This is a genomic window from Enterobacter cloacae complex sp. ESBL7 (assembly GCF_041679625.1).
GTDB classification, from domain to species: Bacteria; Pseudomonadota; Gammaproteobacteria; order Enterobacterales; family Enterobacteriaceae; genus Enterobacter; species Enterobacter asburiae_B.
In genome coordinates this window covers 1,364,844-1,420,367 of sequence record NZ_JBGORN010000001.1, presented here as the reverse complement: position 1 = coordinate 1,420,367, position 55,524 = coordinate 1,364,844, and the positions used below count along the sequence as shown (strand labels likewise).

56 protein-coding genes (2 of these 56 running past the window's edge) are annotated in these 55,524 nt (G+C 56.9%); 23 read left to right on the top strand and 33 right to left on the bottom strand.

Annotated features, from left to right (window positions below; all coding sequences use genetic code 11):
* The 3 genes from ACERY3_RS07090 to ACERY3_RS07080 all read right to left on the bottom strand — a co-directional run.
* A protein-coding gene (locus ACERY3_RS07090; protein ID WP_373225345.1) for an N-acetyltransferase family protein crosses the window boundary here: on the bottom strand, window positions 1-208 show its 5' end (the start). The gene continues 305 nt to the left of window position 1, outside the view; only the first 208 of its 513 coding nucleotides appear in the window; its start codon is at window positions 206-208; the stop codon falls past the left edge of the window.
* An 18-nt stretch (window positions 209-226) separates the two neighbouring features.
* A complete protein-coding gene (locus ACERY3_RS07085; RefSeq protein WP_373225344.1) occupies window positions 227-631 on the bottom strand; it encodes a VOC family protein in 405 nt (134 codons plus the stop codon).
* Between the two features lie 66 nt (window positions 632-697).
* Window positions 698-1,036, bottom strand: a complete 339-nt coding sequence (locus ACERY3_RS07080; protein WP_023311611.1) for a helix-turn-helix domain-containing protein — start codon at window positions 1,034-1,036, stop codon at window positions 698-700.
* A 90-nt stretch (window positions 1,037-1,126) separates the two neighbouring features.
* On the opposite strand from ACERY3_RS07080, the gene ACERY3_RS07075 reads away from it, so the two are divergent.
* A complete protein-coding gene (locus ACERY3_RS07075) occupies window positions 1,127-1,906 on the top strand; it encodes an SDR family oxidoreductase (RefSeq protein WP_033145455.1) in 780 nt (259 codons plus the stop codon).
* 51 nt (window positions 1,907-1,957) lie between these two features.
* Here the strand turns inward: ACERY3_RS07075 and ACERY3_RS07070 are convergent, their stop codons facing one another.
* Complete coding sequence (locus ACERY3_RS07070) at window positions 1,958-2,536, bottom strand: TetR/AcrR family transcriptional regulator (RefSeq protein WP_033145454.1); 579 nt, start codon at window positions 2,534-2,536, stop codon at window positions 1,958-1,960.
* Window positions 2,537-2,639: 103 nt separating this feature from the next.
* Between ACERY3_RS07070 and ACERY3_RS07065 the strand changes: the two genes are divergently transcribed.
* Window positions 2,640-3,107, top strand: coding sequence for a DUF1348 family protein (locus ACERY3_RS07065; protein ID WP_373225342.1), 468 nt, complete (start codon window positions 2,640-2,642; stop codon window positions 3,105-3,107).
* A 39-nt stretch (window positions 3,108-3,146) separates the two neighbouring features.
* Here ACERY3_RS07065 and ACERY3_RS07060 read toward each other — a convergent pair whose 3' ends face one another.
* The 3 genes from ACERY3_RS07060 to ACERY3_RS07050 form a co-directional block, all read right to left on the bottom strand.
* Window positions 3,147-3,686: an ester cyclase gene (locus ACERY3_RS07060; RefSeq protein ID WP_373225341.1), complete on the bottom strand. Its 540-nt coding sequence runs from the start codon at window positions 3,684-3,686 to the stop codon at window positions 3,147-3,149.
* 63 nt (window positions 3,687-3,749) lie between these two features.
* A complete protein-coding gene (locus ACERY3_RS07055) occupies window positions 3,750-4,469 on the bottom strand; it encodes an SDR family oxidoreductase (protein ID WP_064672446.1) in 720 nt (239 codons plus the stop codon).
* Entirely contained in the window at window positions 4,466-5,581 is a 1,116-nt protein-coding gene (locus tag ACERY3_RS07050; protein WP_373225340.1) for an alkene reductase, read from the bottom strand. The genes ACERY3_RS07055 and ACERY3_RS07050 overlap by 4 nt, the downstream gene beginning before the upstream one ends.
* Before the next feature lie 99 nt (window positions 5,582-5,680).
* Between ACERY3_RS07050 and ACERY3_RS07045 the strand changes: the two genes are divergently transcribed.
* Complete coding sequence (locus ACERY3_RS07045) at window positions 5,681-6,592, top strand: LysR family transcriptional regulator (RefSeq protein ID WP_045888560.1); 912 nt, start codon at window positions 5,681-5,683, stop codon at window positions 6,590-6,592.
* Window positions 6,593-6,705: 113 nt separating this feature from the next.
* Window positions 6,706-7,020, top strand: a complete 315-nt coding sequence (locus tag ACERY3_RS07040; RefSeq protein ID WP_047061774.1) for a PTS sugar transporter subunit IIB — start codon at window positions 6,706-6,708, stop codon at window positions 7,018-7,020.
* 44 nt (window positions 7,021-7,064) lie between these two features.
* On the opposite strand, the gene ACERY3_RS07035 is transcribed toward ACERY3_RS07040, so the two are convergent.
* Window positions 7,065-7,433 (bottom strand): MerR family transcriptional regulator, encoded by a 369-nt coding sequence (locus tag ACERY3_RS07035; RefSeq protein ID WP_373225339.1) that lies wholly within the window; start codon window positions 7,431-7,433, stop codon window positions 7,065-7,067.
* A 96-nt stretch (window positions 7,434-7,529) separates the two neighbouring features.
* Between ACERY3_RS07035 and ACERY3_RS07030 the strand changes: the two genes are divergently transcribed.
* The 6 genes from ACERY3_RS07030 to ACERY3_RS07005 all read left to right on the top strand — a co-directional run bounded on the left by ACERY3_RS07030 (window position 7,530) and on the right by ACERY3_RS07005 (window position 14,718).
* Window positions 7,530-8,324: an SDR family NAD(P)-dependent oxidoreductase gene (locus tag ACERY3_RS07030; protein WP_373225338.1), complete on the top strand. Its 795-nt coding sequence runs from the start codon at window positions 7,530-7,532 to the stop codon at window positions 8,322-8,324.
* A gap of 208 nt (window positions 8,325-8,532) precedes the next feature.
* Window positions 8,533-9,147, top strand: coding sequence for a TetR/AcrR family transcriptional regulator (locus ACERY3_RS07025; RefSeq protein WP_373225337.1), 615 nt, complete (start codon window positions 8,533-8,535; stop codon window positions 9,145-9,147).
* Between the two features lie 74 nt (window positions 9,148-9,221).
* Window positions 9,222-10,331: an efflux RND transporter periplasmic adaptor subunit gene (locus ACERY3_RS07020; RefSeq protein WP_373225336.1), complete on the top strand. Its 1,110-nt coding sequence runs from the start codon at window positions 9,222-9,224 to the stop codon at window positions 10,329-10,331.
* Window positions 10,328-13,417, top strand: coding sequence for an efflux RND transporter permease subunit (locus ACERY3_RS07015; protein WP_373225335.1), 3,090 nt, complete (start codon window positions 10,328-10,330; stop codon window positions 13,415-13,417). Before ACERY3_RS07020 ends, ACERY3_RS07015 begins: the two co-directional genes overlap by 4 nt.
* 34 nt (window positions 13,418-13,451) lie before the next feature.
* Window positions 13,452-14,045 carry a TetR/AcrR family transcriptional regulator gene (locus tag ACERY3_RS07010; protein WP_373225334.1) on the top strand — a complete coding sequence of 198 codons (594 nt, stop codon included), beginning with the start codon at window positions 13,452-13,454 and terminating at the stop codon, window positions 14,043-14,045.
* A gap of 73 nt (window positions 14,046-14,118) precedes the next feature.
* A complete protein-coding gene (locus ACERY3_RS07005; protein ID WP_087822513.1) occupies window positions 14,119-14,718 on the top strand; it encodes an NAD(P)H-dependent oxidoreductase in 600 nt (199 codons plus the stop codon).
* Window positions 14,719-14,847: 129 nt separating this feature from the next.
* On the opposite strand, the gene ACERY3_RS07000 is transcribed toward ACERY3_RS07005, so the two are convergent.
* Window positions 14,848-15,150, bottom strand: coding sequence for a hypothetical protein (locus ACERY3_RS07000; protein WP_232938128.1), 303 nt, complete (start codon window positions 15,148-15,150; stop codon window positions 14,848-14,850).
* Window positions 15,151-15,193: 43 nt separating this feature from the next.
* Window positions 15,194-15,670, bottom strand: coding sequence for a WbuC family cupin fold metalloprotein (locus tag ACERY3_RS06995; protein WP_033145441.1), 477 nt, complete (start codon window positions 15,668-15,670; stop codon window positions 15,194-15,196).
* Window positions 15,671-15,935: 265 nt separating this feature from the next.
* Between ACERY3_RS06995 and ACERY3_RS06990 the strand changes: the two genes are divergently transcribed.
* Window positions 15,936-16,406, top strand: a complete 471-nt coding sequence (locus ACERY3_RS06990) for a hypothetical protein (RefSeq protein ID WP_143347063.1) — start codon at window positions 15,936-15,938, stop codon at window positions 16,404-16,406.
* A 47-nt stretch (window positions 16,407-16,453) separates the two neighbouring features.
* Here ACERY3_RS06990 and ACERY3_RS06985 read toward each other — a convergent pair whose 3' ends face one another.
* A complete protein-coding gene (locus ACERY3_RS06985) occupies window positions 16,454-17,377 on the bottom strand; it encodes a LysR substrate-binding domain-containing protein (protein WP_064672436.1) in 924 nt (307 codons plus the stop codon).
* Between the two features lie 24 nt (window positions 17,378-17,401).
* Window positions 17,402-17,938, bottom strand: coding sequence for a MarR family winged helix-turn-helix transcriptional regulator (locus tag ACERY3_RS06980; protein WP_373225333.1), 537 nt, complete (start codon window positions 17,936-17,938; stop codon window positions 17,402-17,404).
* A 128-nt stretch (window positions 17,939-18,066) separates the two neighbouring features.
* Between ACERY3_RS06980 and ACERY3_RS06975 the strand changes: the two genes are divergently transcribed.
* From ACERY3_RS06975 to ACERY3_RS06965, 3 genes are all read left to right on the top strand, one after another.
* Window positions 18,067-19,227, top strand: coding sequence for an MFS transporter (locus ACERY3_RS06975; protein WP_373225331.1), 1,161 nt, complete (start codon window positions 18,067-18,069; stop codon window positions 19,225-19,227).
* A gap of 82 nt (window positions 19,228-19,309) precedes the next feature.
* Window positions 19,310-19,747: a VOC family protein gene (locus ACERY3_RS06970; protein WP_112778035.1), complete on the top strand. Its 438-nt coding sequence runs from the start codon at window positions 19,310-19,312 to the stop codon at window positions 19,745-19,747.
* 241 nt (window positions 19,748-19,988) lie between these two features.
* Complete coding sequence (locus tag ACERY3_RS06965; RefSeq protein WP_058840671.1) at window positions 19,989-20,495, top strand: ATP-binding protein; 507 nt, start codon at window positions 19,989-19,991, stop codon at window positions 20,493-20,495.
* A 166-nt stretch (window positions 20,496-20,661) separates the two neighbouring features.
* Here ACERY3_RS06965 and ACERY3_RS06960 read toward each other — a convergent pair whose 3' ends face one another.
* Window positions 20,662-21,144: a glutathione peroxidase gene (locus tag ACERY3_RS06960; protein WP_058840672.1), complete on the bottom strand. Its 483-nt coding sequence runs from the start codon at window positions 21,142-21,144 to the stop codon at window positions 20,662-20,664.
* A gap of 137 nt (window positions 21,145-21,281) precedes the next feature.
* On the opposite strand from ACERY3_RS06960, the gene ACERY3_RS06955 reads away from it, so the two are divergent.
* Window positions 21,282-22,553 carry a serine hydrolase gene (locus tag ACERY3_RS06955; RefSeq protein ID WP_058840673.1) on the top strand — a complete coding sequence of 424 codons (1,272 nt, stop codon included), beginning with the start codon at window positions 21,282-21,284 and terminating at the stop codon, window positions 22,551-22,553.
* On the opposite strand, the gene paaY is transcribed toward ACERY3_RS06955, so the two are convergent.
* From paaY to paaA, 13 genes are all read right to left on the bottom strand, one after another.
* On the bottom strand, window positions 22,462-23,058 hold the full coding sequence (gene paaY / locus ACERY3_RS06950) for a phenylacetic acid degradation protein PaaY (RefSeq protein WP_182932053.1): 597 nt from the start codon (window positions 23,056-23,058) through the stop codon (window positions 22,462-22,464). The two genes, ACERY3_RS06955 and paaY, sit on opposite strands and share 92 nt — an antisense overlap.
* Before the next feature lie 9 nt (window positions 23,059-23,067).
* Entirely contained in the window at window positions 23,068-24,003 is a 936-nt protein-coding gene (gene paaX, locus ACERY3_RS06945) for a phenylacetic acid degradation operon negative regulatory protein PaaX (RefSeq protein WP_033145431.1), read from the bottom strand.
* A 135-nt stretch (window positions 24,004-24,138) separates the two neighbouring features.
* Window positions 24,139-25,455: a phenylacetate--CoA ligase PaaK gene (gene paaK / locus ACERY3_RS06940; protein ID WP_045888536.1), complete on the bottom strand. Its 1,317-nt coding sequence runs from the start codon at window positions 25,453-25,455 to the stop codon at window positions 24,139-24,141.
* A 27-nt stretch (window positions 25,456-25,482) separates the two neighbouring features.
* Window positions 25,483-26,688, bottom strand: a complete 1,206-nt coding sequence (gene pcaF, locus ACERY3_RS06935) for a 3-oxoadipyl-CoA thiolase (protein ID WP_058840675.1) — start codon at window positions 26,686-26,688, stop codon at window positions 25,483-25,485.
* Entirely contained in the window at window positions 26,688-27,110 is a 423-nt protein-coding gene (gene paaI, locus ACERY3_RS06930) for a hydroxyphenylacetyl-CoA thioesterase PaaI (protein WP_039262613.1), read from the bottom strand. Before paaI ends, pcaF begins: the two co-directional genes overlap by 1 nt.
* Window positions 27,100-28,524, bottom strand: a complete 1,425-nt coding sequence (gene paaH / locus ACERY3_RS06925) for a 3-hydroxyacyl-CoA dehydrogenase PaaH (RefSeq protein WP_058840676.1) — start codon at window positions 28,522-28,524, stop codon at window positions 27,100-27,102. The genes paaI and paaH overlap by 11 nt, the downstream gene beginning before the upstream one ends.
* A gap of 1 nt (window position 28,525) precedes the next feature.
* Window positions 28,526-29,314: a 2-(1,2-epoxy-1,2-dihydrophenyl)acetyl-CoA isomerase PaaG gene (paaG, locus tag ACERY3_RS06920; protein ID WP_139153152.1), complete on the bottom strand. Its 789-nt coding sequence runs from the start codon at window positions 29,312-29,314 to the stop codon at window positions 28,526-28,528.
* On the bottom strand, window positions 29,314-30,081 hold the full coding sequence (paaF, locus tag ACERY3_RS06915) for a 2,3-dehydroadipyl-CoA hydratase PaaF (protein WP_058840677.1): 768 nt from the start codon (window positions 30,079-30,081) through the stop codon (window positions 29,314-29,316). Before paaF ends, paaG begins: the two co-directional genes overlap by 1 nt.
* Window positions 30,078-31,148: a 1,2-phenylacetyl-CoA epoxidase subunit PaaE gene (gene paaE / locus ACERY3_RS06910; protein WP_058840678.1), complete on the bottom strand. Its 1,071-nt coding sequence runs from the start codon at window positions 31,146-31,148 to the stop codon at window positions 30,078-30,080. Before paaE ends, paaF begins: the two co-directional genes overlap by 4 nt.
* Before the next feature lie 7 nt (window positions 31,149-31,155).
* Window positions 31,156-31,653 carry a 1,2-phenylacetyl-CoA epoxidase subunit PaaD gene (gene paaD / locus ACERY3_RS06905; RefSeq protein ID WP_058840679.1) on the bottom strand — a complete coding sequence of 166 codons (498 nt, stop codon included), beginning with the start codon at window positions 31,651-31,653 and terminating at the stop codon, window positions 31,156-31,158.
* A gap of 11 nt (window positions 31,654-31,664) precedes the next feature.
* Window positions 31,665-32,411: a 1,2-phenylacetyl-CoA epoxidase subunit PaaC gene (gene paaC / locus ACERY3_RS06900; RefSeq protein ID WP_058840680.1), complete on the bottom strand. Its 747-nt coding sequence runs from the start codon at window positions 32,409-32,411 to the stop codon at window positions 31,665-31,667.
* A gap of 8 nt (window positions 32,412-32,419) precedes the next feature.
* Window positions 32,420-32,707: a 1,2-phenylacetyl-CoA epoxidase subunit PaaB gene (gene paaB / locus ACERY3_RS06895; protein WP_003857353.1), complete on the bottom strand. Its 288-nt coding sequence runs from the start codon at window positions 32,705-32,707 to the stop codon at window positions 32,420-32,422.
* An 11-nt stretch (window positions 32,708-32,718) separates the two neighbouring features.
* On the bottom strand, window positions 32,719-33,648 hold the full coding sequence (gene paaA / locus ACERY3_RS06890) for a 1,2-phenylacetyl-CoA epoxidase subunit PaaA (protein ID WP_047061739.1): 930 nt from the start codon (window positions 33,646-33,648) through the stop codon (window positions 32,719-32,721).
* A 285-nt stretch (window positions 33,649-33,933) separates the two neighbouring features.
* Here paaA and paaZ point away from each other — a divergent pair, with 285 nt between their 5' ends.
* From paaZ to ACERY3_RS06870, 4 genes are all read left to right on the top strand, one after another.
* Window positions 33,934-35,976 carry a phenylacetic acid degradation bifunctional protein PaaZ gene (gene paaZ, locus ACERY3_RS06885; protein WP_319875922.1) on the top strand — a complete coding sequence of 681 codons (2,043 nt, stop codon included), beginning with the start codon at window positions 33,934-33,936 and terminating at the stop codon, window positions 35,974-35,976.
* A gap of 317 nt (window positions 35,977-36,293) precedes the next feature.
* Window positions 36,294-38,570 carry a primary-amine oxidase gene (tynA, locus tag ACERY3_RS06880; RefSeq protein WP_373225329.1) on the top strand — a complete coding sequence of 759 codons (2,277 nt, stop codon included), beginning with the start codon at window positions 36,294-36,296 and terminating at the stop codon, window positions 38,568-38,570.
* A gap of 168 nt (window positions 38,571-38,738) precedes the next feature.
* Window positions 38,739-40,712: an alkyl/aryl-sulfatase gene (locus ACERY3_RS06875; protein WP_373225328.1), complete on the top strand. Its 1,974-nt coding sequence runs from the start codon at window positions 38,739-38,741 to the stop codon at window positions 40,710-40,712.
* Window positions 40,713-40,784: 72 nt separating this feature from the next.
* Complete coding sequence (locus ACERY3_RS06870; RefSeq protein WP_048976926.1) at window positions 40,785-41,891, top strand: GGDEF domain-containing protein; 1,107 nt, start codon at window positions 40,785-40,787, stop codon at window positions 41,889-41,891.
* A gap of 137 nt (window positions 41,892-42,028) precedes the next feature.
* Here the strand turns inward: ACERY3_RS06870 and ACERY3_RS06865 are convergent, their stop codons facing one another.
* A complete protein-coding gene (locus ACERY3_RS06865; RefSeq protein ID WP_373225327.1) occupies window positions 42,029-43,528 on the bottom strand; it encodes an aldehyde dehydrogenase family protein in 1,500 nt (499 codons plus the stop codon).
* Window positions 43,529-43,769: 241 nt separating this feature from the next.
* Here ACERY3_RS06865 and feaR point away from each other — a divergent pair, with 241 nt between their 5' ends.
* On the top strand, window positions 43,770-44,678 hold the full coding sequence (gene feaR / locus ACERY3_RS06860; protein WP_033145415.1) for a transcriptional regulator FeaR: 909 nt from the start codon (window positions 43,770-43,772) through the stop codon (window positions 44,676-44,678).
* On the opposite strand, the gene ACERY3_RS06855 is transcribed toward feaR, so the two are convergent.
* The 3 genes from ACERY3_RS06855 to ACERY3_RS06845 are packed head-to-tail and all read right to left on the bottom strand — an operon-like array spanning window position 44,679 to window position 47,831.
* Complete coding sequence (locus ACERY3_RS06855) at window positions 44,679-44,996, bottom strand: YdbL family protein (RefSeq protein ID WP_028017556.1); 318 nt, start codon at window positions 44,994-44,996, stop codon at window positions 44,679-44,681.
* Window positions 44,997-45,003: 7 nt separating this feature from the next.
* Window positions 45,004-45,195: a YnbE family lipoprotein gene (locus ACERY3_RS06850; RefSeq protein ID WP_014169918.1), complete on the bottom strand. Its 192-nt coding sequence runs from the start codon at window positions 45,193-45,195 to the stop codon at window positions 45,004-45,006.
* Window positions 45,192-47,831: a YdbH family protein gene (locus tag ACERY3_RS06845; RefSeq protein WP_373225326.1), complete on the bottom strand. Its 2,640-nt coding sequence runs from the start codon at window positions 47,829-47,831 to the stop codon at window positions 45,192-45,194. The genes ACERY3_RS06850 and ACERY3_RS06845 overlap by 4 nt, the downstream gene beginning before the upstream one ends.
* Before the next feature lie 210 nt (window positions 47,832-48,041).
* On the opposite strand from ACERY3_RS06845, the gene ACERY3_RS06840 reads away from it, so the two are divergent.
* Window positions 48,042-49,031: a 2-hydroxyacid dehydrogenase gene (locus ACERY3_RS06840; RefSeq protein ID WP_058840686.1), complete on the top strand. Its 990-nt coding sequence runs from the start codon at window positions 48,042-48,044 to the stop codon at window positions 49,029-49,031.
* A gap of 19 nt (window positions 49,032-49,050) precedes the next feature.
* On the opposite strand, the gene ACERY3_RS06835 is transcribed toward ACERY3_RS06840, so the two are convergent.
* Window positions 49,051-50,259: an MFS transporter gene (locus tag ACERY3_RS06835; RefSeq protein ID WP_047061728.1), complete on the bottom strand. Its 1,209-nt coding sequence runs from the start codon at window positions 50,257-50,259 to the stop codon at window positions 49,051-49,053.
* Between the two features lie 456 nt (window positions 50,260-50,715).
* On the opposite strand from ACERY3_RS06835, the gene ACERY3_RS06830 reads away from it, so the two are divergent.
* Both ACERY3_RS06830 and uspF read left to right on the top strand, forming a co-directional pair.
* Window positions 50,716-51,387: an MgtC family protein gene (locus tag ACERY3_RS06830; protein WP_058840687.1), complete on the top strand. Its 672-nt coding sequence runs from the start codon at window positions 50,716-50,718 to the stop codon at window positions 51,385-51,387.
* A gap of 244 nt (window positions 51,388-51,631) precedes the next feature.
* On the top strand, window positions 51,632-52,066 hold the full coding sequence (gene uspF, locus ACERY3_RS06825) for a universal stress protein UspF (protein WP_023292544.1): 435 nt from the start codon (window positions 51,632-51,634) through the stop codon (window positions 52,064-52,066).
* A 101-nt stretch (window positions 52,067-52,167) separates the two neighbouring features.
* Here the strand turns inward: uspF and ACERY3_RS06820 are convergent, their stop codons facing one another.
* Both ACERY3_RS06820 and ACERY3_RS06815 read right to left on the bottom strand, forming a co-directional pair.
* On the bottom strand, window positions 52,168-54,750 hold the full coding sequence (locus ACERY3_RS06820) for an EAL domain-containing protein (protein WP_058840688.1): 2,583 nt from the start codon (window positions 54,748-54,750) through the stop codon (window positions 52,168-52,170).
* Between the two features lie 302 nt (window positions 54,751-55,052).
* On the bottom strand, window positions 55,053-55,524 hold the 3' end of the coding sequence (locus ACERY3_RS06815; protein WP_373225325.1) for a mechanosensitive ion channel family protein. The gene runs 1,151 nt beyond the window's last position; 472 of the gene's 1,623 nt are visible here — the last part of the coding sequence; the start codon falls outside the window, past its right edge — the gene reads right to left on this strand; it ends in the stop codon at window positions 55,053-55,055.

Genomic DNA, 55,524 nt, shown 5'->3' with positions numbered 1-55,524 from the left:
GCCGATCGGTCTCAGCAACATACCAGGAAACAGCGTTATCTTTCAGGCTCTGTTCAAGTACGGAAAGCGCGTACTCGCCGTCCAGAAAATCCTTCATCTCTGCGTCTGACACCCACAGATGCTGAAAATGGGCGGGATAGATTTGGTATCCCAGCTCGCTTAAGAGCGCGGCATCGGCACGGGTGGCCTGTCGAATTCGAAACGTCATGGAAAGTCTCCCTGGTAATCACCCGCGTTGGGCATTTTGGTAGAGATCCCAGCGGTTGCCGTAAATATCATCAAACACCACTACCGTACCGTACTCTTCCTCACGAGGTTCTTCGCAGAAATGGACGCCCTTGTCTTTCATGGCACGGTAATCGCGCCAGAAATCGTCCGTCTGAAGGAAGAGGAAAACTCTGCCGCCGCATTGATTGCCGATAAAGCTTTCCTGCCTCTCGTTAGAAGCGCGAGCCAGCAAAATATTGCAGTCACTTTCCGGGTTGGGTGAGACGACCACCCAGCGTTTACCCGGTTGAGGCGTATCCTCTACGAGGGTAAAACCCAGCTTATCTGTGTAGTATTCAATGGCACGATCGTAGTCATCAACCACAATAGCCACGCAGCCAAGGCATCGCTTCTGTGTTCTCATTTTTCGTTTCCTTTGCATGAATGGGTACGGGCACGCTATCCCATTGCAGCGTGCTGGCCGCCGGGTTTACTGGCTTGCGTAAGCCTCGCGCTTTTCTGCCCATTTCAGCATGGCATCAAGCGCCGGACATAATGCCTGCCCCCAATCGGTGAGGCGATACTCCACTTTCGGTGGCACTTGCGGGTAGACCATCCGCGAAACGATACCATCGGATTCAAGTTGCCTGAGCTGCTGCGCCAGCATCTTCTGGGAAATACCGGGGATCAGTTTTTCGAAATCTGAGTAGCGCTGCACTTTTCCGTCGAAAAGATGAAAAAGAATAATTAATTTCCAGCGGCCTTCCAGCAGCCGTAACACTTGCTCCACGCCGCTCGCGGCAGATTCCGGACTATATAACTTACTCATAATTCAGTAGCTCACTTTTTCGTGCGTACTTGTCAATTTCTCAGTCTATGTTGAATATACCTGTACTGTAAATAACGGGAGTGCAAGGTCATGTCATTAGATATTGATTTTAAAGGCAAACGCGTGCTTGTTACCGCTGGCACGAAAGGGCTCGGAAAAGCGGTCGTCGGGCTTTTAAAACAGCTCGGTGCAACGGTATTCACCACTGCGCGCCACGAGCCGGACGTAGATGTCGCAGATACTTTCGTCGCCGCTGACCTTACGACGGTCGCTGGATGTGCCGCTGTCGCATCTGCGGTTCAGGAGCAGATGGGAGGCGTCGACGTGATTATCCATGTTGCGGGCGGTTCAACCTCACCCGGTGGCGGTTTTGCTGCGCTTGGCGAAGAAGAGTGGCAGCAGGAGCTCAATCTTAATCTGTTGCCTGCAGTACGCTTAGATCGCGCCCTGCTTCCCGGAATGCTCGCGCAGGGAAATGGGGTGATTATTCACGTGACGTCTATTCAGCGCGAGCTGCCGTTACCGGAATCAACAACGGGTTATGCGGCGGCTAAAGCAGCCCTCTCAACCTACAGTAAAAGCCTTTCAAAGGAAGTCTCACCGAAGGGCGTTCGGGTGGTGCGCGTTGCGCCCGGCTGGATCGAAACTGAAGCGGCGGTTGCACTGGCGGAGAGGCTGGCAAAGCAGGCAGGTACAGACTACGAAGGCGGCAAGCAGATCATTATGAAGGCGCTAGGTGGAATACCGCTCGGACGCCCTGCCAGACCGATAGAGGTGGCCAACCTCATCGTCTTCCTCGCTTCATCGCATGCTGCGAGTATCACAGGTACTGAATTTGTGATTGATGGCGGCACCATTCCCACAGTGTAACGCGGGTGCTTAATCGGCTCGGTGCGAGAGTTGATTAAGCACCGGGGAATATCACCGATCGGACAGTTTCTCCAGGCCTTTTTTTAACGCATGTCTTACCGTTTCTGAATCCATACCCATCTGTGCATGAATAATTGCGCCGTCAATGAGCAGCATGATTTCATTGACGACGCGCTCATCAGCACTCTTCGTCAGCAAGGCAATAATTTTCTTTGTTTCTGATTTATGACTGCGGCATATCTCTTTTATTTCGTTTTCAATATCTTCCGATTTCGCCTCTGCGCTGGCGTTAATAAACGCGCAGCCGTGGAACTCGGGCGAAATAAACCATTCGTAAAGCGTTGCGGATATCGCATCAGCAGGTATTTCGCCTTGATCGAGATGTCGACGCAGCGTGGTCTCAAACCAGTTAATCCATATTTCATGCCGGTAGTTCAAATAGGCAAGAATAAGCAAGCTTTTACTCGGGAAATGGCGATAGAACGTCACCTTGGTCACTTTAGACGCTTTAATAAGCGTATCCACCCCCGTCGCCCTGAAGCCCGTGGAATAAAACAGATCGTGCGCCGTGAGTAATATCTTATCTCTGACGCTGATTTTAGTATCGTTGTCTGCGGGTTCTGTTTTCACTTTTGGGTAGCCTCTAAAATAATGTTGACAGCGTTATTTTACAGGCATAGATTACCGCAAGTAGACAGATCTGTCTACATAATATAACACTGAGGTAATCGCCATGAACACACGTCCTCCTTTACCGCCCTTCACTCGTGAAAGCGCCATCGAAAAAGTCAGACTGGCAGAAGATGGCTGGAACAGCCGCGACCCGGCGAAAGTCGCGCTTGCCTATACGCTGGATACCCAATGGCGTAACCGCGCAGAGTTCGCCACCAACCGTGAAGAAGCCCTGGCGTTTCTTGAGCGGAAATGGAAAAAAGAGCTGGACTATCGTCTGATTAAAGAGCTCTGGGCATTTACGGAGAACCGGATCGCGGTGCGCTATGCCTATGAATGGCATGATGACTCCGGCAACTGGTTCCGCTCCTACGGCAATGAAAACTGGGAGTTTGAGCCGGACGGACTGATGAAGCGCCGCTTTGCCTGCGTAAACGATATGCCGATCAAAGCCTCTGAGCGTCTGTTCCACTGGCCGCTGGGCAGACGCCCGGACGATCACCCTTCGCTGAGCGATCTTAGCTTATAGGATTTTTGCATCACTCCGGGCCGCCCCGGAGTGATGAATTTACAGCGCGCCCAGCTGTTTCATCAGCGTCAGGTTGTCCTCAATATGCCAGTTAGCCACAATTTTACCGTCACCAATCTCATAAATATCCGTGGCGATGAAATCTATTTTCTGCCCCTGTCCTTTCAGCTTGCCAAATGTTCCGGTGAATGTGCCGTGAAAATGTAAATGCGAAACCACGCGATCGCCTGAAATAATCATTTGCTCAACGTCACAGCGTAAATCAGGCACGGCTGCGCGAAACGTACGGGACGCTAAAATAGCACCTTCCGGCCCCTGCCTACGCCCTTCCGGAGGCGTTTTATCAATAAAACCTGCCGCCAGGGCATCACGCGCCAGGGTTTCATTACCCGTATTCCAGAACGAGGCATATTCTCTGGCGACGGCTTCATTCGCCTTTAATTGCGCCTGCGGCAGGCTGTTGTCCACTATAAGCTGTTTCGGCTGAAGCCATTCCCCCTGCGCGGAAATCGCATTGCCTGACAGACCTGCAAAAATAACCATCGCTACAGCCGAATAAAAATACGTCGAATATTTCATGATATCTCTCAATAGAGTATTACATTCCCGCAGACGATTTCCTGCGGTTCAAATCAGAAAGGGTCAGTTAATTAACGCCCCGCCTTCAATATCAATGACCGACCCCGTGACAAAAGGATTATCAATGGCGAAAAGATACCCTTGCGCGATGTCCTCCGCCCTTCCCCAGGCTTTGGCTGGCAGGGTTTCCGCCGCGCCAGCGAGCATTTTTTCCCGCGCGGCGGCGTCCATGCCCGCATACGCTTCCGTGTCGGTCAGCCCCGGACTCACGACGTTGACGCGCAGCGGTGAAAGCTCTTTCGCCAGCACTTTTGTCGCGGCCTCGATGGCGGCATTCATCGTCGTTTTAACAATGGCGCCCGCCACGGTGCGACGCGCCACGAACCCGCTGGTGAACGTCAGCGTACCGCCGGGGGCGATGTTCCCGCTGAGATAGCGGGCGACATTGATGCTTCCCCAGAATTTCGTATCAAAAGCCAGCCTTGCCGCGCGGAGATCCAGCCCGGAAAGAAGCCCTCCCGGTGCCTGTGAACCCGCCGTAACGACAATATTATTGACCTCACCCAGCGTTTCACCGAGTGCGACAAGCTCTGCCTCACGGCTGATATCCAGCACGAGGGTATGAACAGACGCGGCGTGGGCGCTCAGCCGTTGCCGCGCAGCGTCCAGCTTCGCGCCGTCGCGGCCCGCGAGAATAATCTCCTCGCCGCGCCCGGCAAGCAGGCTGCCCACGGCGAAACCGATGCCGGAAGCGCCGCCGATAATTAAGGTTTTACGGGTCATAACGTCTTCTCCTGCAGGGTGTAAATGGGGTAATCGGTATATCCCGTCGCGGTGCCGCCAAACAGCGTGGCGGGATCGCGCACCTGGGCCAGAGGCAGCTGGTGCGCCAGACGGTGGGGTAAATCCGGGTTGGCAATAAACGGCCGTCCGAAGGCAATCAAATCGGCATAGCCGGCGGCAATGATCTTCTCCGCTTTTTCAAGGTCATAGTTCCCCGCGACGATAAGGGTTCCGCTAAACGTCTCGCGAAGCGATTGCCGGAACGGCTCAGGCACCTGCGGCGCATCGTCCCAGTCGGCTTCCGCCAGGTGGATGAACGCAATCCCTTCTTGTTCACACCAAGCCGCGAGAGCGAGTATGGCTTCCGTCACCTGCGGATCGTTCATCCCGCGCTGGGTAATAAACGGGGAAAGGCGAATGCCCGTACGCTCGCGGCCAATGGCCTCGGCAATGGCGCTTAACACCTCCTGAGCAAAGCGGATCCGGTTCGCCAGCGTGCCGCCGTACTCATCCGTGCGTTTGTTGGAGGTTTGACGAAGAAACTGGTCGATCAGATAGCCGTTTCCGCCGTGAACCTCCACGCCGTCAAACCCGGCCTGAACGGCATTCAGTGCCGCCTGACGATAGTCCGCGATGATGCTGAGGATGTCCTTGCGCGAAAGGGTTCTCGGCTGCGGGCAGTCAACCATTTGGCCTTCCCCCTTTTCATTCACCACCCACACCTGCGCGTCCGGCGCCAGCGCTGATGGGGCGACGGGCTGACCATCCTGATGAAAACTGGCGTGCGACATTCGCCCGACGTGCCAGAGCTGCGAAAAAATCACCCCGCCCGCCTGATGCACGGCGCCCGTGGTGAGCTGCCATCCTGAAACCTGCTCAGGCGAATGGATGCCGGGCGTCCAGGAGTATCCCTGGCCCTGAGGCGAAATCTGCGTGGCTTCCGTGATGATTAATCCGGCGCTGGCCCGCTGTCGGTAATACTCCGCCATCAGCGCCGAGGGAATATTTCCCGGCTGAAGGGAGCGCGCGCGGGTCATCGGCGCCATGACGATACGGTTTTTCAGGTCCTGCTGACCCAGCCTGTAGCGTTCAAAAAGTGAGGTACGTTGCATGTTTTCATCCCTTATGGTTTGGATGAAATCACTTTACAGTCGGCATCTGATTTTGATAATTACGCTAAAATCAGATTCACTTTTCGGAATATATGAATAATGGGTAAACTCGAAGACATGGCGTTACTGGTGGAAGTTGCCGAGGCCGGCGGTCTTTCTGCCGCCGGGCGACGCCTGTCGCTTTCCCCCGCCACCATGACGGCCAGGCTGAAGGCGATTGAGGAGCGTTACCAGACGCGCCTGTTTCACCGCTCAACGCGATCCATCACGCTGACCCGCGCCGGGGAAGAGTTTTACCATGCCGCGCTGCGCGTGCTGGAAGAGGTGCATCACGCCGAGTCGTTACTGACGCAAAAGGAAGGCGTGCTCAGCGGCAACATTCGGCTTTCTGCCCCCTCGGACTTTGGCAGACAGTATCTTAGCCCCGCCGTCGTAGAATTCTCCCGACGCCATCCCGACGTTAAATTTTTCATCTCGTTAAGAGAACACGTTGAGGACCTGGTCGCTAACCGGCTGGATATGAGCGTGCGTTTTGGCAACCTGCCGGACAGCAGCCTTGTCGTCAGAAACATCCGCCCGAACCATCGGGTGCTGGTCGCCTCCGGGGAGTATCTTAACGAACGCGGTATTCCCTCCACGTTTGCCGATTTAGCTCAGCACCGGTGCCTGGCGCTTGAGTCTCAGGGCGTGGTGATGAACGAATGGCGCTTTGAAAAAGATGACCAGGAAAGCGTCGTTCGCGTAGAGCCAGCCATGGTGTGCGACGATGGGGCTTTGCTTCGTCAGTGGGCACTCAGCGGGGCTGGCATAGCGGGGAAATCGTGGTGGGACGTCAAAGACGATGTTGAAAGCGGAAGGCTCACGGTACTGTTTGCCGACAGCTTCACCGGCTTTAGCCGATACGATCGCAAAGATGTCGGCCTGCAGCTTGTTTACCCCCAGCGCAAACTGCAGCCGCTTCAGGTCACGGCGTTTAGCCAGTTTTTTCTCGACTGGCTAAAAAAACAGTAAAATTAAATCGCGTCAGGCAGCTGCGGTTAATTTCTCGCCAAAATAAGAGATGGCGCGCATTTCGGTAGCAACCTCAGGACTACTCTGTGAGCGGTTTTCAGGAGGTACAAAATATGAAAAAGCTTCTGATCTGTTGTTTGTTTGGTAATACCGCAAACTCTCTCGCCAAAAAAATGCAGTCTCTGGCAGAACGCGAAGACTATCCGCTGATGATTAGCGCTGTTGGGCTGGATAACTTCGCCAGCGTCGCTCCCGCTTTCGATGGTTTCCTCATCGCGCCGCACATTCAGTACAAACTCGATGAGATAAAAGAAACGGTGGGCAATACGCGTTCAATCGCCATTATTGAGAGCCTGCCCTATGCCTCTCTCGACGCGAGGAAAGTATTGAATTTCGTGAAGGAGCAGATGCCTGAACTGGCTGCCTGACAGATAAGGCCGCATCGGTTTTGCGGCCTCCTCTCACCCGGCGTTCAAAACGTGTCGACACAAGGCTGACCGACCTTATTAAGGGCGTTTTTCAGCCTGGCTCTGAGTTCAATTAACGCCGCTTCTTTCTCTTCAAGCTGCTGCAGCTTGCGGCGCAGAGAAGCCTGTTTTTGCTCAGCGGTAAATTTGTCGTCAACCCAGACAGCCAAAACCTCTAAAATTTCAGCTAAGGTAAAACCCAGCATTTTGGCATGCTTGATCATGTTTAAGCGCTGTAAATCGACGGCGGAATAGACTTTATAGTTATTGCTGCGATTGGGTTGCGGGATATTCTCTAACAGCCCCTGTCGCTCATAGTAACGCACCGTCTCTTTCGACAATCCCGTTTTCGCACACAGTTCACCAATTCGCATCGCGTCGCCCTCACCTTGTAAAAATCACGCTTGACCGTGTACCTAAGTGCACGGTTTATGCTGTGCAGCATACATTAGGGAAACGGGATTAAATATATGAATTCTTTTGATTATACCGGAAAAACAGCGCTGATTACCGGAGCGTCGTCGGGCATAGGCCGTGATTTTGCCCGGCAGCTCGCCGCCCGCGGCGTGGCCTTGATCCTGGTCGCCCGCTCCGAGCCAAAGCTGCAGGCGCTTGCCGTAGAGTTAGTCAGAAAGCACGGCGTCTCCATCACGATTATCGTGCAGGATTTAGTGAAGCCGGAAGCCATTCCCCACATTGTGGAACGGCTTGAAACCTTAAGACGCGTCCCCGACATTCTGATCAATTGCGCCGGCTTCGCCACCTACGGGCCATTCGAAAAGCTGTCCATCGACAGGCAGCGTGATGAGATAAACGTAAACTGCATGGCCCCCGTGGAGCTGACTCACGCCTTGCTGCCGGGAATGCTGCAGCAGGGCTCCGGGGTAATTATTAACGTTGCCTCAACGGCCGCGATGCAGCCGGATCCCTATATGGCGATTTATGGCGCAACCAAAGCCTTCCTGCTCTCGTTTTCGAACGCGCTGTGGGGAGAGTATCGCTCAAAGGGCATCCGCGTCCTGGCGCTTTGCCCCGGCGCAACGGATACGGCCTTTTTTGATGTGGTGAATGCTGAGGAAGCCTCGGTCGGTAAACGAATGCCCGCTGACAAGGTGGTCACCCTGGCGTTGAAGGCCGTGGAGAGTAACCGTAACTACCTGATTACCGGATGCGGTAACTGGCTTCTGGGGCAGCTACATCGGTTAGTGACGCGCAGGCGTCTGGTGCTTATCGTTGAAAAAATATTGCGTCCGCGCTCGGCCTGAGCAAAAACGGCTCCGTTCAGCGCAAGGGAGTTGCGCTGAAATCCTCGCTTATCGCAGGCAGATAGATGCCATAGTGCACGAAAAACAGTGATACACTTACCCCACCTGGTTGATCGTCCCGTCTGAACGGCGCATGATGAATGACGGTAACCAAATCTCAAAATGGTCACTCGTTGTTAATCGTAGCCCGTCACGCTAAGCTTAAATAATGACTAAAAATATGAATCCTCCATCATCACGTGGTCCCCTTGACCACGCTGTCAGAGAGCAAATCGTCGAAGCGGCTTTTGAGCACTTCGGCCACTACGGCTATGAAAAAACCACCGTCGCCGAACTGGCTAAATCCATCGGTTTTTCAAAGGCCTACATTTATAAGTTTTTCGATTCCAAACAGGCTATTGGCGAGGTGATCTGCGCTAACCGCCTGGAGCTGATCATGGCGGCAGTGCTTTCCGCCATCGAGGGTGCGCCGTCAGCAAGCGAAAAATTACGCCGCCTTTTCAAAGCGCTCACCGAGGCGGGAAGCGAGCTGTTTTTCCACGACCGTAAGCTATACGACATCGCCGCCGTCGCCGCGCAGGAGCAGTGGCCGTCAACCCAAAAGTACAGTGAAAGCCTGATGAAGCTTATCGAGAGCATCATTATCGAAGGCAGGCAGGCCGGCGAGTTTGAAAGAAAAACGCCGCTGGATGAGGTCACATTTGCCGTCTACATGGTGATGTGCCCTTACATTAACCCCGTTCAGCTGCAGTACAACCTCGAAATGGCCCCCACGGCGGCGGTGCTTCTCTCTTCACTGATTTTAAGAAGCCTGGCCCCCTAATTTGTGACCATTGACAATTTTGGTCACTAGTCAGAGAATGCGGATACCGTCCTGTTACGTCAAAAAGGTTTCCCATGCTCAGGCTCACTTCAGCCCGCGTTGCCGTTTGTCTCCTGCCGTTTGCCCTGGTGGCGTGCGGCGATATTTCCGCGAGTGACGATCCGCGCACAAAGCCACCGCTCGTCAGATCCGCCTCCGTCGAGCTAGCGAACAATAGCGCCCGCGCCTTCACGGGCGTGGTGGTCGCAAGAACGCAAAGCGATTTAGGTTTCAGGGTTCAGGGAAAAATCCTTGAGCGGCTGGTTGATACGGGGCAGACCGTCAAACAGGGCCAGCCCCTGCTGCGCCTGGATCCGCTTGACCTGAAATTACAGGCCCAGGCGCAGCAGCGCGCGGTGGATGCGGCCCAGGCGCGCGCGCGAAAAGCCACCAGCGATGAGGCGCGCTATCGTGGACTTGTGGCGTCCGGCGCGGTGTCTGCCTCGGAATATGACCAGATCAAAGCGGCGGCCGATACGGCCAGGGCCGATCTCAGCGCCGCCCGGGCGCAGGCCAGCGTGGCGCAAAACGCCACGGGCTATGCCGTGCTGCTGGCGGATTCAGACGGCGTGGTCATGGAGACGCTCGCCGAGCCGGGTCAGGTCGTCAGTGCCGGACAGGTGGCGATCAGGCTAGCCAGAGCGGGGCAGCGTGAAGCGCTCGTCCAGCTTCCGGAAACGCTGCGCCCTGCCGTCGGCAGCGAAGCGCAGGCCACGCTGTATGGCAATGAAAAACATCCGGTCACCGCAACGCTGCGCCTGCTGTCTGACTCGGCCGATGCCGCGACCCGCACGTATGAAGCCCGCTACGTGCTGGATGGCCTGCTGGCGAACGCGCCGCTGGGGGCGACCGTCACGCTGAACGTTCAGGACAACAAAGCGGAAGGTCAGGTCATGCAGGTCCCGCTGGCTTCACTCTATGATGCAGGAAAAGGTCCCGGCGTCTGGCGTATTTCCGCCCAGCCGGCAAAGGTCGCATGGACGCCCGTCAGGGTGCTGAGCGTGGGTGAAGATGCGGCGCAGATCACGGGCGGCGTGAAGCCCGGTGAGAAGATTGTTGCGTTAGGCGCCCATCTTCTGCACGAAGGTGAGGTCGTCAGGCTTGCTAAGCAACGCAATGCCGCCCTGGCGGAGAACACGCCATGAGCGGAAGCCGCTTTAACCTTTCGGCGCTGGCCGTCCGCGAACGTTCCGTCACGCTGTTTCTGATCGTTCTCGTTACCATCGCCGGAATTTACGCCTTCTTTGGGCTCGGGCGCGCGGAAGATCCGCCCTTCACGGTAAAGCAAATGACGGTGATAACCGTCTGGCCGGGCGCGACCGCGCAGGAAATTCAGGATCAGGTCGCCGAGCCGCTGGAAAAGCGCCTGCAGGAACTCAAATGGTACGACCGTACCGAAACCTATACCCGTCCCGGCATGGCGTTTATCACGTTGTCATTGCAGGACAAGACTCCGCCAGCCGAAGTGCAGGAGGAGTTCTATCAGGCGCGTAAGAAGCTTGGAGATGAATCTCAGCGTCTTCCGGCAGGCGTCATCGGCCCGATGATCAATGACGAATTCTCGGATGTCACCTTTGCCCTCTTTGCCCTGAAAGCGAAAGGCGAACCGCAGCGGCAGCTGGTACGCGATGCCGAAGGCCTGCGCCAGCAGCTTCTGCATGTTCCCGGCGTGAAGAAAGTGAACATTATCGGCGAACAGGCCGAGCGGATTTACATCTCCTTCTCCCACGACCGTCTGGCGACGATAGGACTCTCACCCCAGGATATTTTCAACGCCCTCAACAGCCAGAACGCGTTAGCCGCGGCGGGCTCTATTGAGACCCGAGGCGCGCAGATTTTTATCCGCCTGGACGGCGCGTTCGATGAACTGCAGAAAATCCGCGATACGCCTTTTATTGCTCAGGGCAAAACGCTCAAGCTGTCCGATGTGGCAACGGTTGAGCGAGGCTACGAAGATCCCCCGACGATGCTGATACGCAATCAGCATGAGCCCGCCCTTCTGCTAGGCATCGTGATGCGTGAAGGCTGGAACGGTCTGGCGCTGGGGAAAGCGCTGGATGCGGAAACGGCGAAAATAAATGATAGCCTGCCGCTTGGCATGTCCCTGACCAAAGTTACCGACCAGTCCGTGAATATTCGCTCGTCGGTCGATGAGTTCATGATCAAATTCTTCGTCGCCCTGCTTGTGGTCATGGTGGTGTGTTTTGTCAGCATGGGCTGGCGCGTGGGTGTTGTCGTTGCGGCGGCGGTACCGCTGACGCTGGCGGTCGTTTTCGTGGTGATGGAAGCCGCGGGGATAAACTTTGACCGCGTTACGCTGGGCTCCCTGATCCTCGCCCTCGGCCTGCTGGTTGATGATGCCATCATCGCCATCGAAATGATGGTGGTGAAAATGGAGGAAGGTTACGACAGAATCAAAGCCTCGGCCTTCGCCTGGAGCCATACCGCCGCGCCCATGCTGGCCGGTACCCTGGTGACGGCCATTGGCTTTATGCCGAATGGCTTTGCCCAGTCGACCGCCGGGGAATACACCAGCAATATGTTCTGGATCGTCGGCCTCGCTCTGATTGCATCGTGGTTTGTCGCGGTGGTGTTCACGCCCTATCTTGGGGTGAAGATCCTGCCGGCGATCCCGAAAGTCGAAGGAGGTCATGCCGCCATCTATAACACGCCTCGCTATAACCGTTTTCGCCAGCTGCTTGCCCGCGTTATCGCCAGAAAATGGCGGGTGGCCGGGTCGGTGGTCGCCATTTTCATCCTGGCCGTACTCGGCATGGGGCTGGTTAAAAAACAATTCTTCCCGACCTCCGATCGCCCGGAAGTGCTGGTTGAGGTGCAGATGCCCTACGGTACCTCGATTGAGCAAACCAGCGCCGCAACCGCAAAAATCGAAGCGTGGCTGGGCCAGCAGCCCGAAGCCAAAATGGTCACGGCCTATATTGGTCAGGGTTCACCCCGTTTTTATCTGGCGATGGCGCCAGAACTGCCCGACCCGTCTTTTGCGAAAATTGTGATCCTGACGGACAGCGAGACGTCACGCGAGGCGCTCAAGCTCCGGCTGAGAGAGGCTGTCGCCAACGGCCTTGCCCCCGAAGCGCGCGTCCGGGTAACGCAGCTGGTGTTTGGCCCGTACTCGCCCTTCCCGGTTGCCTGGCGCGTGTCGGGGCCGGATGTCGAACAGGTGCATGACATCGCTGACAGGGTGAAAGCCGTGCTCCAGGCGAGCCCGATGATGAGAACCGTCAACACCGACTGGGGGTCGCGCGTTCCCGTCCTGCATTTCATTCTCGATCAAAACCGCCTGCAGGCGACCGGCTTAACCTCCAGTGCCGTTGCCGAGCAGCTTCAGTTCCTGCTGTCTGGCGTGCCCGTCACCTCCGTGCGGGAAGATATTCGCTCGGTGGAGGTGATTGGCCGCGCGGCGGGAGATATCCGTCTTGACCCGGCAAAAATCGAGGGTTTCACCCTTGTCGGCAATGCGGGACAGCGCGTTCCGCTGTCTCAAATCGGCAAGATTGAGATCGGTATGGAAGATCCGATCCTGCGCCGCCGCGATCGCACCCCGACGATTACCGTGCGGGGCGATATCGCTAACAATCTTCAGCCACCGGACGTGTCGGTCGCCATCATGAAGCAGCTCCAGCCGATTGTTGACGCGCTGCCGCCCGGGTACCGAATAGACATGGCGGGTTCGATTGAGGAATCGGGCAAAGCCACGCAGGCCATGATCCCGCTGTTTCCGATCATGATTGCCCTGACGCTGCTGATCATCATTTTGCAGGTGCGCTCAATCTCGGCGATGGTGATGGTGTTCTTAACCGCGCCGCTGGGGCTGATTGGCGTAGTGCCCGTGCTGTTGATTTTCAATCAGCCGTTTGGCATCAACGCGCTGGTCGGCTTAATCGCCCTTTCCGGCATTCTGATGCGCAATACGCTGATCCTGATCGGTCAAATCGATCATAACCAGAAGCAGGGCCTCGAGCCGTTCCAGGCGGTGGTTGAAGCGACGGTCCAGCGTGCACGCCCCGTCTTGCTGACCGCCATGGCCGCCGTGCTGGCGTTTATTCCCCTGACGCATTCGGTGTTCTGGGGCACGCTGGCTTACACGCTGATAGGCGGAACGCTGGGCGGGACGATCGTCACGCTCGTCTTCCTGCCCGCGATGTATGCGATCTGGTTCCGGATCCGCCCTGCGGAACAACGCGTGCAGCACCCTGCAGAAAACGTGTAAACTACCATGAGTAGATAACACTTCTGAGGAAAGCATGGTTGTTAAGCGCTTAAGAAAAGAGGACCGCCGCGTGCAGCTGCTGGAGGTTGCGCGCGGAATCGTTCGTCAGCAAGGCACGGAGGCGCTGAGTCTTGGCTACCTGGCCGAACGCGCCAACGTGACCAAGCCTATCCCCTACGATCACTTTGGCGATCGTGAAGGGCTGCTGATGGCGCTGTACCGGGATTACAGCGACCGGCAGCTGGCGAAGTTCCGCGAGACGCTGGCGGTCGACAGCAAAACGCTGGAGAAGACGATCCGCTTTTTCAGCGCCGCCTATATCGACTGCGCCATTAGTGCCGGGCCGGAGACCGGCCCAATCGCCGCGGCGCTGTCCGGATCCCACGCGCTGCAGACGTTTCGTGAGGCATGCGTGGCCGAATGCGCCGACTGCCTGCGTACCGCGCTTTCCCCGTTCGTCGCGCTGAAAGGCGTTCAGGGAGAAGCGGTACTGACGGCCATCATTGGCGCGGCGGACGCGCTCAGCACCGCCGCGGGCAACGGCGTGCTCGCCCGGAACGTGGCGGAAGATACGCTCAGCGGCGCCATGACCGGCGTGCTGGAGACCTACGTGAATAGCACAAAATGATCGCTGGGGGCGGATTGACACCTAAGTTACCAATAGTAATATAGGCGTCAGTTCTCACCCATTCGAGGTCGCTATGTCTGCTACAAATGCCATTAATAACGCACTGATCGTGACGGCTCATCCTGTCGACAATTCGTTATCCCATTCGCTGGCAGCCCGTATTGCCGGAAAATTACGCGAGCAAGGTACGCAGGTTGAGATTGCCGATCTGCATGCTGAAGGGTTTAATCCGGCGATGACCCGCGCCGATCTCGATTTGTATCACGGCGATCCGAGCGCCCTTCCCGACGATATTCTGCGCGAGCAGCAGCGCGTCGAGCGAGCGGATATGCTGGTGTTTGTCTTCCCCGTGTACTGGTGGTCGGTCCCCGCGCTGTTGAAAGGCTGGTTCGATCGCGTATTAACCCTGAACTGGGCGTATAAGGTCGCCGACGATGGCCGGATTGTGGGCAGCTTACGCGACGTTCCCGTCCGCCTGATTGCCACAGGCGGCAGCGATCTCACCGGATTCGACAAACACGGCTATTCGACGGCGATTCAGACGCAGATAATCGAAGGCGTGTTTGGCTTCTGCGGGTTGAAGAACGTTAAGCTCGATATCCTTTACCAGGCAGACACGGCGACGCCTGAGCAGGTTGAGGATTTCCTGCGGGGGCTAGAGAGCCTTAAATAATCCCGGCTATCCAGTCACAGCAAAGGCGCGCCTCCTTCGCCAGAAGGAAGCGCGTGTCTCGTTATCACCTACCACCGTCAGGGGCGATCTTTTAATCCTGCTGGATAACCGGAACTCTCTTTCCAGCGATTATTCAAAAAATAACGAGAAAAGGCCAATCGCCATCACTACGCTCATAATCACCTGAATCAGAATAATAAAAAAAGCGACCCCACCCAAGACTGTGATTTTTCGACGCAGAATGAAAGTAATGCCGGAAAGTACAGCGCTGAACAGAATGGCTTTGAGTACATAGGAAAGCGGCACCATTGCCGGGTGACCGGTATGCACTCCAGCAAGCCCAATGAGACCCAGCAGAAAACCTCCGCAGAATCCCCATCCCCAGAAAGTCATCGGTAAGCTCATCTGCCCCGCGACTAATCTTTTCAACATACGCACATCCTTTTTGTGATTATTTTTATCAAAATTCACCGGTTTACAGGGTAAAACCCCCGTCACCCACCTGCGCCTGGGCGTACCATTTCATCAGCTCCGCGCAACCGGGCGCGTTCTCAGCCGGTGACCATTGGGCGGTATCGTGCTCCGGAACAGGCTGATAGCCGCCGTGTTTTACCTCGAAAATGACGCCGCCTTTATCCAGCGACAGCACGGCATGCCAGGTACCGGCATCCATCTCCAGCACTTTGCAGTCTTCACCTAACACCACGCGCTGGGTCACGTTACCGCCGTCATCAAAATTCAACACCAGAAAGCGACCGCTCAGAGCCGTCAGCAGTTCAAACGTGTGCGGGTGGCGATGAGGGCGAACATAGGTCCCAGGCTCCATCGCGATAGCCAGGCGCTGCACCGGGTCGCTCAGCTCGGGATGTAAATTGCGGTGCGCGCGTAAGCGAGGAGAATTGGCAGCCTGCTCGCTTTGTTGCTGCAGGTCACTGAACGTAATTTGTTTCATATACACCTTTGTGAATGGAGTCAGCGGACGGCAACCCTTTAGCCGCACGACGTTATACCATTCTGGACGGTCGATGAGCGATGGCATTTGTGAAACAAATCGCTGCAGCGTGAGGATGCGCGCGATCGCCCCCAAAGCGCAACGTTGAGTAAAACTCACATTGATGCCCACTATTTATCGTTTTTAAAAAGTGACGCACCTGAAATACCATCCATTCACCCCTGGGATAGAAAAATAAATAATACTAAGCCTGTATGGAGCACCTATGACACTCGATGTTTTATTCCCTGTATTGAATATTATCTCGCCTCATAAATTTAGCGCCCAAACAAATGTGCATGAGTTGATAACGTTACTTTCAGCAGAAAAGGAAAGCTCAGAAGCGCTATCGCCCTTCATCCATCGACTGCATCTTTTGGCTTTCGCCCAAAGCAATCCGGGTAACGCCGAAGAGTTGCTCTCAGCGCATTTACCAAAAGAGGATGGGATCCTTCCGCTGCTGGACTTTGCGGACTGGCCAAAGGTGCGTTACGCCGCGTCAGGCGAAGCTCAGACGCGTGAATCGCAGGAGTATTTCCGTGATATGACCTCGGCTGCCAATCTGTTACGCACTGCGCTGATCGACGCCGAGCGAGCAAAGGGAACGCCTGCGCTTTATATTCTGGATAAATTACTCAACCTGAACAGCGCCCTGCCGGAGCGATATAAACAGATGGCGAATATTCCCTACGCATAAATATGTTCTATATGCGGAATATCCTTCACTAAATATTCCGCTATTTATTAAACCCGATTTTCATTGTAATCAAGACAGACGATATCCAACGAAGGCAGTACCGGCGCATTAAGGTTAAGCCACGCCAGCAACCGTTCAATACTCTGTCTTCTGAGCGAATTTTTCGGCCAGACGAGGTAGTAGCCATCGCCGGTTGCGATAGCTTCCCTGAAGGGCAGCGCGAGCAGGCCGCTTTTCAGCGCGTCGAGCGTGAGGCGGAGGTCGGCCATCGCCACACCGTGACCGTGCATGGCGGCCAGGCTTCCCTGCTCCAGGGTGTCGAACACGATTCCACGACTCACGTCGAGCCCTGGGAATGACCCGGTTCTTTTCAGCCATCGCTTCCAGTCTCGTCTGTCCGGAGAGGGATGGATAAGCTCGCACTGCGCAAGCTGATGCCGGGCTGAATCAAGCAAGGACGGGGTACAAACCGGAATGAGCCATTCACTGAAGAGCAGCCTGCTTTCCGTAGACTCGCCGAAATAGCCATTACCGAGCAGGATCGCACAATCGTAGGGCTCACGGCTGAAGTCAACGGTGTCGAAGTCCATCCAGACGCTGGCAATTTCAATTTTTGGCTTAGCGTGGTTCTCGCGAAAGGATTTAAGCACATTCAGCAGCCACCGCATCGTCAGGGTGCTGGGGGCTTTGAGGCGCAGAAGGTGGTTTTCGCTTCTGAATGCGCGACAGGCCCACTCAATATTCGAGAAACTTTCGCTGAGCTGTCCGGCCAGAATACGTCCGGCATCACTGACCTCCACTCTCGGCCCCTGGCGTTTAAAGAGCTCACAGTCGAACCACTGCTCGAGCGTCCGGACATGCCTGCTGACCGCGCCCGGCGTGATATTCAGTGCTTCAGCCGCTTTGCTGAAGGAGTTCAGCCGCGCGGCAACTTCAAAAGCGCGCAGCGCATACAGTGGTGGTAAAGACATACATTCCCTTTCTGTGAGGTTTAGCTATGCAGTTTTTGTATTATCGGCACTCATTGACTTGTCGCTCAGGTCCTCAGACGGGAACGTCATCAGGAGCTCCCTGAGCAGGGACTCAAGCTGCGCGCGCTGCGCGTCAGACAAGTTGCTCAGCAGCGCATTTTGCGTTTGCGTATGGACGATCAGCGCCTGTTCGATGCGCTCCTGCCCGTGCGGTGTCAGGCTTACGAGGGTGCTGCGCTTGTCATCCGGATCGGCAATCCGCCTGATAAGCCCAAGCTGTTCGAGATGACCCAGCCGGTTCGTCATCGCCCCTGAGGTGACCAACAGCGATTTATAGAGCTGCGTGGGGGAAAGGCAGTACGGCTCACCGGCGCGGCGCAGCGTGGCGAGCACGTCAAACTCGCCCTCGCGAAAGCCAAACTGCGCCATCGCCTGCGCCCATTCTTTTCCCAGATGCTTCATCAGCCTGAGCATTCGGCCAAAAATTTTCATCGACGAGGCGTCCAGCTCCGGCATGGCGCGGCTCCACTGGCCGACAACGAAGTCTACGTGATCTTGCATTTTCACCCCTGAGGCGTGCGAATTTATCCTGTTGTGCGGTACATCTTACGCAAAAACATATTTTATCTTAACGTTAAGATAAATGCTCGTGCGATTTGCCCGGGCCATTCACAACCGAAAAGGACTCCATGTTGAAACGCACGTCGCCTTTACTCTTCGCCGTTATCGCTTTTATCGTCGGGCTGAACCTGCGCCCCATTCTGGCTTCTGTCGGACCGCTGTTTTCCGTGCTGCAGCGCGAAGCAGGGCTGACCGCTACGCAATTCAGCCTGCTAACCACCCTGCCGGTCGCGATGATGGGGCTTGCCGCCCTGTGTGGCCCCTGGCTTTTAGCCCGAGTCGGCGCCGTACGGGGAATTATGTTTGGGCTCTTTATCCTGCTTGCGGCCTGTTTGCTGCGCGGTTTTAGCGCCTCACCGGAGAGTCTTATGGGCACCGCGTTACTGGGCGGGGCCAGCATAGGCACGATCCAGGCGTTAATGCCTGCCCTGATAAAAAAGGAATATACGCAAACGGCCAGCACGGTGATGTCGCTTTTCAGCACGGGCATTATGGCCGGTGCGGCAGTCGCCGCCGCGAGCGCAGAGCCGTTGTTTTCATGGCTCACGCTGAAGCCCGCGCTGGCATTGGCCGGGCTGTTAGCGCTGCTGGCGCTGATACTGTGGTTAACGCTGGTTAAGCATCCTCAAGGGGAAAAAACAGCACGCGAAACCGTTACGCTCTCGTCCTCTCGCACAGGGCTACTGTTGCTCTTTTTCGGCGTGGGAACGGGCGCCTACACGCTGGTATTGGCCTGGCTGCCCCCGCTCTATATTCAGGCGGGATGGTCCGCACGCAGCAGCGGCTACATGCTGGCCTGGCTGACGTTAACCGAGGTTGTCGCCGGGTTTGCCGTCTCCGCGCTGATCGGTAAATTCACCGATCGTCGCGTGCCGCTGATTGCCGTTTTGCTGTTGCTGCTGGCAGGATTACTGTGTCTGGTCTTTGCGCCGGGTACGACGCCTGTATTATCCACGTTGCTGCTTGGCACCGGGATCGGCGCCCTCTTCCCGCTGTCGCTCATCGTCACGTTCGATCATGCGCGAACGCCCGCGCAGGCCGGGAAGTTGCTGTCTAAAGTTCAGGGTGGCGGATACACGATCGCCGCGCTTATGCCGTTAATTGCGGGGATCGTTCGCGACAGTTCGGTCTCGCTGACCAGCGCATGGCTGATCATGAGTGCGGGAGTCGTGCTGCTGATCGTTATCGCGCTGAATTTTAAACCCGTCGTGGACGTGCAGGCACGGTGAACGCGATACCAGATTTGAGAGTCGTATTTCCGCCGATCGTAAGATAAATTCAGGGTGAATTTCACCTCATTCAGGAGTGGATATGCCGCAGACGTTACCGGAAATTGATGTCTTGTTCGTCGCCGGGTTCGGGCCCATTTCGCGGGATACGGAGTCCAGCAGCGCGTTTTATGTTCAGACACTCGGCCTTCCGCTGAAGCCGATGGAGGGGAATACCGATTATCTGCTCACTGAGGAGGATCAGCTGGAAGGCGTGAAGCATTTCGCCGTCTGGCCGCTCGCACAGGCGGCTGCATCCTGTTTTGGAGAGGAAAAGTGGCCAGTTGAGCACCCGATACCGCAGGGATGGGTTGAGTACGAGGTACAGGATCTGGACTCGGCTACACGCGTTCTGAGCGAAAAAGGCTATCGGCTGCTGGTGGCTAACCGTTTGGAACCGTGGGGGCAAACCGTCACTCGCCTGCTCAGCCCGGAAGGCTTGCTTACCGGGCTGACGATTACGCCGTGGCTGCGGGGGTAATGGGTTTGGAAAGCAGCATAGTAGGGGGAAACGCCTGCTTTGAGCGAACAGTGGGCGTACCCTTATGCTATTTTCACCAACGGTGTGAGTCTTTTTCTGTTAAGTTGAATGACGATGAAAACACACTCAGTCCTAACCTATTCAATGATTATTATCACCTGTCTGACTCAGGTGGGATAACGTTCGCCATTTTCCCGCCGGTAAGGCGGGCCTTACCGGTAACAATTCAGTGAGGTAAAGAATGGACACAAATGCAGTAACGACGCCTGAAAAACCTGTCTTGCACTTGTTATGTGGAAAAATTGCATCAGGAAAATCCACATTGTCAGCAAAATTAGGATCATCACCTGGGACTGTAATTGTCAGCGAGGATCGCTGGCTGGCTGCCCTCTTTACCAATGAAATGCAATCCATATCTGATTATGTGCAGTATTCATTAAGACTGAGAAATGCCATGAAGCCTCATCTGGTGTCACTACTCAAAGCTGGTTTATCAGTAGTTCTTGATTTCCCGGCAAACACACAAACAAATCGTGAATGGATGATGAGCATTATTAAGGAGTCAGGTGCCAGTAATCAGCTGCACTATCTGAAAGTTTCTGATGAAGTATGTAAATCCCGCTTGCGCGCCCGTAATGCAGAAGGCGTGCATGAATTTTCTGCCTCAGACCAACAATTTGACATCATAACGCGCTATTTCGAAGAGCCAACAGCTGATGAAGGGTTTGATATTACCGAATACTGCTAAATTTACCTTCCTGCACAAAAGCCGCCAGTTGGCGGCTTCTTTATTTTCCATCTCATACGCTTATAAAAGGGTACTACAGCGAACTAAAAGTCCGCTCCTGGCACAAAGTGGACATCGGGTATTCCGGAAGTGCCCGACTCATGGTTAATTCCATTCACCAAAACGCTCACCTCCCCAAAGCCTCCACAATCGCCCTCTCCATTTTCTCTGGCGTCGTCATCGGAGCAAAACGCGTGAGTGGTTTACCGTCGCGGCCGATCAGAAACTTAGTAAAGTTCCACTTGATCCGCCCTCCCAGCACGCCGGGCAATTCGTTTTTCAGATAACGAAACAGCGGGTGCGCTGCGTTACCGTTAACTTCTACCTTCTCAAACATCGGGAAGCTCACGCCGTAGTTGATGTGACAGGTTTCCGAGATTTCGTCGGCGCCGCCGGGTTCCTGTTTACCGAACTGGTTGCAGGGGAAGCCCAGCACTACTAGTCCTCGATCGGCGTATTTCTTGTATAGCGCTTCAAGGCCAGCATATTGCGGCGTAAAGCCACACTGGCTGGCGGTATTGACGACCAAAACCACCTTTCCCGCATAGTCGGCCATTGAGATAGGGCGGCCATCCAGGCGGGTGGCGGTAAGTTGATAAAAGCGAGTCATACTGAAATCCCTCAAGGCTGGCCGAAAAGTCACGGTGACCATCAACAGGGCCGCCGCCGTTTAGAAAGTTTACATTCAGGCAGGCTATTTGTGATACATTCCTGGCGCGCCAATGACCACCACACTCGCTATCAGGTATGCAGAACATAACAAAAAAAATTCGCTGGCTTCTGCTTACTCTCCCACTCCTCAGCGGTTGTGGCACGCTCTCACAGATGTCCTCCCCGGAAGGTACTCAGGAACTTCTCACCCATGATTCGCTGGATGGCGACGTTGACAGCGTGGTGCGTCACTACATGGCGCAAAAATCCGTTCCCGGGATGACGGTCGCGGTGATCCATAATCACGGCTCGCCGCAGTTTTACACCTGGGGCGTAACCGATGCGGTCAATCGCTATCCGGTCAGGCCCGACACCCTGTTTGCGCTCGGCTCGCTCAGCAAAGGGATCACGGCGGAAGTGGTGGCTTGTCTGGTGAATGAAGGGCAACTGAACTGGAACGATAACCTGGCAACATTGCTACCGCCGGGTACGCCGCTTAGCGCGGATGCACAAAAAATTACCCTGCTTGAACTGGTAACCCACACCTCCGGCCTGCCGCGTCAGAATATGGATGTTCCGATGCTTGGAAAATTCATCGGCTATTTAAGCACCGGCGAAAATTTCTATAGCGAGCTGGACAGCGATAACGTGCTGCGCTACCTCGCCGACTGGCAGGCCCCAAAGAATAAAGTGCCGCAATACTCCAATACCGGCTACGCCCTGATCGGCTATATCCTGAAGCACAAAACCGGCGAAGATATCCAGAGTTTAGCCTCGCGCTATATTTTCCGTCCGCTGCAAATGGCTAACAGCAGCTTTATTCCCCAGCAGCTAAAAGGATACCCGCAGCGTGCGCTCGGCCACGCGGGCGATCAGCCGAAATTTATCCCGCGCGGGCGGCTCACCCCAGACTGGCATTTTTCCAACAACATGGTGGCGGCAGCGAGCTTGTACAGCAACGCCGAAGATCTGGCGGCCTATGCACGCTATCACGTCTCGACGACCCACAGTCCCCTGCTGGACAATGTCTTTGCCGAAGTGAGAAATACCGATATTCAACGCCCTGACGGAGTGCAGGGTATTGCCTGGACCACCGACTTTATCGGTCTGGAAAAAATCACCTATCAGGTCGGCTATATCGGCGGCTACTCCAGCTTTATCGGCTATGACAAAGAAAAAGGCAATGCGGTGGTGGTGCTGCAAAATACCTTTAACTGGAGTAATTACATCGGCATCGCGCTGTTGATGGATATGGCGAAAAAAGACGGTCTGAGCCCTACACCGCCGACTTCGGCTTTAAGTTCTCATCAAACGCCAGCCGTTTCCGGTCAGGCTCAACGTCTCGCAGCGGCTCCACCTGGTGCATAGTTAGCTTGCAGCGCTCCACCAGCACCTGATACTCCCGCGTGCCCTGCTGCTTCCACGCCAGCTCCTGTTCGCTGAGTTCGCGAATCGCTTTGGCCGGGCTGCCGATAATCAAATGGTTGGCGGGCATCTCCGCTTTCGCCTTCACGAACGCCGCCGCGCCGACGATGCTGTTTTCACCGATAACCGCGCCGTCCATCACCACCGCGTTCATGCCCACCAGCGCATTGCGGCGGATCACGCAGCCGTGGAGAATGGCGCTGTGGCCGATATGCCCGTCCTCTTCCACCACCGTGTCCTGCTCCGGGAAGCCGTGCATCACGCAGTTGTCCTGAATGTTGGCACCGTCTTTCACCACGATACGGCCAAAATCACCGCGCAGGCTGGCGTTAGGACCGACGTAAACGCCTTTGCCCAGAATCACGTCGCCAATCAGCACCGCCGTCGGGTGAACATAGCTCTCGTCCGGCACGACCGGCGTCAGACCGTCAATTTGATAAACTGGCATCTTCACTCCTTATGCGCTTGTAAGACCACCAAAGCGTTGATAGTAGAGCGTGCCGGGCACGGGCAGCTCGCCCACGGAGGTTTCGCCCTTCTCGCTGACAAACGCCAGCGCCCCCGGCGCGACACGCTGATAGATGTTAATGCAGAGCTGTCGGGCGCTTTGCCCCGCCCAGTGCGCGGGCAGCAACTCTTCCGGCAGCAGCGGATCTTTCAGCACCACGCGACGATAAAAGTGAATCAGCAGCAGCTGGATCTGGAAACAGCGTTCCGGCGTCAGCTCCTCTGGCGCGGCCTCTTTCAACAGCGGCAGCAGCGGGCGGAATGAATCGATGAACGTCTCGTACATCGCGTTTTGCTCGGTTAACTGCCAGCACTCCTCCACCCGCGAACGCAGCGCGGCACGGGAGAGCGCCAGCGGCGAGTGGGCTTCAAAGAAAATTACGTTTTCCGCCACGCCGGCATCGTGTAGCAGAGACTGCACGTCCGCCAGATGCTGCGACGGCGAGGCCATCAGGCTCGGCGCCAGCGTGCCAAACCCCTGCCAGATCAGCTGTTTTTTGACGTCGGCAAGGGTGGTTTTATCCAGACCTTCGGAGAGCAGCAACAGCCATTTGCCGTCCCATGCGGGCAGTTCCGCACGGTAAATCTTATTCTCCGCGCGACGCGTCAGGCGAAGCCCCTTATCGCTCAGGCGGTAAAAGCTGCGACGTCCGATGCGGGAAACGTCCAGCCAGCCCTCTTTGTTGAGGCGAAACAGCGCGGTGCGCACGAAGCGCTCGCCAAACCCCATGCCTTCCAGCAGGGCGGCCAGGCTGCCGAGCCAAATCTCACCGCCGCGATGGGAAAGCGCGTCACCGTATAACGAGGAGATAAGCGAGGTCCCGCTGACGGGAACGGAGCTGACCGCGTGCTGGATAAAGGCGTCGAGTTTATTCATGTGATTCATTCTGTTGTTATTTTTGTCCTGGATGAATCATAGCATAGGATTCTGGGGTTTCCCCCTCACCCTAACCCTCTCCCAAAGGGAGAGGGAACTGTTTACACCCTCTCCCTTTGGGAGAGGGCCGGGGTGAGGGAAAACTTAGCCGTTGGCCGCAGCTTTACGCAAGTCAAACACCCGGCAGGCTTTGCCCTCCGAGCGCGGGATGCTGCCGCAGTTAACAATCATTACGTCGGTGGAAATCCCCACCATCGACTTAATGCGGTGGCGAAGCTGGTGGCACACCTGGCAACGCTGCTCGTGGGTCAGCGTGAGGCTACTCTCTTTCAGCTCGACCTTCACGGAAAGTGAATCAAGATGCCCGCGACGGTTCACCTCCAGCTGATAGTGCGGAGAAAGGTGTTCGAACTTCACGATCTCCTCTTCCAGCTGCGACGGGAAGACGTTGACGCCGCGGATGATCAGCATATCGTCACTGCGCCCGCTGATCCGGTCCATACGACGCATGCTGCGCGCGGTGGCCGGGAGCAGGCGCGTCAGGTCGCGGGTGCGGTAGCGGATCACCGGCAGCGCCTCTTTGGTCAGCGTGGTGAACAGCAGTTCGCCCTGCTGGCCGTCATCCAGCGGCGTGCCGTCGTTCGGGTTGACGATCTCCGGGTAGAAGTGATCTTCCCAGATGGTCGGGCCGTCGACGGTTTCGATACACTCCATCGCCACGCCCGGCCCCATCACCTCGGAGAGGCCATAAATGTCCAGCGCCGTAATGCCCAAGCGTTTTTCAATTTCGCGCCGCATGGCCTGCGTCCACGGCTCGGCGCCGAAGACGCCCACGCGCAGGGAACAGCCGCTGGCATCGCCGCCCATCTGGCGCTCCAGCTCCTCAATCAGGTTGAGGCAGTAGGACGGCGTTACCATGATCATATCCGGCTGGAAATCACGGATCAGCTGCGCCTGTTTCTCCGTCTGGCCGCCGGACATCGGGATCACCGTCGCGCCTAAACGCTCTGCGCCGTAGTGCGCCCCCAGCCCCCCGGTAAACAGGCCGTAGCCATACGCCACGTGAATTTTGTCCTTCGCGCTGCCGCCCGCGGCGCGCAGGGAGCGGGCCACCAGATTGGCCCAGTTGTCGATGTCGCCCTGCGTGTAGCCGACAACGGTCGGTTTGCCGGTGGTGCCGGATGACGCGTGAATACGCACCACCTGCTCCATCGGCACGGCAAAGGTATCGAACGGATAGTTATCCCGCAGGTCCTGCTTGGTGGTGCACGGGAATTTACGGATATCCGCCAGCTCGTTGAAATCGTCAGGGTGAACGCCCGCCGCGTCAAACTTGCGTTTGTACATCGGCACGTTGTTGTAGGCGTGATGCAGCGTCCATTTCAGACGCTCGGTCTGCAGCGCCTGTAGCTCGTCAAGGGAGGCCGTTTCAATCGGATCAAGCTTTGTTGTATTTGTCATTGTAGGGTACTCACATTGTTTTTATGCTCAAACACGCTCAAGGATCATGGCAATGCCCTGACCCACACCGATGCACATCGTACACAGCGCGTAGCGCCCGCCGCGTCGGTGCAGTTCATTGCTCGCGGCCAGCGCCAGCCTGGCACCGCTCATCCCCAGCGGGTGGCCCAGCGCAATCGCGCCACCGTTCGGGTTAACGTGCGCGGCATCATCCGGCAGGCCCAGCTGACGCAGCACGCCCAGCGCCTGCGAGGCGAAAGCTTCGTTAAGCTCGACAATGTCCATATCGTTAATGCTGAGTCCTGCGCGTTCCAGCACCTTGCGGGTCGCCGGGACCGGGCCGAGCCCCATCAGACGTGGCTCCACGCCTGCCGTCGCCATCGCCACGATCCGCGTGCGCGGGACCAATCCCTGCGCCAGCGCCATCTTCTCGCTGGCGACGATCAGCGCCGCAGCGCCGTCGTTGACGCCGGAGGCATTCCCCGCAGTGACCACCCCGTTCTTACGGAACGGCGTTTTTAGCCCGGCGAGCTGTTCGAGCGTGGTGTCCGCGCGCGGATGTTCATCCAGGCTGAACTCAGTGACCGTCCCTTTTTTTCCCGGCACCGGTACCGACACAATCTCCTGCGCCAGAATGCCGTTCTGCTGAGCCTGCGCGGTACGCTGCTGGCTGCGCAGCGCGAACGCGTCCTGATCGGCACGGCTGATATTTAACAATTCAGCTACATTCTCTGCCGTTTCCGGCATACTGTCAGTTCCGAATTGCTGATGCATGAGCGGATTCACAAATCGCCAGCCGATAGTGGTATCAAAGATTTCCGCCTGACGCTGAAACGCGGCGGTGGCTTTGCCCATCACAAACGGCGCGCGCGACATCGACTCCACGCCGCCCGCAATCAGCAGCTCGCCATCGCCCGCCTTAATGGCGCGGGCAGCAAAACCAATCGCGTCCAGCCCCGATCCGCACAGGCGGTTAATGGTGGTTCCGGACACCGTCTGCGGCAGCCCGGCCAGCAGGGACGACATGCGCGCTACGTTGCGGTTATCTTCCCCCGCCTGGTTAGCGCAGCCGAAAATCACATCGTCGATCCGCTCGAGATCGAGCTGGGGATAGCGGGCCAGCAGCGCGCGCAGCGGCACGGCACCGAGATCGTCGGTCCGGACTGCGGCAAGCGCGCCGCCGTAGCGACCCACCGGGGTTCGAACGCCATCACAAATAAATGCGTCACGCATCAGGCCTCTCCTGTCACGCTGCCGCCGATGCGGTGAGATTTCCCGCGAAAAAGGGCGACGGTTTTCTGTTGTTGGTTCTGGATTTCAATGTCGTACACGCCGGTCAGCTTGCCCTGATGCATCACCCGCGCGGTGGCGGTGAGCGTGTCCCCGGCAAAGCCCGGACGCAGAAAATCAATCGAGCAGCCTGAGGCTACCGCCGCCAGCCCCTGGCTGTTGCAGGCGTAGGCAAAGGCGGTGTCTGCCAGCGAAAAAAGCTGTCCGCCGTGGCAGGTTTGGTGGCCGTTAAGCATCTGCGGGGTGATGGTCATGGTCACCACCGCGTAGCCCTCGTCCATGGCGACAATGTCCATCCCCATCGCCTGCGCGCAGGCGTCCCGTTCGTACATCGCGCGGGCGTTATGCCAGGCGTTATGACTCATAGCTACTCTCCAGAAGCGCGCGCTGGCGCAGCAGTGAACAGGGGCGGTAGCGCTCTTCGCCGTAATGACGCTGCAGGTTCTCCAGCAGCGTCAGCAGGCGCTGCCAGCCCAGACGCTCGCCCCAGGCGATCGGCCCGCTCGGGTAGTTCACGCCCAGGCGCATAGCGGTATCGATGTCCTTCTCGCTGGCGACCCCTTTTTGCAGGGCATCCAGCGCTTCGTTGGCAATCATCGCCAGCGTGCGCCAGACCAGCAGGCCGGGATAATCGGCAATTTGCACCACCCGGTTACCCTGCTGTTGCAGGTAGCGGATGGCCTTTTGCGTCGCGGTGTGCGGGTTGCTGGCGGCCGCCGCAATCACCGCCACGTCGCGCTCAATGCGGTCCACCACCACCACCGGGCCGTTGAGCCGCAGCGCCAGCGCCTGAGCGGTTTCGCCCTGCGTTTCAATCAGGTACACATCATCAATTTCGGTGACACCGTCACGTCTTCTTTCCACGCGCATCGGGCTGTAGCTGTCGTTCACGGCCGGCACCCACTGCACGGCGGGTTTGTCACCCTGCCAGTCGTAGACGCCCTTCCCGCTCTTTTTGCCCAGCCTTCCTGCCAGCACCAGCTCCTGCTGGACCAGAGAAGGCAGAAAACGACGCTCCTGCCAGAAGGCGTTAAACACCGAGCAGGTCACCGCAAAATTCACGTCCTGACCAATCATGTCGGTCAGCTCCAGCGGCCCCATCGGGAAACCGCCGCCGTCGCGCAGGGCGGCATCAATCACCTCCGGCGGCGCGACCTGCTCTTCCAGCGCGCGCCAGGCTTCGGAATAAAACGGACGCGCGACGCGGTTGACGATGAACCCCGGCGTTGACTGGCAGCGAACGGGCTGTTTGCCCCAGTTCAGCGCCAGCTCGCACAGCGCGTCGGCCACTTCCGGAGAGGTTGCCAGCCCGCTGACCACCTCCACCAGCTTCATCACCGGCGCCGGGTTGAAGAAGTGCAGCCCTGCGACCCGCTCCGGGTGGTGGACGTCCGCCGCAATCGCCGTAACGGAGATGGATGAGGTATTGCTGGTCAGCACCGTTTGCGGCGGGCAGATCTCAGCCAACTGAGCAAACAGCGCCTTTTTCACCTCCAGACGCTCGGAGGCCGCTTCTATAATCAGATCGGCCGCGGCGAGCGCCTCGATATCGGTGACCGGAAGCAGCCGGGCGAGGATCTGGCTCCCGGCATCGGCGGAGAGTTTTCCGCGCGTCACCCGGGAGGCCAGACGCTGGCGGATCCCGTCGATGGCCCGCGATATCGCGTCGCTGGAGATGTCGTAGATCAGCACCTGATGCCCATGGCTGGCCGCGACTTCGGCAATCCCTGCGCCCATCGTGCCGCTGCCAATCACGGCGACAGTCCGTATGTTCAGCATCTTATTTCCCCGTAAAGTTCGGCGCGCGCTTCGCCAGGAAGGCGCTGACGCCCTCGCGGTAGTCGTCGCTGCGCCCGGCCAGGCGCTGGTAGTCGCGCTCCAGATCGAGCTGGGCGTCCAGAGTGTTGGTTTCCGCGGCGTTGATTGCCTGCTTAATCAGCCCCAGCCCGAAGGTCGGTTGAGACGCAAAGTGCAGCGCCATCTGCTGCGCGGTAGTGGAGAGCTGTTCGTCATCCACTACCTGCCAGATCATCCCCCAGGCCTGCGCCTGTTCGGCGCTGAGCTTGTCGCCGAGCAGCGCCAGCCCCATAGCGCGGGCGCGTCCGGCCACGCGCGGCAGCAGCCAGGTGCCGCCGCAGTCCGGCACCAGGCCGAGCTTGCTGAAGGCCATCACGAAGTTGGCGGAACGCGCGGCGATCACCATATCGCACCCCAGCGCCAGCGTCGCACCCGCCCCCGCTGCTACGCCGTTAACCGCGCAAATCACCGGTTTCGGCAGCTTTGCCAGGCGGCGCACCAGCGGGTTATAGAAGGTTTCAACGGACATCCCCAGATCCGGCGCCGGGCCGTTGGGGTCGACGTTGCGGTCGTTCAGATCCTGACCGGCACAGAAGCCGCGACCCGCCCCCGTGATCAGCAGGCAGCGAACGATGTCATCCCGCTCGGCCTGTTTCAGGCACTCGGCAAGCTGCTGGTGCATCACGTCGTTAAAGCTGTTCAGACGCTCCGGACGGTTCAGCGTAATGGTCATTACGCCCTGCTCAACATGACTGAGAATAAATTCCACAATTAGCGTCCTTTAAAGTCGGGGGTGCGTTTTTGTAAGAAGGCGTCGATGCCCTCCCGGCGATCCTCGGTGGCAGAAAGCAGCGTAAACAGCTGACGCTCCTGGGCGAGTCCGGCCTGGAGCGGCACCTCCTGAGACTGGCGCAGCGCCTGTTTCGCCGCCTGCAGCGCCAGCGGAGAGTGGCGCGCCATCAGCGCCGCCTGCTTCAGGGCATACTCCAGCGTCAGCGCTGGCGGGAAAACGTCGCTCACCAGCCCCGCGCTCATCGCCTGCTGCGCGGAAATACTCTCGCCGGTCAGCACCATTTTGCTGGCAAGCGATTTACCGACGCAGCGGATAAGACGCTGGGTGCCGCCCGCGCCGGGCATAATGCCCAGCGTAATTTCCGGCAGGCCAAAGCGGGCGTTATCGCCAGCAATGACTACGTCGCACAGCAGCGCCAGCTCGCAGCCTGCGCCCAGCGCGAAGCCGTTCACGGCGGCAATCAGCGGTTTAGGAAAAGCGTTGATGCGCGCCCACAGCTGCGGGCGGATATCGTTCAGCGTGGCGGGCAGATCTTTCTCGGCCATTTCGTTGAGATCGGCCCCGGCGGCAAAGCAGCGCTCGCTGCCGTAAATCACGCAGACGGCGATGTCGGCATCTGCTGCGGCGTCCTCAAGCTGCTCGGCAATCTGGGTTAACAGCGCGTTATTGAGGGCGTTGCGCGCCGCCGGACGGTTTAGCGTCAGCTGCAGCACGCGGCCATGACGGGTAACAATCAGTTCGCTCATGCCATCCCCTTCGCGTCGAAGTCGACAACCACGTCGGCGGTTAACGGCAGCGACTGGCAGCTCAGCACGTACCCGGCGGCCAGCTCGTCCGGCTCCAGGCTGTAGTTGGTCGCCATGTCCACCTTCCCGCGCAGCACTTTGCATTTACAGGTGGCGCACACGCCGCCCTTGCAGGCATACGGAAGATCCGCCCCCTGACGCAGGGCGGCATCCAGGATGCTTTCGTCGTCCGCCGTCAGGGTGATTTCGCGGTCGCGCCCGTCCTGGCGCACGGTCACTTTCTGCCCTTCCGCCTGGACGTGCACCGCGCGTTTAGCGGTGGTCCCCGGGGTGTTAAAGCGCTCAAGATGAATGGATTTGTCCGGCATCCCCAGCGCCTTCAGCGTCGCTTCCGCGTCGTCCATCATCGCCGACGGGCCGCAGATAAATGCCTCGTCGTACTGGCGGAAGTTAATCAGGGTTTTCGCCAGCGCCTGCAGCTTTTCCCCGTCGATGCGGCCAAAGAGCAGATCGCTGTCCAGCCGCTCCTGGCTGAAGATGGAGACCAGCTGCAGCCGCTGCGTGTACTTGTCCTTCAGGTCCGCCAGCGCCTGGCGGAACATCATGCTCTGGCTACTGCGGTTGCCGTAGATCAGGGTGAACTGGCTATTGGGTTCGGTTGCCAGCGTCGCGGAGATAATCGCCAGCATCGGGGTGATCCCGGAGCCTGCCGCAATCGCCAGATAGAGGCCTTCACGTTCAGCCCGCGGCTGATAGCCAAACTGCCCCTGAGGCACCATCACCTCCAGAGCCATACCCGCTTTGATCTCATCCCGCGCATAGCGGGAAAAGCGCCCGCCGTCGATGGCTTTGACCGCCACGCTGATTTCGCCCGGGGCGGTACTCCGGCAGATGGAGTAGCAGCGGCGCAGCTCGTCCCCGTCAAGCTTCGTTTTTAACGTCAGGTGCTGGCCGGGGCGGAAGCGGTAGGCGTCCTGCAGCGCCTGCGGCACCGCGAACGTGATGGTCACCGCGTCGCGGGTTTCGGGTTCCACTTTTGCCACTGTTAATGAATGAAACGTTGTCATGGCAGCCTCAAATGCATTTGAAATAGTCGAAGGGCTCGCGGCAGGTGTTGCAGCGGTAGAGCGCTTTGCAGGCCGTCGAACCAAATTCACTGATAAGCGCGGTGTCGGTGCTGGCGCAGCGCGGGCAGCTCACCTCCACAGGCGCGTGCGCGTGGCAGCTATGCCCCACGGGCGGGCTGATGCCGTACGCCCGCAGGCGCTCGCGCGCGTCGGCGGTCATCCAGTCGGTGGTCCAGGCGGGTTCAAGCTGGAGCACAATGTGTACCGGGGTAAAGCCGTTCGCGGTCATCGCGTCGCGGATCGCCCCCAGCAGGTGCTCCGTTGCCGGGCAGCCCGAGTAGGTTGGCGTGAAGCCAATGACCCAGCCTTCCCCCTGCGCCTTCACGCTGCGCACCATGCCTAAATCGGTGATGGTTAATACCGGCACTTCCGGATCGGGGATCTGGCTTAACAGCGACCAGATCTGCGGGATTTGCGCGGGCGCGATGTCGACGAGGCGTTGCATAGCGTTCTCCTTTACCACTGCTGACCGGGATACGCGCGCTGGAGGTACTGCATTTCCGCCAGCATCGGGCCCAGATGTTCGGTATGCAGCCCCCTCTTGCCCCCGGTGCGGTACGCCACCTCTGCGGGACCCTGCAGGCAGGCTTCATTGAGACCGGCAAAGACTTCGCTTTCCCACGGCTGGCGCAGGACGCGCGGGTCAACCGCCACGCCGGCGTCAATCAGGGCCAGCTCGACGTCATCGGCTTCAAACAGCTCCGCCGTAAAACGCCACAGATTGTCGATGGCCTGCTGCATTTTTTGCGCGGACGTTTCGGTCCCGTCGCCCAGACGCACCAGCCAGCCGCGGCTGAAGCGCAGGTGGTAGCGCGCCTCTTTAATCGCTTTGGCGGCGATGGCCGCAAGCTGGCCGTCGCTGCTTTGAGTCAGCCGTTCGTACAGCGCCACGTTCCAGGCATCCATCAGGTACTGTCGGGCAATGGTGTCGGCGAAGCTGCCGTTCGGCTGCTCCACCAGCAGGACGTTGCGGAACTGGCGCTCGTCGCGGCCAAACGCCAGCGTGTCTTCATCGCCCTGGCCTTCCCGCTCCGCGGCATAGGTCAGGAAATTGCGCGCCTGGCCCAGCAGGTCGAGACCGATATTGGCGAGCGCGAGGTCAATTTCCAGCTCCGGCGCGTGGCCGCACCAGGCGCCGAGACGCTGGGAGAGCACCAGACCGTTATCGCCCAGACGCAGGGCATAGGCAGTCACTGAATTCATTCTTTGCCTCACATATGCTCGATGCCGTCAGGGATGGTGTAGAACGTCGGGTGGCGGTAAACCTTGCTTTCCGCCGGGTCGAAGAACTCACCGCTCTCTTCCGGCTGGGAGGCGACGATTTCGCTCGCCTTAACCACCCAGATAGAACACCCTTCGCTGCGGCGGGTGTAGGCGTCGCGCGCATTTTCCAGCGCCATGCGATCGTCGGCGGCATGCAGACTGCCCACGTGACGGTGGGATAACCCTTGTTTGCTGCGTACGAACACTTCGTACAGCGGCCAGTAGACGTTGCTCATGGTGATTCCTCTTAAGCCACTTTGCGGGCGTGTTGTTTTTCCGCGTGCGCCAGTGCGGCTTCGCGCACCCACGCCCCCTCTTCCCAGGCTTTACGTTTGGCGGCCAGGCGCTCGTGGTTACAGATGCCGCGCCCGCTAATGACCTCGTCAAACTCCTGCCAGTCGATCTCGCCGAAGCGATAATGACCGCTCTCTTCATCAAATCGCAGGTCGGGATCCGGCACCGTCATGCCCAGCATCTCCACCTGCGGCACCGTGTTGTCGACAAAGCGCTGGCGAAGTTCGTCATTGCCGAAGCGTTTGATTTTCCAGGCCAGGCTGCGGGCGCTGTTCGGCGAGTTGTCGTCGTTCGGCCCAAACATCATCAGCGCTGGCCACCAGAAGCGGTTGATGGCGTCCTGCAGCATCTGACGCTGGGCCTCGCTGCCCTGCGCCAGCGCCATGCAGGCCTCAAAGCCCTGGCGCTGGTGGAAGCTCTCTTCTTTACAGATTTTCACCATCGCGCGGGCATACGGACCGTAGGAGGTCCGGCACAGCGCCACCTGGTTGACGATAGCGGCGCCGTCCACCAGCCAGCCGATCACGCCGATATCGGCCCAGCTCAGGGTCGGATAGTTGAAGATGGAGGAGTATTTCATCCTGCCGTCGAGCATTTTCTGGTAGATGTCTTCCCGCGCGCAGCCCAGCGTTTCCGCCGCGCTGTAGAGATAGAGCCCGTGCCCGGCTTCGTCCTGCACTTTCGCCAGCAGGATCGCTTTTCGGCGCAGCGTCGGCGCGCGGGCGATCCAGTTCCCCTCCGGCAGCATGCCGACAATTTCGGAGTGCGCATGCTGACCAATCTGGCGGATCAACGTCTTACGGTAGGCGTCAGGCATCCAGTCCTGAGGCTCAATCGCCGTCTCCTGCGCTATGCGCTGCTCAAACCGTTGTTCTTGCGTCACGTCATCACCTTTATGATTCGTTAGTTTGCAAATTAAGGCGTAATGTTGAATCACTTTGTTTTTTAAAAGTTACACACAGGTTAAATATAACCCCAAGAATTGTTTCCTGGTTTTGTGATGCTGCTCGCAAGGCTTTTGCATCAGGCCTTTCAGAAAGCGCCTTCAGGCAATGAGATTCATCCTGCCAGATCACAACGTTAACAATTCATTAAAAACTCAGCTTGATTTTTATGATTCACGATCAAACTATTAATGAGTAAATTACGTAACATTTGGAGATAAGCGATGCAGCAGTTAGCCAGCTTCTTATCCGGTACCTGGCAGTCTGGCCGGGGCCGCGAGCGCACTATTCATCACGCCATCAGTGGCGAAGCCCTGTGGAGCGTGACCAGCGAAGGGCTGGACATGGCGGCCGCCCGTCGCTATGCGATTGAGCGCGGCGGGGAAGCGCTTCACGAGATGACCTTTATCGAACGTGCTGCCATGCTGAAGGCGGTGGCAAAGCACCTGCTGAGCGAGAAAGAGACGTTTTATGCCCTGTCGGCCCAGACGGGCGCGACTAAGGCAGACAGCTGGGTGGATATTGAAGGCGGCATCGGCACCCTCTTCACTTACGCCAGCCTGGGCAGCCGCGAGCTGCCGGATGACACCCTGTGGCCGGAAGATGAGTTAATCCCGCTGTCGAAAGAAGGCGGCTTTGCGGCGCGCCACGTCCTCACCTCCAAATCCGGCGTGGCGGTGCACATCAACGCCTTTAACTTCCCCTGCTGGGGGATGCTGGAAAAGCTGGCGCCGACCTGGCTTGCCGGGATGCCCGCCATCATCAAACCCGCTACCGCTACCGCGCAGGTGACGCAGGCGATGGTGAAATCCATCGTCGACAGCGGACTGGTGCCGGACGGCGCCATCAGCCTGATCTGCGGCGGCGCGGGGGATCTTCTCGACCAGCTCGACAGCCAGGACGTGGTGACCTTTACCGGCTCCGCCAGCACCGGGCAAAGCCTGCGCGTGCACCCGAATATCGTGGCGAATTCGATTCCGTTCACCATGGAGGCCGACTCCCTGAACTGCTGCGTGCTGGGGGAAGACGTTACGCCAGACCAGCCGGAGTTTGCGCTGTTCGTCCGGGAAGTGGTCCGCGAGATGACCGCTAAGGCCGGGCAAAAATGTACGGCCATTCGCCGGATTATCGTCCCGCAAAACCAGATTGACGCGGTGAGCCAGGCGCTGATTGCCCGCCTGGAAAAAGTGGTGGTGGGCGACCCGGCGCAGGAAGGGGTGAAGATGGGGGCGCTGGTCAACGCCGAACAGCGCGCGGACGTGCAGGAAAAGGTGGAGCAACTGATCGCTGCAGGCTGCCAGATCCGTCTGGGCGGCAAAGCGGATTTGCAGGCCGCGGGCGCGTTCTTCCCGCCGACCCTGCTGTTCTGCCCGCAGCCGGATGAAACCCCGGCGGTGCACTCAACCGAAGCCTTCGGCCCGGTTGCGACGCTGATGCCGTATCGCAACGCGCGCCACGCGATGCAGCTTGCCCGCGCGGGCGGCGGCAGCCTGGCGGGTACGCTGGTTACCGCAGACCTGGCCATTGCCCGCCAGTTTATTGCCGGCGCGGCGCGCGCCCACGGGCGCATTCAGATCCTTAACGAGGAATCATCAAAAGAGTCTACCGGCCACGGCTCCCCGCTGCCTCAGCTGGTGCACGGCGGCCCGGGCCGCGCGGGCGGCGGCGAAGAGCTGGGCGGCCTGCGCGCGGTGAAGCACTACCTGCAGCGCACGGCGATTCAGGGCAGCCCGACGATGCTGGCCGCCATTGGCAAACAGTGGGTGCGTGGCGCAGCGGTGCAGGAAGATCGCGTGCATCCGTTCCGCAAATACTTCGAGGAGCTGCAGCCGGGCGACAGCCTGCTGACGCCGCGCCGCACCCTCACGGAAGCCGACATCGTGAACTTTGCCTGCCTGAGCGGGGACCACTTCTACGCCCATATGGACAAGATCGGCGCGGCGGAGTCGATCTTCGGCGAGCGCGTGGTGCACGGCTACTTCCTGATCTCCGCCGCTGCGGGACTGTTTGTTGATGCGGGCGTCGGGCCGGTTATTGCCAACTACGGCATGGAAAACCTGCGCTTTATCGAGCCGGTTAAGCCGGGCGATACCATTCAGGTGCGCCTGACCTGCAAGCGTAAAACGCTGAAGAAACAGCGCACCGCCGAGGAAAAACCGACCGGCGTGGTGGAGTGGGCGGTTGAGATCTTCAACCAGCACCAGCAGGCCGTGGCGCTCTACTCCATCCTGACGCTGGTGGCGCGCCAGCAGGGCGATTTCAGCTAACGCCCCTCACCCTGACCCTCTCCCCAAAGGGGAGAGGGGATTGTTCTGCACCAGCATGTGATTTATCCCCGCTCTTTTTTTAACCTGGCAAGGCTGACAAATAATCTGGCAGATGCAGGCAAACGCTTTTCTCAGGCGCCTGTCAGGATAAGGCTGTCACAACACAATATCCCCTAAATAATTCGAGTTGCAGGAAGGCGGCAAGGGAACGAATCCCCGGGAGCGTACATAAGTACGTGACTGGGGTGAGTGAGTGCAGCCAACGCACCTGCAACTTGAAGTATGACGGGTATAAACACAACAAGATGAGGTCTACGATGGGAAGCAATTCTTCTTTTTCTGCCCGTAGAACGGCGCTGGCCATGGCCGTTGCGCTGTGTTGCGTCTGGCAATCCCCTGTTTTCGCCCACGGCAGTGAGGCGCATATGGTCCCGATGGCCAAAACGCTGCAGGACTTTGGCGCGGACGTTCAGTGGGATGATTACGCACAGATGTTCACGATTGCGAAAGACGGTGCCTTTGTGAAGGTCAAACCGGGCGCTAAAACCGCCATCGTCAACGGTAAAACCCTCAGGCTTGAGGTGCCGGTGGTGATGAAAGGCAAGAAAGCCTTTATTTCCGATACCTTCATCAACGATGTTTTCCAGTCCGGCCTTGACCAGACCTTCCAGGTTGAAAAACGCCCTCACCCGTTAAACGCGCTAACGGCGGACGAAATTAAGCAGGCCGTTGAGATTGTGAAAGCCTCGGCGGACTTTAAGCCGAATACCCGCTTTACCCAGATCGCCCTGGCAGAGCCTGAGAAAGCCAAAGTGTGGGACTTTGTGCTTAACGGTACGGCAGTGGATGCCCCGCGTCAGGCGAAGATCGTCATGCTCGATGGCAAGCACGTTATCGAAAGCGTAGTGGACCTGAAGGATAAAAAAATCCTGCGCTGGGAACCGGTAAAAGACGCGCACGGCATGGTGCTGCTGGATGATTTCACCGCGGTTCAGCAGATCATCAACGAAAGCACCGAGTTCGCCGAGGTGCTTAAAAAACACGGCATCACCGATCCGAAAAAAGTGATTACCACGCCGCTGACCGTCGGCTATTTCGACGGTAAAGACGGCCTGAAGCAGGAAGATCGCCTGCTGAAGGTGGTGAGCTATCTGGACGTGGGCGACGGCAACTACTGGGCGCACCCGATTGAAAACCTGGTCGCGGTTGTCGATCTTGAGCAGAAAAAGATCCAGAAGATTGAAGAAGGCGCCGTTGTTCCGGTTCCCATGACCCCGCGCCCCTATGATGGCCGCGACCGCGTTGAAACGCCGAAAAAACCGCTCAACATCACTGAGCCGGAAGGCAAGAACTACACCATCACCGGCGATATGGTGCACTGGCAGAACTGGGATTTCCATCTGAGCCTGGACTCCCGCGTCGGTCCGATGATTTCAACCGTCACCTATAACGACAACGGCAAAAAGCGCCAGGTGATGTATCAGGGGTCACTCGGCGGCATGATCGTTCCTTATGGCGATCCGGACGTGGGCTGGTACTTTAAAGCCTATCTCGACTCCGGCGACTACGGTATGGGCACCCTGACCTCACCGCTGGTGCGCGGTAAAGACGTGCCGTCCAACGCCGTGATGCTCAATGAAACTATCCCGGATTACACCGGCGCGCCGATGGAGATCCCGCGCGCGATCGCCATTTTCGAACGCTACGCGGGGCCGGAATACAAACATCAGGAGATGGGCCAGCCGAACGTCAGCGCCGAGCGCCGCGAGCTGGTGGTGCGCTGGGTGAGTACCGTGGGCAACTACGATTACATCTTCGACTGGGTGTTCCATGAAAATGGCACCATCGGCATTGATGCCGGCGCGACGGGTATCGAAGCGGTGAAAGGCGTTCAGGCGAAAACCATGCACGATGCCACCGCCAAAGACGACACCAAATACGGCACGCTAATCGACCATAACATCGTGGGCACCACGCACCAGCACATCTACAACTTCCGTCTTGATATGGACGTGGACGGCATCAACAACAAGCTGGTGGCGATGGATCCGGAAGTGAAGCCGAATACCGCCGGGGGCCCGCGCACCAGCACCATGCAGATTAATCAGTACGATATTGATACCGAGCAGCAGGCGGCGCAGAAATTCGACCCGGGCACCATTCGGCTGCTGAGCAACACCAGTAAAGAGAACCGCATGGGCAACCCGGTCTCGTACCAGATTATCCCTTACGCGGGGGGTACGCACCCGGTGGCGACCGGCGCGAAATTTGCCCCGGACGAGTGGATTTATCATCGCCTGAGCTTTATGGACAAACAGCTCTGGGTGACCCGTTACCATCCGGATGAGCTCTACCCGGAAGGAAAATTCCCGAACCGCTCCGTACACGACACGGGCCTGGGGCAGTACAGCAAGGATAACGAGTCGCTGAGCGATCAGGATGACGTGGTCTGGATGACCACCGGCACCACCCACGTCGCCCGCGCGGAAGAGTGGCCGATTATGCCGACGGAATGGGTGCATACCCTGCTTAAACCGTGGAACTTCTTCGACGAGACGCCAACGCTCGGGAAAAAGAAAGACGAAAAGAAATAAATAACGTACCGGGCGCAATGCCCGGTTTTTCATCCATTTACTTGCTGAATACCACTCCCCGATTATAGTTATTTCTACCTCATATATTTCCATTGCATTTCTTGAACCACTTTTAGCCAGGACGCGAATTTTCCACAAGCGACGTAATACATCACTGAGAGGTTTAGGATGAAATTCAATTTGATCGTCAGGAGTCTTGCTCTGGCTGGACTTGTTATTTCCCTCAGTTCCGCGTATGCCGCAGAAGCCCCGAAGGATGCCACGACTGCAACGCAACAAGCCAATAACGCCCTGTTTAATCAGCTTCCTTTCTCCGACAACACTGATTTTACGAACGCCCATAAAGGCTTTATTGCACCGATTCCTCAGGAAATTATCAAAGGGGAACAAGGGAATGTCATCTGGGATCCACAGCAATATTCATTTATTAAAGAAGGCGATAAAGCACCGGACTCCGTTAATCCCAGCTTATGGCGTCAATCTCAGCTGATTAATATTAGCGGCCTGTTTGAAGTGACCGATGGCGTATATCAGATCCGAAATCTTGACCTGTCAAATATGACCATCATTGAAGGGAAAGAAGGTATTACCGTGGTTGACCCGCTGGTGTCGGCAGAAACGGCGAAGGTCGGGATGGATCTCTATTTTAAAAATCGCGGCAAGAAGCCTGTCGTCGCCGTTATTTATACCCACAGCCACGTTGACCACTATGGCGGCGTGCGCGGCGTGGTGGATGAAGCCGACGTGAAATCCGGCAAAGTGAAGGTCTACGCGCCAGCCGGGTTTATGGAAGCGGCCGTTGCCGAGAATATCATGGCGGGCAACGTGATGAGCCGCCGCGCCAGCTATATGTATGGCAACCTGCTGAAGCCCGATGCCAAAGGCCAGGTGGGTGCCGGTCTTGGGACAACGACCTCCGCCGGGACGGTCACGCTGATTGCCCCGACCAATATCATTGAGAAAGACGGGCAGAAAGAGGTTATCGACGGCCTGACCTATGATTTTATGCTCGCACCGGGATCCGAAGCACCATCGGAAATGCTCTGGTATATCGAAGAGAAAAAACTGATTGAATCCGCTGAGGACGTGACCCATACCCTGCACAACACCTACTCGCTGCGCGGGGCCAAAATCCGCGAGCCGCTGCCGTGGTCGAAATACATCAACCAGGCGATTGTGCGCTGGGGTGACAAAGCTGAAATCATCATGGCGCAGCACCACTGGCCGACCTGGGGCAACGAAAACGTCGTCAAGCTGCTGAAAAGCCAGCGCGATCTCTATCGTTACATCAACGACCAGACGCTGCGTATGGCGAACGAAGGGCTGACGCGCGACGAAATCGCAGCGAACTTCAAGCTCCCGGATTCACTGGCGCATACCTGGGCCAACCGCGGCTATTACGGTTCGGTGAGCCATGACGTAAAAGCCACCTATGTGCTGTATCTGGGCTGGTTTGACGGCAACCCGGCGACGCTGGATGAACTGCCGCCTGAAGAAGGCGCGAAGAAATTCGTGGAGTATATGGGCGGCGCGGATGCCATCCTGAGCAAGGCGAAAACCGACTTCGACCAGGGGAACTACCGCTGGGTGGCGCAGGTGGTGAGCAAAGTGGTCTTTGCCGATCCAAACAACCAGGCGGCACGCAGCCTGGAAGCGGATGCGCTGGAACAGCTTGGCTATCAGGCTGAATCCGGTCCGTGGCGTAACTTCTACCTGACCGGTGCGCAGGAGCTGCGTAACGGCGTGGTGAAAGGGCCAACGCCGAATACCGCCAGCCCGGACACGGTGCGCGCGATGACGCCAGAGATGTTCTTTGACTATCTGGCTGTCCATATCAACGGACAAAAAGCGGGTGACGCCAAATCGGTGTTTAACATCGACCTGGGCAGCGATGGCGGGAAGTACAAACTTGAGCTCGAAAACGGCGTGCTGAACCACACGGCGAACGCTGAAGCAAAAGAGGCGGACGCTACGCTGACGCTTAACCGTGACACGCTGAATAAAATCATCCTCAAGGAGGTGACGCTGAAACAGGCCCAGGACAGCGGAAATATTAAAATTACTGGCGACAGCGCGAAACTTGATGCCATGCTTAGCTATATGGACAAGTTTGATTTCTGGTTTAACATTGTGACACCGTAACGGTGCACGCAAAGGGCGGTTCGTCCGCCCTTTCCTGCTTCACGTGTTAGCCAGACAGGGTAAAAAGCGTCAATGGAAAAAAGAAAAAAACCGACACTTGAACGGGCAACCTGGCCAACGCGCCATGCTATGGTTATGCACGGGCTGGCGATGAACCTGCCGTGGCTGGCCTTCGTGAATATCAGCTTCGCGGTGATGATTCTGCTGCGACACGTTTTGCTTAATACCAGCGATCCCCTGTATCCCCATTCGCCGCAGCTGACGAGAATAGTTGATGCCTCCATGCTCGGTATTATCATCCTCTCCGCTGCGCTGATCCTGATGGCCTGGCGGCGCATCGCCGGCATCAGCGTGGTGTTGTTTATCTGCAGCGCCATCTGGTCGGTCTCCTGCTTCTGGTTTATCACCCAGCTGCTGCTCCCGCACGTCTGGCCGCTGTGCGTCATTTTATTACTCGCCGGCTTAACGGCGCTCTATTTTTATCCTGAAGGGCTACTCGCCTTTGTGCTCCCGCTCTGGATCACCCTGCCGGTAGCAAGCTGGATACGGAACGATGGCCTCAACCTTCACTTCATTGTTATCTGGAGCGTCTTTACGCTGATTCTGATTTGCGGACGTTTCATCCTGCTGAGCTGGTTTGACGAGGCCTGGCGACGTAACCAGCAAAATCAGCTATTGATCTCCAGGCTGGATGCGCTGGCGCATCAGGATCCGTTAACCAAAACCGCCAATCGCCGGAAAATGGAAGTGGTGCTGGAGAACGCGGTTGAGCAGAAAAAAACCTTCTCGGTGATTATGCTGGATATCGACTATTTCAAACGCTACAACGACACCTACGGGCACCAGGCGGGTGACGACTGCCTGACCCGCGTGGCGCGGGTGCTGAAGCAGTCGGTGCGCACGCCTGACGATGTGGTGTCACGCTACGGCGGCGAGGAGTTCGTGGTGATCCTGTTTAACTGCCCGGAAAACATCGCTGAAAAGGTGGCCTTACGCATTCAGGACGGCCTGCGTACAGAAGCTATACCGCACAGTGCGTCAACCGTTAGCGATCGTGTCACCGTGAGCATGGGGATTGCGAGCATGGCGGAGGGGTTAGCAGGCACCGAGATCATCGCCCGCGCCGATGCGGCGCTGTATCGGGCGAAAGAGACCGGGCGGGATCGGTGGTCGCTGTAAACATGTCGGGTGGCGGCTACGCCTTACCCGGCCTACAAAATTCGCCCGGTGCAGCCTGATGCCCTCACCCTGACCCTCTCCCACGGGAGAGGGAACAAACACAAAAAAGGCAACCTCCAGGTTGCCTTTTGCTTTTACTAGTAGCGCACGCACACCGATTTGGTTTCACACCAGCCGTCCAGCCAGTCCGGACCAAAGTCACGTCCGGTGCCGGACTGCTTCATGCCGCCGAACGGCAGGTTGGCGTCAATCAGCGTATGGCTGTTCACCCAGACGGTGCCCGCCTGCAGCCGGTCGGTATATTCCAGCGCCTTGCTGATATTCTGCGTCCAGACGCTGGCCGTCAGGCCATACTCGCTGTCGTTTGCCTGCTGGAGCGCCTCTTCCCCGTCGGCGACGCGTACCAGGTTGACCACCGGTCCAAACACCTCTTCGCGGGTCAGGCGCAGTGAGGCATCCGGGTTCACCACCAGCGTAGGCGAAACGTAATAGCCTTTGCCTTCCGGCCCCCGGTTACCGACGATCAGCTCCGCGTTGAGCGACTTCGCTTCATCAAGGAAGGTCTGCACCTTGTCGCAGTGCGCGCGCGACACCAGCGGGTTGATAAACGCCTCCGGTGACATGCCCGGCCCGACGCTCAGGGATTTCACCGCCTGCTCAAACCCGCTGACCAGCGTGTCAAACAGCGGCGCTTCAATATAGATGCGCGAGCTCGCCGCGCACACCTGCCCCTGGTTCAGGAAGCTGCCGGTCATCAGGCCTTCGATCACCCACGCCGGGTCTGCGTCTTTTAGTACGATGGCCGGGTTTTTCCCGCCCAGCTCCAGAGTCACCCCGGTTAGCGTGTCCGCCGCCGTGCGGGCAATTTGCTTACCCGTCGCCGTTGAGCCGGTAAAGCTCACCTTTGCAATATGCGGATGCGAGGTCAGCGCTGCGCCGCACACCGCGCCGCTCCCGGTCACCACGTTGAACACTCCGTCCGGAATGCCCGCTTCGCTTGCCAGTTCCGCCACGCGCAGCATGGTCAGCGGCGTGGTCTCTGAGGGCTTGATGACAATAGAGCAGCCCGCGGCCAGCGCAGGCATCACTTTCCACATCCCGATCATCAGCGGGAAGTTCCAGGGCACAATCCCGGCCACCACGCCAACCGGCTCCTTACGCGTCCACGCCTGATAGCGGGCGCCCTGCGGCAGCGGAATGGAAAGGTCGAGGGTCTTACCCGAAATTTTGGTGGTCAGCCCGGCGGTATAGCGCATCCAGTTCAGGGTGCAGCCGACTTCAAACATGCGGGAAATGTTGATGGATTTGCCCTGCTCCAGCGTTTCAAGCTGGGCCAGCTCCTCGCTGTGCTGTTCGACCAGATCGGCGAAATGAAGCAGGATCCGCTCGCGCTCCGCCGGCAGTTTTCCGGCCCAGCTGCGGGCGACAAACGCGCGCCAGCCGGACATGACGGCACGATCAACGTCATCGACGCTGGCATCGGCAGTCGAGGCAATGACCTCGCCCGTGGCCGGGTTGAAGACGTTCAGCCGTTTTTCACTGTCCGACGCGGCCTGACGCCCTTCAATCCACAGGCCATGCTGTCGGTCTAAAAATTGTTGTACGGCAGGCTGAATGGCCACCTGTGATTCAGACATAGGATACTCCTTCGTTATTCTTCGCAGGGTGTCCATCCAGTCTAAGTGGGGTTTTGCGTTCGCGCTTTTGTCTCTGTGACATTCGCTTTGCCACCTGTGACAGGCTCCGCAAATCGCGATAATTGCCGCTTATATCGCTGTTACCGGTGAGTGTTCTTTCCTATAGTCAGCCTCATAGCTCTGACAAAATGCAACACAAATGCAACAATGCGAAAACGTTGACGGTGCAGTGAGAGAAACGATGGCGTGTGCAAGCGAGCAGGAACAGTATCAGCAGTGGCTGGCGCAAATTAACCAGGTTTGCGGGCGTTTTAACGCGCAGCCCACCGGGGGGAAATTCTTCGGCGAGCTGGAGACCAGCTATGCGCGCAGCCTGAAGCTCAGCACCGTGACCGCAGGCGGCGTTAACCTGTTCCGCTCCCGTCAGGAGATCGCTCAGAGTAACGATGCCTGGTTCTATACCGTGTTCCAGCTCGAAGGCAGCGCGGAAATTGAGCAGGATGACCGTCGCGCGCTGCTCAGAACCGGTGATATCACGCTGATTGACGCGTCACGTCCCTGCTCGATCAACTGGCGGGAAAAATCCCGCCAGATTTCGCTGCTGGTTCCCCGTCAGATTATTGAGCAGCAGTGTCGCTTCCAGGAGATAAGCTGCGCGACCGCCCTTTCCCGCACCTTGCCCACGGTACAGCTGAGCCATCGCCTGCTGATGGAGAGCATGAGCAATGCCGACCTGAGTGACCGGGAGAGCGAAGCGGCTCTCGAGGCGATGATCTGTCTGCTGCGCCCCGCTTTCCAGCAGCGTGAAATCATTCAGCCGCGCAAGGAGCGCCAGTTCCAGCATGTGGTGGCGCTGATTGACGATCATATTCAGTCTGAATCGCTGCGCCCGGAATGGATTGCCGCCGAGAGCGGCATGTCCGTGCGCAGCCTTTACCGCATGTTTGCCGAGAAGGGGCTGGTGGTGGCGCAGTACATCAAAAACCGTCGTCTGGATCTCTGCGCGCAGGCACTGCAATCTACCGGTGATGATGAAAAGCTGGCGGGCATTGGCTACAGCTGGGGGTTCACCGACCATAGCCATTTTTCAACGGCGTTTAAGCAGCGTTTTGGCGTTTCGCCGGGTGAATACCGCAGGCGCTACCGCTAACTACTTTTTGAGCCATTTTCCGTTAATGCCCTTCACGTATTCGCCCGGCTGCGCGCGGGCAACCAGTTTCTGACCGGCCATTTTAGCCACTTCATCGACCGGCAAATTATTGCTGTCGGCCAGCTTCTGGTAGTTTTCCGTGCGCGCCGCATTGATACGATTGACCAGCGCCAGCGTTTCCGCGTCCTGTTGAATTGGGGCAAGATAGCCGCTGAGGGTTTCCCCCACGCGCCCCTGCGCCCGGGCATCGTTTAAGGTCAGCGCAGCCGCCTGCACGTTCATCCCCAGTGCCAGTAAAATGAGAGCTAATCGTTTCATGGCATCCTCAGAACAGATCGCTGCGCGATTTCAGCAGGGTTTCAACGTCTTTATCGACCTTAATATGGATCTCATGTTCGATTTTGACATTCATATTAATTGTAATCGGCTCCTTTGGCGCAGCGACTTCAATGCGCGGCGTACAGCCGGTCAGTAGCGCGGCAACGGCAACGGTGAGCACACCAGCCATCTTTTTCATTGTTGTTCCTCACTTTCCTTGCCAGTCAAACTGCGGGGAGCAGGTATCGCCGCATGTTGCTCAAACCAGGTTTGCAGGTTGTCCCCAAAGCGCAGGCTGCGCCAGAGGGTAAAGACATTCTCATCATGGGTATAGTTCAGGTTGACGGAGCTGCTTTTGCCATCCACCCGGCTGGTCCCCTTGATGGTCGCCTGCATGGTTAATTCACCCAGATTATCTAAATTGATTCTCGTCCACGAACGCGAAATTTCCATATAGCGGAGCCAGTTAATCGCGGCGCCCGCCACCATATTATCTTTCACGATGGCGTCTGCCGTATCTTTGTCGATGCGCAGCGTCATTGGCCCCGGGTTGGTCAGCCAGCCATCTTTAATGATCCATTTTTCATTGTCCAGCCAGAACGGCAGCGCCCCGCTCACCGGCCCTGACATGGCAAACTGTTTCGGATTAACGGCGCTAATCAGCTCGCTCGAAGAGATATTGTCCACGCGCAGCAGGGCCGGATCGTGCTGCGGCATCCGCAGCTGCTGCATGGTGATTTTCCCGCCGAGGGTTTCCACCTTCACGTTGGTGAGGAGCAGCGGATTGTCCTCCGTCCAGGGATAATCCCCCTGTAGATCGGCGGTAATGTTGCGCGCGGTCACCAGGTTTTCCACTTCGCCTATGCGCAACGTGACCGGACCGCGCGTGCCGAGAGACCAGGTACCCTCGCTGAAGCGGAACGGCAGCACAAAATCGACGCCGTTAATCTGGTTATCCGGCATCCAGGCGCTGCCGGATTTCAGCACGCCGTGCCCACCGGCCTCAAAGCCCTGATCGGCCGCCGCCGAGAAGGCGACCTGCGCGTAAAGCTCCCCGTCGCGCAGCGTCATTTTCCAGTCAGGCGGGATCAGCGGCTGGAAGACGGTGAGCGACTGTTTTGGCCACCAGGCCTGCCCGCGAAGGCGCACGCCGTCCCAGCGTCCGTTCACCTGTACCGGACCGATTTTGTCCGCATGGAGGTCGCCCTTGAACTGAAAAATGGTCGGGTCGGTGCCGTCGACGCTGAAGGTCAGGACCGAGGGCGGCAACGCGCTGCCGCCGGAGAAACGGGTTTGCCCTGCGTTGAGCGACAGCGCGCCGCTGAAGGCCGGTTTTTCGGGGTCACGCAGCCAGCGCACCGGTTGATCCAGCACCAGACGCGGCTTGCTGACCTCCATCGTGCCGTACTGGAGCTTGTCAAAACCGGTGGAGAGCGCCGTCAGCTCAATAAGATTGTCGCGCCACTCGCCTTTCCCGGCGACATCCCAGCGGGCATGCATCGGCGTGAAACCGCCTTTCCCCCAGTAGCGCCACTGCCACAGGCCGTTATCAGGTAAAAAGTCGTTGGCCTGGCCGTCCAGGTGGAGTTCAAAATCGCCCATCTGGTTTTCATGGGCGCGCAGAATCGCCTGTAAACGACCGTCCACGCCCTTCTGCGTCAGCTTCACGCCCGCCAGCGGCCAGCGGATTTCATCGATATCGAGTGAGTCAATGATGCGCCCGCGCGAGCGGAGCAGCGCGCCCGGCTCAAAGGCCAGCTGCGGTTCATACAGGCTGCCGGTCAGCGTGGCGGGCAATTTTGCGTAAAGAATGAGATCGTTTTGCTTCGCCTCGCCGCTCAGATGCAGGGGCATGTCGCTGTTTTCCATGCTGAGCCTGCCGGGCCCAATGTTCAGTACCGCGTTGCCTTTCCCCGCGTCACCCTGGGTAAGCACATTCAGCCGTCCGGTCAGGGTGGTGTTATCCAGCCCCTGCTGCCAGTTGTCGGCGCGAAGGGACACCCGCCCGCTCAGCGGCATACCCGAGAGATCCCAGTTCCAGCGCCCGTCGCTGATGTTCAGCTGCTGCGCGGTGATCTGCCACGGCAGGTCAAGCAGCGGATCGGGGTTGTCCCGCGCCATCACCACCAGCTGTCCCTGATTGTCTTCCCAGTCCAGATCGGCATCGACCAGAGACGTCAACTGTGGCACGTTAAAGGTCGCGACCGCGTGGCCCTTCACCGGCACGCCATCCGGTACCAGCGGCAAGGTAAACTCGCCCACCAGCTTAATCGGCTGCGGCTGGTCCGGGAGCTGGACATCGAACTGGCTGACCGAGAGCGTCTGACCGCGAAGCGTGCCTTTAATGCTGACCTGCTCGCCTTTATAGGCGATCTCCTGAATGGACGGCGTCAGCGACGCATGCAGCTCGCCCTGCCACTGCTGCCAGGGCGACAGCGTCAGACGGTGAACCGTGATCCAGGTATTGGGTAATACCGCCTGCCACTGTGCCAGCGTTTTGGGGGCGACCGTTGAGGGTGCAGACTGGGGAATTTTGCTCAGACAGGCGGAGTTAAGATCCAGCGCACCGATATCCAGCTTCCAGCGGCTCGGATGTGACAGCGTCACGTTATCGATGCGGGCAATTTCGCAGTCTTCAACCAGATAGCGAAGATCGGGGATCACCAGCGCGTGGCGGGTAAGTTTCGGACTCTCTTCGAAAGCGATGCGCGTCCCGACGGGCAGCCAGATCCCGGCGAGCGTTGGTACCCACTGGGCGAGCGTCATCAGCAGCGTCAGCGGCAACAATATGAACAGCAGTAAAAGCGCAAGAGCGGCTTTGTATTTACCCTTCATGGGCAGTTAATATCCTGATTTAGCGAAAGATTTAAGCCGGCAGTGCCGATCATTGTCGCATGTTTAGCCAGTCAGTTGAAGGGAATGCCATTTTTAAGGATAGATGCTCTAGAATAATTGATAGAACTTATTGAATTCAATAATATTTTAGAAATTGTAAGATAATTTTAATCATGCTAACGTGAATGCAAAATCACTGGAGAAAGTCTTATGAAACTCGCGGTATATAGCACAAAGCAGTACGACAAAAAGTATCTGCAACATGTTAACGAGGCTTACGGGTTTGAGCTTGAATTTTTCGACTTTCTGCTGTCCGAAAAAACCGCCAAAACGGCGCACGGCTGTGAAGGCGTCTGCATTTTTGTTAACGACGACGGCAGTCGTCCGGTGCTGGAAGAGTTGAAAAAACAGGGGGTGAAATATATCGCCCTGCGCTGCGCGGGCTTTAATAACGTGGACCTCGACGCGGCGAAAGAGCTGGGTCTGAGGGTGGTGCGCGTCCCGGCGTACTCCCCGGAAGCGGTCGCGGAACATGCAATTGGCATGATGATGTCGCTCAACCGTCGTATTCACCGCGCTTATCAGCGCACCCGTGATGCCAACTTCTCTCTGGAAGGGCTGACCGGCTTTACCATGTACGGCAAAACCGCGGGCGTGATCGGCACCGGTAAAATTGGCGTCGCCGCCCTGCGCATTCTGAAAGGCTTCGGCATGCGTCTGCTGGCGTTCGATCCGTACCCGAGCGCCGCTGCGCTGGAGCTGGGCGTGGAATACGTCGACCTGCCGACCCTGTTCTCCCAGTCTGACGTGATCTCCCTGCACTGCCCGCTGACGCCGGAGAACTACCACCTGCTTAACCAGGCGGCGTTTGACCAGATGAAAGATGGCGTGATGATCATCAACACCAGCCGCGGCGGGCTGGTTGACTCTCAGGCCGCTATCGAAGCGCTGAAAACCCAGAAAATTGGGGCGCTGGGGATGGACGTATACGAGAACGAACGCGATCTGTTCTTTGAGGACAAGTCGAATGATGTGATCCAGGACGACGTGTTCCGCCGCCTGTCAGCCTGCCATAACGTGCTGTTTACCGGACACCAGGCGTTTCTGACTGCCGAAGCGCTGATCAGCATTTCAGAAACCACGCTGGGTAATCTGCAGCAGCTGGAAAAGGGCGAAGCGTGCCCTAACGAACTGGCGTAAGCGTGACGCCGGGTGGCGGCTATGCCCCACCCGGCGTACTGTCAGTTTCCCAGGTCCGGTGCGCAAAGCACCACCAGAGCAGGACGGCCACCAGCGCAATCGCGCTCAGAACACTGAATGCCGTGGCAAATGAGTAATGACCGGCAATCGTGCCGGTTAACGCCGGGCTCATGGATGCCCCTACCCCCTGCATCAGCATCACCACGCTCTGCCCGGCATTGACGTGCCCGCTCCCGCGCAACAGCACCACGATAAACGACGGTACCGCGACGCCCAGGATCCCTGCGGCGAGCCCGTCGAGAATTTGTACCGGGATCATCATGAGCGGCGCGTCCGTAGACGCCGCCAGCGCTGCGCGCACCGGCATCACCAGCAGCGCCAGCATAATTAAGCGCCAGTAGCCGTAGCGGTCTATTCGGTGGGCGACCCAGATGGCGACTGGGATCATCACGGCCTGAGAGATGATAACGGTGCCCGCCGCGTACAAACCAGGGTTGATCGAGGCGGGCGCGGCGGCCACCCTCATGCTCAGCATCGGCAACAGCGCGGCGTTCGCCAGGTGAAACAGCAGCAGCGTCAGTCCGGTCACAAACAGCGCCCGGTTTTTAATCAGCACGGCAAAGCCGGGAACCGGCAGGCTCGCTGAGGAAGAGAGTCCCCTCGCCGCGTCGTTATCGATATCCCCGTTGCGAATGGCAAGCAGCGCGCAGAGCGTTAACAGCGTCGTACAGGTCATCAGCAGGAAAATCCCGCCGACGCCCCAGTACCACGCAATGCCCCCTGCAATCAGTGCGGTAACAAAGTTGCCGCCGTGATTGAACGCCTCATTTTTGCCCATCTGCGCGCTGAACCCGCTCTGGCCGGTCAGCCCCAGGGTAATCCCGGCGATCAGCGGCCCGACAAACGCCGCGCAGATACCGGAGACAATTTGCGAAACGGCGACAACAGCGCTCTGCTGGCTAAACCAGAGCAGGAGCGTGCTAAGAGTGATGAGCAGGCACACTAGCGCCAGCACGGTCCGCTTGCTGCGGGAGGTGTCGGTGATGAATCCCGCCGGCAGCGTGGCCAGTAATCCCGCCAGCCCACCGGCCGTCATCAGGATGCCGATATCATCGGGAGCCCAGTGGCGTTCGGTCAGAAAAATACCGAGAAAAGGACCGAGGCCATCGCGGACATCCGCGATGAAAAAACTTGTCAGGCATAATGCCCGCAGCGAACGAAGAGACATACTTCCTGCCTTTGTCTGTTATCGCCTGTAAAAAAGGAAATGTAGTATAGCGGGTATTTTTTAAAATCAGATGACGTCTTAAAAAATATACCTTGCGAACTTAAACAATTCATAACGGAGGCTGTTTTTTCGCTTTACTCATTATCGCCCCTGACTATACTGGCAATAAATTTTCACAGGAGTCCTTCGTTGGAAAGTTATTTTATTGTTGATACGAAGGTAAGCTAGCGCGATTTCCTCGCTGCTTACCTGAAACGGTGGGCAGCAATCCTCTTTAAGCGATTGTATCCCGAAATAGCAAAACCACTCAATTTGTGGGGCATCGCATGTTCATGTTTACACATTCACTCTTTCCGCCACCGTCGTCCTGACACGTTTAGCATTTAAACGGCGTTATGATGTGCTTAGCAAAGCACTGACGCTTATTATTTAATAACGTTAACAGGCGACAGGCTGATGTTCCCTTATATCTCTCATCTGCTCGCAGCGATGCTGCTGGGCGCAATTATTGGCGCGGAAAGACAGTGGCGCCAGCGTATGGCCGGACTTCGTACTAATGCACTGGTTGCCACGGGTGCGGCAGTGTTCATTTTAAGTTCGGTATCGACTTCTCCTGATAGCCCGGGGCGTATCGCAGCGCAGATCGTCTCCGGAATCGGCTTTCTTGGCGCTGGCGTCATTATGCGTGAAGGAATGAATATTCGTGGTTTGAACACCGCCGCAACGCTGTGGTGCTCGGCCGGAATTGGCGTACTGTGCGGATTAGGCCAGTTCTGGAATGCCGCCATGGCCAGCCTAATTATTCTCTGCGCTAACATATTGCTTCGCGAAGCCGCGCAGCGAATTAATCAACTGCCCGTGCTCCATGAAGGCGAAAAATGCTATGTACTTAAAATCACCTGCAATGATGAGCATGAAGATGCGGTGCGGCAGAGCGTTGTAAATATGGCGAAAGAGTTGACGTTAAGTCTGAAAGCGATTTATTCCGCTACGGCGCAAGCAGAAGGTAAAACCGAAATTCGGGCGGAGGTGATGACCCGGGAGGAATACCAAAAATTACTCGATCTGATTATGGGGAATATGGGCGGGAATAAAATTATCGCGTCCGTCAGCTGTCACGCAATATGAACAAGGTACCGGGCATTGCGCCCGGTTGAGGCTTTGGCGTTTTGCAGAAACGGACCGTGACGCGAAGAGATTCATCCCCGAATGCCCCTGTTCGTTGTCACGCCACGTTGACGAGATCACGGGCAGGTTCGACTGTACGCCTATCACATAACCGAAATTTGTCCCCGTTATGACAGCTTGCTCTCTGTTTTCCTGAAATTAACGGTCTACCCTGAATTGTGTGAAAAACACTCAGGAGGGACAAATGTATAATTCAATTTTGGTTCCAATTGACATTTCGGAGGATAGCCTGACGCACATGGTTATCCCCTTCGTTCAGGCACATACAGCACTTAACACAGCTAAAGTTCACTTTCTTACCGTCATTCCATCGCTTCCGTATTATTCATCATTAGGTTTGGCCTATTCGGTTGAAATGCCGAAGCTGAAAGAGTTCCAGCACGCGGCCTTAGCGAAGCTGGATGAAATTGTTAAGCAATTCAAAATTCCTCCAGACAAGATACAGACTCACGCCGTGACGGGATCTCCAAAGGATCAAATCCTTAAGCTCGCTGACACGATCGATGCCGACCTGATTATCATCGCTTCCCACAAACCTGACATATCGACGTATCTGTTGGGTTCGAACGCTGCAGCAGTGGTTCGGCATGCGAAATGCCCTGTCCTGGTCGTAAGATAGAAAGCGGCGTTTACGATCGTGGATACGAACGGAGAGCGGATAACAAAAACCGGGCGAGAAGCCCGGTTTTTCATTTGCGCTTTCCTGAGTGAAAGCGCTATTTAGAGATTTACTCTGTTGGCGTTTAAATTTAAGTCCGTAATGGCGGCCGGTTTTCCAAGCAGGTAGCCCTGAACTTCATCACATTTATTTTTTTTCAGAAAAGACAGCTGTTCGACGGTCTCCACCCCTTCTGCGGTTACCGCCATGGAATAGGCTTTCCCCAGGTCGATAATTTTCTCCACGACTGACTGGTTCTGCGGCGAGTCACCGAGGGTAAAAATAAAGCTCTTGTCGAGCTTAAGCCCGTCAAACTGAAACTTCCGCAGATAGCTCAGTGAGGCATAGCCGGTACCGAAATCGTCAATCAGAATGCGGACGCCCATTCTTTTGAGAGACTTCATGGTCTGCAAGGTTTTTTCCGGGTCGGAAAGCGTAACGTTTTCAGTGACTTCAATTTCCAGCCGGTTGGGTTCAAGCCCCGTTTCGTGAAGGATCTCTTTTATTCTTTCGGCAAGATCGCTTGCCTGGAATTCGATAGCAGAAATATTGACGGAGACCGATAATCCCGGCAATTTGTCTTTCGTCTCCGTACAGGCTTTGCGTATGACCCAGTTGCTCAGGCTAATAATCAGCCCGGTTTCTTCTGCCAGCGGGATAAACTGATCGGGCATTATGGTCCCCCGAGCCGGGTGCTGCCAGCGTACCAGCGCTTCGACGGCCTCAATTTTAGAATACCGGAGGTTATAACGCGGCTGGTAAACCAGGTAGAGCTGTTCTTCGCGAATTGCGGTCTTGAGTTCTAATTCCAGTTTCCTGCGTTCGGTCAACTTTTCCGACATATCCGGGCGATAATAGACCCATCGGTTTCTGCCGGATTGTTTCGCCTGATACAGCGCAATGTCCGCATAGCGCAGAAGATCGTTTGCGCTGCTGCTATCCCGGGGAGCCAGCGCAATGCCCATGCTTACGCCTATCGCTACATCATTGCCCTCAATGGCGAAAGGACGGTTAAGTTCTTGCACGATACGACGACACACCTCCTCAATCTGGTCTTGCTGGCTGGTGTTGCCGAGGAGAAGCATAAATTCATCCCCTCCCTGCCGTGCGACAAAATCACCCCGACGAACGCAATTTTTAAGACGTGAAGCGACCTCGCCAAGCAGGGCATCGCCGGTGGAGTGCCCGAAAATATCATTGACGGGTTTAAACTTGTCTAAATCAAGGCAAATCATGGCAAACGGATAACGGTTAAGGTCTTCTTTCGCCAACTGGCCAGCCAGAAATTCCTTAATATGATACCGGTTCGGCAGACCGGTTAATTCATCATGGCGTGACAAGAACTCCACGCGTTTTGTTGCTTCAACTTCCTGAGAGACGTCGGTTGCCGCGCCTCGCAACACCACCGTTCCATCAGGCTGAGCAGAAAATTTTGCCAGAAGCGTGCAATATGACGTGGTTTGTTGCGCGTGAGTATAAGGACAGTTTTTAAATTCAAAGCGTTCGGTTAAGTCCCGCCGCCTGGCGCAGTCATGTGATAATCCGCCTGTCGCCGGAAAGAGTTCATCTAACCTGCGGCCTATCCATTTGCTATTTTCATATCCCGTTATTGTAGAAAAACGCCCCGATAGCCACGTTATCCTTAACGATAAATCTGTTTCCCAGAACCAGTCGCTGGTTGTTTCACTGACGTCCCGGAATCGTTTTTCACTTGTAATAAGATTCAACCGCGCCTGCTCGAGGAGAAACGTATTTTCGTCAAGCATTCTCGCCTTGTGCATAATATGGCGCATTAATATCACCGTCATCGATACCGTCAGAACGACGGAGAGAATGAGCAATGGCAAAAAATAAATTATTAACGCCTGGCCGGGATTTTCACCGTCCCAGATAATTTGCACATCCCCATTTTGGGTGCTTAAGGTAAATTCCGTCTGATTCTTTATTTGAGAAGTGGCTGTATCAGGTGAAGTACGAACGTTCTGGATGCCGTCATCCTGCCCAATCGTGAGGAGTTTTTTAGCCGTTAACTTGTCTATAAACACCATTGTCGACGGTTTTCCGGGCATGGTTTGCACGCTCGCATCATCGCCCGTCGTTATCCATTGCGCAGAAACAATGGCCGGCACGGAATCGATAAGCGCTAGCACAGAAACCGGCACTCCCTTTTTTATACTCAACTCATGGAGTAAACGGTCTTTGGTTGATTTGTCTAACCAGCGCTCCAGCTCCTGAAGCTTCAGCTTCCCGTCAACCACGCTGTATCGCGTGCTCCCTTCCGGAGAGAGAACAAACACCCCTTCGTAGCCAAAGTTGTCATACAGGGACTTACCCAGGTTCTGCTTATCCCATGCCCAGTGAACGTCATTGTTCAGATGAAGATGTTTGTAGGCATCTCCCCACTCGGCATTGTCTTTCAAATGACTTCGCATGCTCTCCTGGCGGGTCTCCAGGGCTTTCCTTAACAAAAATTCATCGTGCTTGTCGCTGATTTCATTAACATTATCTTTTATTATTAGCAGGGAAATTATTGCCGCACAAAAAATACTTATCAACAACGTTACAATATAAGTAAAGGTTTTATTTATCAGGCCTTTAGAAGGCTCGGTATCCGTGAAGCTCGGATTGTTCAGAGGTAGGGTCATCTTTCGCCTTCTTAACTGCTACTGCGTCGATTTTTATGCCACTTTCATTTATCGGCACAAAATAACAAAAATTTATAGCTAAAAACCTGAGGCTAAAGAATATTTAATTTTTCCAATTCAGATCAAATTATTAATCATTAACTAACTTACAGCTTAAAGGTTGTTAATAAGATATATTGCCTGGTGTAATTTTTAACTCAGCGTTTATCTTTAAAAAAGAATGTACATACTCCATAAGTATAACTATTTTACCGGGCTCGCTGTCACTCCGTTATATTGAGACCTGATATCAGGTCTCAGTTTTATTCATCCCGCTTCGGCGAGGCTGCGGGGGCGGCATACCAGTTTTCTTTCGCCACCATTACGCTTTCTTCAGGCTGCATGACAAAGTTTGGCGACATGATCTGGACATTGAATTCGTTGAACACATCCTGAATGTGAGTGAAGAGCTCATTTCGCGCGACGGCTAGCGACGTATCAGGTCTCAGCGTGACCTGCAGTTCATAGGCTATGTACCAGTCCATCAGCGCCAGTTGCCGCACCAGGGGCGGAATCGTAAGGTCAACGCACTGAGTCCGCTTCGCGGCCAGCTCAAGCATGGCATGGACCTGCCGCCAGGGTGTGTCGTACCCGATGGTGACGCTTACGGTTAGGTTGATGCTGCCATCGTTATTTTGCGCGCTGAGGTTCGTTATCTTGCCACTCACCACGACGGCATTGGGTACGGTAACGATATAGTTTTCTCGCGTAATAATTTTGGTGGCGAGCATACCA

Bases quoted from the DNA above. Each gene is read 5' to 3' on its own strand.
- ACERY3_RS07085 (WP_373225344.1), bottom strand. From the start codon at position 631: ATGAGAACACAGAAGCGATGCCTTGGCTGCGTGGCTATTGTGGTTGAT.
- ACERY3_RS07080 (WP_023311611.1), bottom strand. From the start codon at position 1,036: ATGAGTAAGTTATATAGTCCGGAATCTGCCGCGAGCGGCGTGGAGCAA.
- ACERY3_RS07075 (WP_033145455.1), top strand. From the start codon at position 1,127: ATGTCATTAGATATTGATTTTAAAGGCAAACGCGTGCTTGTTACCGCT.
- ACERY3_RS07065 (WP_373225342.1), top strand. From the start codon at position 2,640: ATGAACACACGTCCTCCTTTACCGCCCTTCACTCGTGAAAGCGCCATC.
- ACERY3_RS07060 (WP_373225341.1), bottom strand. From the start codon at position 3,686: ATGAAATATTCGACGTATTTTTATTCGGCTGTAGCGATGGTTATTTTT.
- ACERY3_RS07055 (WP_064672446.1), bottom strand. From the start codon at position 4,469: ATGACCCGTAAAACCTTAATTATCGGCGGCGCTTCCGGCATCGGTTTC.
- ACERY3_RS07050 (WP_373225340.1), bottom strand. From the start codon at position 5,581: ATGCAACGTACCTCACTTTTTGAACGCTACAGGCTGGGTCAGCAGGAC.
- ACERY3_RS07045 (WP_045888560.1), top strand. From the start codon at position 5,681: ATGGGTAAACTCGAAGACATGGCGTTACTGGTGGAAGTTGCCGAGGCC.
- ACERY3_RS07040 (WP_047061774.1), top strand. From the start codon at position 6,706: ATGAAAAAGCTTCTGATCTGTTGTTTGTTTGGTAATACCGCAAACTCT.
- ACERY3_RS07035 (WP_373225339.1), bottom strand. From the start codon at position 7,433: ATGCGAATTGGTGAACTGTGTGCGAAAACGGGATTGTCGAAAGAGACG.
- ACERY3_RS07030 (WP_373225338.1), top strand. From the start codon at position 7,530: ATGAATTCTTTTGATTATACCGGAAAAACAGCGCTGATTACCGGAGCG.
- ACERY3_RS07025 (WP_373225337.1), top strand. From the start codon at position 8,533: ATGACTAAAAATATGAATCCTCCATCATCACGTGGTCCCCTTGACCAC.
- ACERY3_RS07020 (WP_373225336.1), top strand. From the start codon at position 9,222: ATGCTCAGGCTCACTTCAGCCCGCGTTGCCGTTTGTCTCCTGCCGTTT.
- ACERY3_RS07015 (WP_373225335.1), top strand. From the start codon at position 10,328: ATGAGCGGAAGCCGCTTTAACCTTTCGGCGCTGGCCGTCCGCGAACGT.
- ACERY3_RS07010 (WP_373225334.1), top strand. From the start codon at position 13,452: ATGGTTGTTAAGCGCTTAAGAAAAGAGGACCGCCGCGTGCAGCTGCTG.
- ACERY3_RS07005 (WP_087822513.1), top strand. From the start codon at position 14,119: ATGTCTGCTACAAATGCCATTAATAACGCACTGATCGTGACGGCTCAT.
- ACERY3_RS07000 (WP_232938128.1), bottom strand. From the start codon at position 15,150: ATGTTGAAAAGATTAGTCGCGGGGCAGATGAGCTTACCGATGACTTTC.
- ACERY3_RS06995 (WP_033145441.1), bottom strand. From the start codon at position 15,670: ATGAAACAAATTACGTTCAGTGACCTGCAGCAACAAAGCGAGCAGGCT.
- ACERY3_RS06990 (WP_143347063.1), top strand. From the start codon at position 15,936: ATGACACTCGATGTTTTATTCCCTGTATTGAATATTATCTCGCCTCAT.
- ACERY3_RS06985 (WP_064672436.1), bottom strand. From the start codon at position 17,377: ATGTCTTTACCACCACTGTATGCGCTGCGCGCTTTTGAAGTTGCCGCG.
- ACERY3_RS06980 (WP_373225333.1), bottom strand. From the start codon at position 17,938: ATGCAAGATCACGTAGACTTCGTTGTCGGCCAGTGGAGCCGCGCCATG.
- ACERY3_RS06975 (WP_373225331.1), top strand. From the start codon at position 18,067: ATGTTGAAACGCACGTCGCCTTTACTCTTCGCCGTTATCGCTTTTATC.
- ACERY3_RS06970 (WP_112778035.1), top strand. From the start codon at position 19,310: ATGCCGCAGACGTTACCGGAAATTGATGTCTTGTTCGTCGCCGGGTTC.
- ACERY3_RS06965 (WP_058840671.1), top strand. From the start codon at position 19,989: ATGGACACAAATGCAGTAACGACGCCTGAAAAACCTGTCTTGCACTTG.
- ACERY3_RS06960 (WP_058840672.1), bottom strand. From the start codon at position 21,144: ATGACTCGCTTTTATCAACTTACCGCCACCCGCCTGGATGGCCGCCCT.
- ACERY3_RS06955 (WP_058840673.1), top strand. From the start codon at position 21,282: ATGCAGAACATAACAAAAAAAATTCGCTGGCTTCTGCTTACTCTCCCA.
- paaY (WP_182932053.1), bottom strand. From the start codon at position 23,058: ATGCCAGTTTATCAAATTGACGGTCTGACGCCGGTCGTGCCGGACGAG.
- paaX (WP_033145431.1), bottom strand. From the start codon at position 24,003: ATGAATCACATGAATAAACTCGACGCCTTTATCCAGCACGCGGTCAGC.
- paaK (WP_045888536.1), bottom strand. From the start codon at position 25,455: ATGACAAATACAACAAAGCTTGATCCGATTGAAACGGCCTCCCTTGAC.
- pcaF (WP_058840675.1), bottom strand. From the start codon at position 26,688: ATGCGTGACGCATTTATTTGTGATGGCGTTCGAACCCCGGTGGGTCGC.
- paaI (WP_039262613.1), bottom strand. From the start codon at position 27,110: ATGAGTCATAACGCCTGGCATAACGCCCGCGCGATGTACGAACGGGAC.
- paaH (WP_058840676.1), bottom strand. From the start codon at position 28,524: ATGCTGAACATACGGACTGTCGCCGTGATTGGCAGCGGCACGATGGGC.
- paaF (WP_058840677.1), bottom strand. From the start codon at position 30,081: ATGAGCGAACTGATTGTTACCCGTCATGGCCGCGTGCTGCAGCTGACG.
- paaE (WP_058840678.1), bottom strand. From the start codon at position 31,148: ATGACAACGTTTCATTCATTAACAGTGGCAAAAGTGGAACCCGAAACC.
- paaD (WP_058840679.1), bottom strand. From the start codon at position 31,653: ATGCAACGCCTCGTCGACATCGCGCCCGCGCAAATCCCGCAGATCTGG.
- paaC (WP_058840680.1), bottom strand. From the start codon at position 32,411: ATGAATTCAGTGACTGCCTATGCCCTGCGTCTGGGCGATAACGGTCTG.
- paaB (WP_003857353.1), bottom strand. From the start codon at position 32,707: ATGAGCAACGTCTACTGGCCGCTGTACGAAGTGTTCGTACGCAGCAAA.
- paaZ (WP_319875922.1), top strand. From the start codon at position 33,934: ATGCAGCAGTTAGCCAGCTTCTTATCCGGTACCTGGCAGTCTGGCCGG.
- tynA (WP_373225329.1), top strand. From the start codon at position 36,294: ATGGGAAGCAATTCTTCTTTTTCTGCCCGTAGAACGGCGCTGGCCATG.
- ACERY3_RS06875 (WP_373225328.1), top strand. From the start codon at position 38,739: ATGAAATTCAATTTGATCGTCAGGAGTCTTGCTCTGGCTGGACTTGTT.
- ACERY3_RS06870 (WP_048976926.1), top strand. From the start codon at position 40,785: ATGGAAAAAAGAAAAAAACCGACACTTGAACGGGCAACCTGGCCAACG.
- ACERY3_RS06865 (WP_373225327.1), bottom strand. From the start codon at position 43,528: ATGTCTGAATCACAGGTGGCCATTCAGCCTGCCGTACAACAATTTTTA.
- feaR (WP_033145415.1), top strand. From the start codon at position 43,770: ATGGCGTGTGCAAGCGAGCAGGAACAGTATCAGCAGTGGCTGGCGCAA.
- ACERY3_RS06855 (WP_028017556.1), bottom strand. From the start codon at position 44,996: ATGAAACGATTAGCTCTCATTTTACTGGCACTGGGGATGAACGTGCAG.
- ACERY3_RS06850 (WP_014169918.1), bottom strand. From the start codon at position 45,195: ATGAAAAAGATGGCTGGTGTGCTCACCGTTGCCGTTGCCGCGCTACTG.
- ACERY3_RS06845 (WP_373225326.1), bottom strand. From the start codon at position 47,831: ATGAAGGGTAAATACAAAGCCGCTCTTGCGCTTTTACTGCTGTTCATA.
- ACERY3_RS06840 (WP_058840686.1), top strand. From the start codon at position 48,042: ATGAAACTCGCGGTATATAGCACAAAGCAGTACGACAAAAAGTATCTG.
- ACERY3_RS06835 (WP_047061728.1), bottom strand. From the start codon at position 50,259: ATGTCTCTTCGTTCGCTGCGGGCATTATGCCTGACAAGTTTTTTCATC.
- ACERY3_RS06830 (WP_058840687.1), top strand. From the start codon at position 50,716: ATGTTCCCTTATATCTCTCATCTGCTCGCAGCGATGCTGCTGGGCGCA.
- uspF (WP_023292544.1), top strand. From the start codon at position 51,632: ATGTATAATTCAATTTTGGTTCCAATTGACATTTCGGAGGATAGCCTG.
- ACERY3_RS06820 (WP_058840688.1), bottom strand. From the start codon at position 54,750: ATGACCCTACCTCTGAACAATCCGAGCTTCACGGATACCGAGCCTTCT.